This is a genomic window from Terrimonas alba (assembly GCF_042434975.1).
Classification (GTDB): Bacteria; Bacteroidota; Bacteroidia; order Chitinophagales; family Chitinophagaceae; genus Terrimonas_B; species Terrimonas_B alba.
This window is the reverse complement of record NZ_JBHMQM010000004.1, coordinates 228,540-286,210: the sequence shown is the minus strand read 5'-3', so window position 1 is coordinate 286,210 and position 57,671 is coordinate 228,540. Positions and strand designations below refer to the sequence as shown.

The window sequence follows — 57,671 nt, the reverse complement described above, 5'->3', positions numbered from 1 at the left end:
AACCTCAGTCGATGAAAAGACTATTTATCCTCTTGCTGATCGCTGTGGCTGCAACCGGCATACTCGCCGCTTGTAAATCAAAAGGAAAAAAACAACCTCAAACAGCGGACACGGAAGCCCTGGAAAAAAAATGGTGGAAGGAAGCCATCGTATATCAAATATATCCGCGCAGTTTTAAAGATAGCGACGGTGATGGGATTGGAGATTTGAAAGGCATCATTTCCAAATTGGATTACATTAAAAGTCTTGGTGTAAATGCGATATGGTTGAACCCCATTTATACTTCACCGAATGATGATAATGGATATGATGTAAGCGACTACCGCAACATCATGCAGGATTTTGGAACCATGAACGATTTTGATAACTTATTAAAAGGTCTCCATCACAGAGGCATAAAAATAGTTATGGACCTGGTAGTAAATCACAGCAGTGATGAACATGAATGGTTTAAGCAAAGCCGCAGCTCAAGAACAAGCCCTTACCGGAATTATTATCACTGGTGGAATGCGGAGCGGAGCAAACCGCCCTATCGATACAGTTTATTTGACGTTAACCACGATGCATGGATGTATGACTCATTGACTGATGCTTATTATCTGCACTATTTTTCGAGAAAGCAGCCGGATCTAAACTGGGAAAACCCAAGGCTCAGGCAAGAAGTGTATGATATCATGAAGTTTTGGGCCGATAAGGGTATTGATGGTTTCCGGCTCGATGCTTTCCAGTTTGTATCAAAAGATACCAGCTTTCCTGTGTATCCTCAGGGCTTTGAGAAAAATTTCATCAAGTATTATGCGATGGGGCCTCACCTGCATGAGTACCTGAAGGAAATGAATCGTGAAGTGCTTAGCAAATATGATGTGATGAGTGTAGCCGAGGGAGCCGGCAATTCTTTTGAGGATGCACATGCGCTTGTTGATGCAGACCGAAAAGAATTGGATATGGCCTATGCCTTTGAAGCAGTGGATATCGGTAACGCCAAAGGCTATAGCGTTTTAAAATTAAAAGAAGTGTTCAGTCGCTGGGATAGTGCTTTTGCGGATAAAGGCTGGCTCTCCATTTTTTTGGCCAATCATGACCAGGCCAGGATGGTGAGCCGTTTTGGAAATGATAAGCCGTTGTTCCGGGAAGTTTCATCCAAAATGCTGAATACATTTCTTATGACAATGCGTGGTACCGTTTATTGTTACAACGGAGATGAATTAGGAATGACCAATGCCGGATTTACCTCTATTAGTGATTATAAGGATATGCCTACCCTAAATGAGTACCAGCATCAAAAGGATATCGGTGAAGATTTGAACCTTTTTATGGAAACCGTTCAAAATAGCAGCAGAGACAATGGCCGCACACCTTTTCAGTGGGATAGCAGTGCTAATGCCGGATTTACCACCGGCACACCATGGATCAAGGTAAATCCCAATTATAACACCATCAACGCCGCTGTACAAGAAAAAGATTCCGCAAGCTGCTTGAACTATTTCAGAAAACTTACTCACTTACGCAAAGAAAACCCGGTACTGGTGTATGGAAAATATACCTTGCTGGATAAAAGCAATCCGGATGTATATGCCTATACCCGAGAATTAGACGACAAGAAAGTGTTAGTACTTTTAAATTTCAGAAGCACGGCAGCAGTAGCCAGGACGGATATGGACCTGGATAATGCAAAAATTTTGCTGTGTAATTATAAAACACCATCTGTCCATGGAAACCTTCAACCTTATGAAGCCATTATATACGAATTGCCATAATTTTTTAGAAAGAAACACATGAAAAAAATATTATGTATAGGCGAAGCATTGATCGATATGATCTGCACCGATAAAGGAAGCTCATTAGCTGACGGAAATAATTTTTTAAAAAAAGCAGGTGGCGCTCCTACTAATGTGGCTGCTGCCATTGCTGCATTGGGCGGAGAAGTGGAATTGTTGGCAAAAGTCGGCACCGATCCTTTCGGCCGCCACCTGATCGACGTGATGGAGGAGTTTAAAGTAAGTACGAAGTGGATATTGCAGGATCCTGATCATTTTACCACGTTTGCTTTTGTATCACTGATGGAAAACGGGGAACGTGATTTTTATTTCAACCGTGGTGCAGATGGCCAATTAAGTGTAAAAGATATTGACCAGGTCAATCTCAATGAATTCTCCATCGTTCACTTTGGATCAGCAACTGGATTCTTGCCCGGGCCATTGCAAGCCGCTTACCAGGGATTGCTGCAACAATGCCTGCAGCATGAAGTTTTTATCAGCTTTGATCCCAACTACCGTCATTTACTTTTTCAAAACAATACGCAAACATTCATTGATCAGTCCTGGAATTTTTTAAACAGTTGTCATTTCTTCAAAGTAAGTGACGATGAGGCAATGCTGATAACCGGGCGGGCAACCTTAACAGATGCAGTGGATACATTACTACAAAAAACTTCGGCTGTCTTTGCCATTACACTGGGTAAAGAAGGCACGATGCTTGGCATACAGGGCGAAACCATTATAATTCCCAGCATACCGGTGAACCCTGTTGATACCACCGGTGCAGGAGATGCATTTGTTGGAACGGTGCTTTATCAACTAAGTTCCCGATCGGTGGCACAAATAAAAAATCTCACCATTGATGATTGGCGGACGATCATCTTAAATGCCAATAAGGCCGGAGCTAGAACCTGTGAATACATGGGCGCTATGGAAGCATTTAAACATTTAAGTACAAAAATTTTCCACTAATGTATAACTACGGGCTTCATCAACATGTCAATCAATCCATACAGGAGGCCGGGCTGGATATTAGTGGAGCTGATAATTTATTTTATACCCGGTTTATCGTTAACACCAGTACGATCTTTGGGTTGTACATGCAATTGTATGAACACCACCCCAAGGCTGAACAGGCCTTTCATGAATTGATCAAAGTAATCATTAAGGCACATACCGAAAGATCAAAAACCTTAATTGAACGGGATAACCAAAAAACAAAAGAAGAACACTGGTTTTTAAGCAATGAAATAAACGGAATGAGTCTGTATGTGGACCGATTTTGTGGAAACCTGCAGAATCTTCAAAACAAACTGGATTACCTGGAAACACTAGGTGTGAACTTTCTGCATTTGATGCCATTATTTCAAAGTCCCAAAAACGAAAGTGATGGCGGCTATGCTGTATCTGATTTTCGTAAAGTAGATAAAAGATTTGGTGACCTGGAAGATTTGCGGCAATTGCAGCAAGTCATGCAGGAAAGAAATATGTACCTGATGCTGGACATTGTGTTGAATCATACTTCACATCATCATGAATGGGCAAAAAAAGCTAAACAGGGAGATCATCATTTCCAGGATTACTACCACTTTTACAATGATCGTAGCCTGCCTGATCAATATGATCAAACAATGCCGGAGATTTTTCCAGAAAGCTCTCCCGGCAACTTCACCTATGTTCGTGACTGTCATAAATGGGTGATGACCGTATTTCATCACTATCAATGGGACCTGAATTACAATAACCCGCAGGTGTTGGTGGAGATGCTGGACATTATATTTTTCTATGCCAATCTCGGTGTTGATGTCTTAAGAATAGATGCACCGGCTTTTATCTGGAAACAATTAGGTACCACCTGTCAAAATCTTCCGCAGGCTCATACTATTCTCCGGTTGATCAAACAATGTGTACAGGTGGCTACACCGGGAATGGCTTTGTTGGGCGAAGCGATTGTTGCTCCAAAAGATATCATACCCTACTTCGGCACGGCTGATTTTAAAGCACGGGAATGTGACTTTGCTTACAACGCAACACATATGGCCCTGCAATGGGATATGCTGGCAACAGGTGATACCAGGATCATGTTGGCAGCGCAGCATGAACTGTTGAAAAAACCATTCGGCACATCCTGGATAAACTATACCCGGTGCCATGATGACATTGGTTTGGGCTATGAAGATTATATGATAAGACAGGCAGGCTTTGATCCATTTGAACACCGAAAATTTTTGAAAGATTATTACTCGGGTTTTCATACCGGCTCGCCTGCAAAAGGAGCATTGTTTTCAAGCAACCCCAAAACAGGTGATGCACGAATAAGCGGATCACTCGCCTCTTTGTGTGGATTGGAAAAAGCATTGGATGATAAGGATGCTAACGCCATAAATGTTACCATCAAAAAGATCTTGCTGATGCAGGCCCATAGCTTTTTCCTGGGTGGGATACCTATGCTATTCTACGGTGATGAACTGGGCTACACAAACGATTATAGTTATTTACAAGATGCTGGTAAAAGTTATGATAACCGCTGGATGCACCGGCCAACTATTGACTGGGAAAAGAATAAAAAAATTAATGAGACAGGCACGGTTGAAAGCCGGATTTTTTCCGGCACACAAAAACTATTGGCTATCCGAAAAAGAATACCGCTGATAGCAGACCATAGCAACATTACCTGGCTTACTCCGCACAATATTCATGTAGCCGGCTATATGCGATCCTTTGGAGAAAGTAAATTTTTTGGCATTTTCAATTTCAGCCCGAACGACTCTTTTCTTACCTGGTATGCTTTTAAAGAACAGTCATTAAAGGCATCGAAGTTTTATGATCACTGGAAAGAACGAAAATTGACTATTGGAAAAAATGACGAATACCTGGTCATCGCTCCTTATGATTTCCTGTTGCTGGAACCAGTGGAAAAATAACTGTTATAGGGTCAACCCGTATTTTTTTATCAGGGCCAATAAGACACCATTCGTCCAGCCAAAACCATCCTGCCCGGGGTACTCGCCACCACCTGCTTCAATATGCGTGTCCACCACATTGTACTTTTCCATCATTTTACCGGTACGAATAAAAACATCATTATTCAATTTTACCCACCGTTTGGCAATATCACCAGCCAGCTCTTTCTGGCCACAACGATCGAGTCCCCAAATAGTCATCCATTGCAACGGCGCCCATCCGTTGGGGGCATCCCATTGCTGGTTGGTATTTTTTTCAACTGTCACTACGCCACCATCTTTCAACAATTTTGTTCTGACCATTTCGGCCGCTCTTTTCGCCAACAGACTTAAATAATCAGGCTTATCTTCAAAAAAACAAAAGGGATACATACCGGCCAATGAAGCATTGTTAACGATCCGTTGTGTTTTAAAATTATAGTCTGTATAATAGTTAAGATTTCTATTCCAGCAATATTTATCAATTGCTACCTGCCGCGTCGAAGCTTTTTTCCTGAACTCTTCCGATCCCTGCAGATCACTTTTCAACAATTTACCTTTGGCAATTACCAGCTCAAGATTGTACAAAAGCGAATTCAAATCGACCGCAATATAGTTGGTGGTTTGTATGCTCGTAATATTTTTACCATCAGCAAACCAACGATTACTAAAGTCAATTCCACTTTCCGCCCCTGCACGCAGGTGTTTATACATTTCAATTCTATTCCTGCCCGATTTGGCGGCGGTTTCTATGTCTTCCCTATAACTCTCCTGCCGGGGCACATTACTATCATCCCAATAGCGATTGAGTATAGCACCATCTTTTAGTCTGACAACTCTTCTATAAGGCTGACCCAATTTTACTTTGGCAGCACCATCCATCCAATAGGCATATTCTTTCTCTAAGACTGGCAAATAAACAGTAAAAACATCTTCGCCCTTGATAGAAGCCAGCAACTGTACCATCGCTGCAAAGAATGGTGGTTGTGACCTGCCAATATAATAGCTCCTGTTTCCATTCGGAATATGTCCATATGTTTCGATGAGATATGCAAAGTTTTTGATCATGTTTTCGATCATCTCGTTCTCGCCACTTTCTTTTAAACCCAGCATGGTAAAATAGGAATCCCAATAATAAATTTCCCTGAATCGTCCGCCTGGAACAATATAGGGATTGGGTAGCGGTAATAAAGAACTGCCTTCTACCGGCACATCGGCATCCCGTTTCAAAACGCCCCACAGGTTTTTGATATGCATGACTACATCTTTTTCTTTGGTCACATAATTAAGCTGTGGGGTCTTGGGTATTTCAAAATTACTTTCGACAAACAACTGGAGACTAAACCGCAAGGCCGAATTATTTTTGGCAGCCAGGTATTCTTTCAATATTTCCTTTGGATTCTTCTTTGGCACGCAATCCACGAAAGTTTTCCCGTCAGGAAATATTTTTGCCATTTGCACATCTTTGAAAAGTTGACCATAGACCTGGTCGGGTGTTTGAACTTTTTGCGAAAACATTGGTGAAGAAATTACCAACATAAGGATGGCAGCCAGGTTCTTTTTCATATAATAAGTTGTTCTTAAAGATACAAAAGAAATCAAGCTAACACTTTGTAGTGTCAGCTTGATTGGTCCGCATGGGAACGGCATAGTTATTATTTTTTGTAGCGGGGTTGAAGCTGTGCCAGCTATGCCAGAATTCCTGGTAACAGAATCAGTCCAAAGATCCGGTCAGGAAAATTCTTTCGATGATTTTATTATCATGCCTCGGCCGCTATCCAAATAAAAGATTGCTATGATCTTTATTAATGGGCAGGCCCACAACTAATCAATCCTGATTTAGTAGTTGTGAAATCAACACGGTTCACATTTATCGTGGTAAGCAAATCATTTCGTTCTTTTATCTTAACCGTTTGTCCCGGTTGAATATTTTTAAATACCTGTATTAAATTACTAACCGGCCATTTTATCTCTATTTGCTCAATTACAACAGCACTGCCAATACCTATATGCTGCATTAACGGATTGGAGCCAAAACTTCCACCTGAATTAACATCGCGGTACACAGATCTTTCAATTCCGTTTTCCTTAAATGTCACTTTTATTTTTGCACCAATAGCGGCCGCATTGCATTTTGTCCCTTCGAGGACAAGGTTTATCCAGCGATTATCGTTTTGACCGGGATTAATGTATAATGAATTCTGATACGCGTCTCCTTTATATGCTCCGCCCATATCAATATAAATGTCATGGTCGCCGTCGTTATCCAGGTCTGCAAAAGACACACCATGCCCTTTTTGCAAATTACCAACCCTTGCAGATGACGTAGCATCAATAAAATATTGCCCATTTACGTTTTTAAATAGTTTATTCGGTACCAATGATTGATAAAGCGGATTACCTGTGCCCATATAGATATCAGGAAAGCCATCATTATCTATATCCCCAAAATTCATCCCCATGGCAAAAGCAATCTTATTGAGCCCTACTTTATCTGTAACATCTTCAAATGTCCCATCATGTTTGTTTCTGAATAAAAATTGTTTACCTGAATTACCAACCTTGTAGTGTAAAGCTTCCGCAGCAGCATACGAGGCTAATGATCCGCCAAATTCATAACTGCAGATTAAGATATCCAACCAGCCATCATTATCATAATCAAAAAAACAGGTCGGAAATGTTCTTGTACGGCAGATACCCAAACCGGCTTGTTCAGTAACATTTTTAAAATGGACAACCCCATTTTTAATTCCTTCATTTCTAAGCAATACCTTTTGTTCCCCCAATATAGACACAAAAATATCCGGCCAGCCATCATTATCATAATCCCCTGAAGTAACTCCTTTTACAAAATCGTTAATAACGACGTTACTCTGCATTGCGGTTTCGGTAAAGGTTCCATCTTTATTGTTCATATAAAGCTCACTGGAATTTAAATCCGATAGACTCGCCGATTCATTGCCGATAAAGACGTCCAGCCACCCATCGTTATTGAAATCATTCCATGTTGCAGTTTGTGTAGGATGAAATGACAGCAAACCGCTTTTCCGGGTAACGTCTGTAAATGTTCCGTCTCCATTATTGCGCAATAAAGAATTGGGTTCCTTACCATATGGGCCTTTCCATGCTCCGCGCAAAACAAAAATATCTTTAAGGCCGTCATTATTATAATCGGTCTGCATAATATTCAATCCCCCGGTAAATTCCGACAGCCCCGACGAATCCGATACATTGGTAAAAGTGCCATTGCCATTATTCCTGCAGTAATGCATTCCTTCATTCAAACTCCAGCTTGATGTTACAAGATCCAGGTAATTATCGTTGTTGAAATCGTCAATAATACTACCGCCTGCAAGATTATTTCTATTGAGACCGGTATTAATAGCTGCGTCTGTAAAGGGTTTTACAGCATGAAGACTGTCCTCATCAAGACCTTTTATCAAAAATTCAGATGGAATATCCTTCGGGTATCCTCCAATAGTCATATACGCAATATTCAGCAACCACCTCGATTCAAGATCATACGGGTTTCTCTTTAAAAGCATTTTATAAATTTCAATCGCCTTTGAAGAGCCTATCTTATCAAGATGCACGCCGGCACCTTGTATAGGAAACACGCAGGATTGCGCACTATGATTATGAAGACAATTGGTTCTTTCGCCAAGCCGGATATGAGCAATCGCAAGACCCTTCAGTAGCAGTTCTGTTTTTCGATAATCAGAACTGTTTACCCGTGTTAACAAGTCTTCAAATGTAGCAATTGATTGCTGCTCATAGCCCATTTCAAGCAATGTTATAGCTTTATAATAGGCAGTATTTGCGGCCTCGGTATAATTAGCCGGGATGGCTAACAAGGAATCATAGAATGCCAGTTTAGCCTCCGGGCAAAAAGCATTTGTCATTGTATATTCACTTTTTGCAACATCGGACAGCAGTTCGACCATCTCCTTATTTGAATCCGTTTTCTCATTACAGGAAATGAATAAAAAGAAAACGGGAAATATCAAAGGAGTTATTTTTTTATCCCACATAAAAACAGTTTAATACCAGCTACCAATACAGGAACCGGTCTGAACAACTACAATTATTTTTTGAGAAATGATATTCCCTGAATGTTCGGTTATTTTTATAAGGATGGTATCAACCTATATAAATTCTATAACAGGCAAATTTTGGAATGCGACTATGAATACTTGCGTTACCGGAATACGTAAAATAAATAACCGTATAGCACAAATACGCTATTTATCAAACCCATCCGGCAATATGCTGTTTGATTAAAAATTCAGGGAAGAAATATTAACTGACCTCAGGCGGTTTAGCGGGAAAGCCAATAAAACAGGTGGTTAAGCGGCATGAATATATATTTTCCCCTGCACTGACGGACGATACAGACAAAAGGGCGGACCCAGTACCCTGCTGATCATATTCTGTTTCACAATTATTTTTCTTTCCGAAAGACTCTGTCCCTTTTTTGGAAGAGGAAGGTTCATTATCACTTTGTTTCGCTGCTAACTCATTTTTTGCTTTATACAACTCGGTTTTGACATGATTGGGAAGACAGACCAGGTAAAGTGTATCACTTTGCATTTTTCGTTTTACAAAGTTATAGTGTATTCCGTTCAATTCAATTTCTCCATCATAACGCTCATACTCATTCAGGCTGGTGTAATAAGGAAGATAAAGCGGAACTTTGATTTCGAAAAGCTCTGATTCATTGTAATTGCCATTATCCAACTCCTCAACCGTGTGTTTATTTGTTTGATGAATAAAGTAATCAAAGAGTACGGAATACCCGACCAGGTTGAGCAGGTACACTTTAATAAACAGTATTGCTACAATTTTCTTTAGCACAGGCGGAATAAAGTTTTATTTATGATAATCTTCGGTTTTTTGTACACTAACTATATGAAAATTGCATTTCTTCTTTTTTGTTATTTTTTTGTCCCGGGATTAAATGTTCTCCAGCTATGCCAAAACTCCTGGTAAGCCTGTAATGGTTTCAGGGAAAATGTTGTATCAATGCCTTTACCATCTATCCTGAAATGCCGGTTATTGAAAAAAATCGTATCGTTCTTCAAATCAATCCTTGCGGCTGCATCCGGCAGTTCAAATGCAAAAAAACTTTTATCATCCGAGGCAAGTACAACTGCCGCCGGAGCACTATTTATATTGTCATGCATGATTCTTTCTTTTTTCAACTGGTTCCAGTCATAAGCTTTTCTGTCATTGCCTGATTTCACGCCTATCACCCATGATTTATCTTTCCATGATAAGCTATCGGTACCGGTTAGTTTACTTTTACTTTTGCCGCTTTCATATTTCAATGTAGTATCATAAGAAGTAATAAAAGCAGAATCCGCTTGCATCACTTTGGAATCAGGATGCAGTTCCAGCCATTTGATCAATGATGTTTGTGCACTCAGCACTTCAGGCAATTGCTGCCCTTTTAATTTTCCTGCTACTGCTTTACCTGTCGCCTGCTGCCACCAGCTTTTGGTAGTTGCATCTTCAAGCATCGCATTAAAGTGATCCATCCCTACCAGTCTGAATGTTTCTTTTTTGCCATTAATGATTGGCTCAAAGACACGACCTGTCCTGCAGACTGTACAATAAGTAACCAATATAGGTTTACCGCCAACAATGTCCTGCACATGATGGTGATAACCTAAAAACCGGATTGGATAGGCTTTTGCTTCGCCATTGATAGCAACACCGATCACAAGACGATTGGAATCCACTTTGTTGTCGCCGGCGAGGGCTAATGCAAATTGTTTTGGTTGTTTAAACATGGCATCTGCCGCCATATTGAAATTGGCCATGTAAATAACAGCCGCAAGTATAAGCAGTGGAAGTATCAATGCCCATTTCCATTTCTTATTCCATTTGGTTTTTAACAGCCCAACAATTATCATTAGCCCGAATATGCCACGAATAACCCAGCGCCATTTGTATAAGAAGTAAGCTGCATCAATACTATTCATTCGCTGGCTACCAGGCATAGGCATGATGAAATAAACATTGGCTACTTCAAAAAGCAGTAACCCTATCCAGCCAAACCAAAAAAGTTTTTTCATTGTTCTAAATTTTACTTTACCTATAAAGATCGAAATCTATATACCCTTCTTCTGCTCTTCGTGGAGCTCTATCAATATAAACCTGCTTATCAGCAGGCGCCCATGTTGCGAGACCGTCAACATAACGATTGAACATGCAAAAAGCTGCTGCTAAACCACCCGTTGGATCCAACTTGAGTGATAACCTTGCTTCGGTAAAGTCAATTTGCACATTATATGCTCCGCTATACAGACTTCTCCTTATATCAGCTTCGGCTTCATTGATAAGGTCTTCAATAAACTGATCACGGTCATATCCTGCAATGCCTTCCTGCGGATATAGCAAGCTTAAAGCAGAAACGGAAATAACAGCCTGTTTAACCGGCAAAACGGTAAACTGTTTTGCTTTTTCAAGATAAGCGTTTGCGAATGTTTGATAACGAAAAGGCCCTCCTGTAATAACTGGCAACTGACGTGTATGACCATCGGCAAATGGAATTGTGACGCCGTTAGCACTTAACTCTTTCATACCAGCAATGGGATATGTTGCGAAACTGGGCTTGGTTTGTTCGCCATCGGTGATCACAGGAGAACCTGTGGCTTCGAAATTTTTAATTGTATCAGCTATTGCCCAATCAAACAATTTGTCAAGTTCCTGTTTTTGTACCTGGCCGGCAGCATGTGCTACCATAGCTTCGATAAGTTCGATCGGCCTTGGAATACTTCCAATTGGTTCAGTTTTAATTTTCATAAAAAACTATTTAATTGTTAAATGAAATTTTTTTCAGAACTCCATTGGTAGCGGATCAATCATTTTTCTCCGTCATGCCGGATGACTTTGAGGCAATACATATCCCAGGGTTGTCATTCTTTTTCCCATTTCCTCATACGCCGTCGGGTCCGCTGGTGTGAATGCTGCTAACCCATCAACATAACGGTTGAACATGCAAAAGGTTGCTGCAATCAATACCGTGTCATGTATCGTTCTGTCATCGGCGCCATGCTTTCTTGCTTCGGCTATATCTTCTTCTTTCACCTCCTTGCCCAGTATCTGCACTTTGCCTGCAATGTTCAATAAGGCTTTCATCTTATCGCTTATATCCGAATACTGCATGTCTTTCAGCACATCATCCACGACCTCTTTTTCATCACCATATAAACAGCGGGCAGCGGCAGCATGGCTTTTCATGCAGAACATGCAGTTGTTTTTATACGAAACATAAGTTGCGATCAATTCTCTTTCAGCCTCGGTCAGGGGCGATTCGCCTCGTAATAATACCTGTGCTAATTCATAAAGATGTTTACCTGTTTCGGGCCTGAACATCACCAGGCTCCTGATACCCGGCACTCCTTCTGGTACTTGTATATGCGCCATTTGTTTTATTTATTTTTTTACAGTTTAAAAGTTATTGCTTCACTACTCTGCGGCTGAAAAGAACCATCAGCCCAACTATAAATATCAATGAGAAAATAAACAATGCATTACCGTATCCACCCAGTGCTGATACCATTACTCCTACAAATAACACTGCACTTGCCGTAAACAGTCTGCCGATATTAAAACAAAAACCAGTAGCTGTAGCCCGTATGGCCACGGGAAATAATTGCGGAATAAAAGCACTCAATACACCCTGGCTGGCGCCAAAAAACAAAGCCAGCACAGCTATCTCAGCATAAATAGCAGGGCTAATTGTATTGTTTGTTTTAAAAAGAATAAAAGATAAAATGGCACAGGCCGAAAAACATAATAGCATTGACCGGTGCAATCCCAGTGCATTGGCTAACCAACCTGAAAGAAAACCACCCGTCAACCCGCCAATGCCCAGCAGCATCATACTCATGCCTCGTTCTTTCTGCGCATCGGCTGCATCTGACAAACTCTGCATCCATGTAGGCAACCATGAAAAGATAGCCCACAAACCAATAAGCATAGTACCGAAGATCATAGCACCTGTCACAAGATTCTTATGATGCGATGATGAAAACAATGCGGAAATAGTCTTATGCTGCTTTGTTTTTTCTGCAGCCTGCTCTTTCCAGTGATGCGATTCTTTAATTAACAGCATACCGATCAATGATAAAGCCAGGGGAATAAGGCCCGCCAAAAAACCTTCACGCCATGAACTAACCACATAGTTAATCAGGCCTGCAGAAAAAATTCCAACCGGAAATGCAATGGATAGTATGCCCGTAAAAACGGCCCTGCTTTTTTTAGGCCATACCTCGCTTAATAAGGTAAAGGCTCCCACAAGAACACCGCCTACACCGAAGCCACTTATAAAACGACACGCTACCACACCCCACCAATGCGGCATTAGTCCTGTCAGGATTGTAAATAATCCGTAGCAGCCTGTCGCAAGCAGCAATGACTTCTTTCTTCCTATTTTATCACTTACAATACCCCATGTAAAACCGCCGAATGCCCAGCCAAATATGAACAAGGCATTAATAAAAGCGCTGATGCGGTTCAGTTCATCGGCGTTTGTATCGCCCAGCAAATCTTTTACGGCAACAGGCAGATAGACACTCATCAATGTAGAAACTGCTCCGCCCATTGCACTCGCAATAAAACATAAAGAAAACAAGATGGCCTGGTATGATACGGAAACCTGTATCTCCTTTTTTGTATTTGTTTGTACGAGAGTAGTATCCATTTTATGTTTTTTACAATTATGCCAATCAGATTGCTTTCATAAAAAAATTCATTACTTAAGTAACTGGTCAAATGTTAAGCTTACATAATACACGGCGCCTACAGACGGAGATCCGAATGCCTGGTAAACTTTGTGATTGAATAAGTTGCTGGCGCCAAGTTTAGCCCCTGTTTTAATTGCAGGAAACATATAGCTGACTGCTGCATCAATAGTAGAAAAAGCGTTGATCCTTCCCGGTCTCAATTCATTAAAAGACCCGACCCAGTCATACGCATTTTGCCAACGCCATGCAAGATTAAAGCCCATCCGCTTTGTTACACTGCTGTTACCAACCGTTACCGTTGTTCTCCAATCTGGTGTGTTGAAAGCAGGAACATTATTGGGATTGGCATCTTTTATGTCAAAAGAAGCCCATGTTGCATTAGCTCCGAGTGTATATCCCTTATTGAACATATAAGTCACACCTGCGGTAGCTCCCTGCGATGATACCTTGTCCGCTGCATTGGTGTACAATTGATATAAAGTCATATTTCCATTGAGCAAGTCCGCAGCAGCGTCAGGATTAATCTTCCCGTCGCTTCCTAAAACAGGACTGTTGGGTTTCATCACTACCTGGTTGATGATAAAGTCAGTATAGCTGCTGAAGTAGAAATTCACATCAATCAATACCCGGTTATTCAATAAAGCTTTGTATCCTACTTCAAATGTTTTAAGCTGTTCGGGTTTTATATAGGCTACGTTTGACTTCACCAGTTTGTCTTTGTGTTGCATGATAGCATCCTGTGGTGATGCGCCACCTGCAACTGCTTGTCCGAAAGCCGGTCCGAATATTCCCATTGAAGCGGCTGTAACTGAATTTTCATACACATTCATTCCTTTGCTGTTGTTGGGAGCTCCGCCAAGAATGGTGATTGGCCCTGCATTCAATTTTATATACTGATCAACAGGTGTTGGGTTTCTGAAACCGGTTTGAAATGATGCACGGAAGTTGTGCACTTTGGCAACGGTATAGACCGCTGAAAAACGGGGAGTAAAATTTCCATCAAAATTTTCATTCTTATCATAGCGGATAGAGGCGGTTAATTTCAATTGCTCATTCAATAATTTTTTTGATACCTGTGTAAAAACGCCATATTCTTTAATCGTGATCTTTTGACTTTTATCGTCAAACAATGTTCCATCGGTAAACATGTTATATTTTCTGAAATTACCTCCTACTAATACATCAATCACCTTAACGGCGCCGGTCAGGTCATACTGCCCTTCTGTATGAAAAAATTTACTGTTGCTAAAAATACCGGCGCCTCCCATTCCTCTTACATGAATTAACCTGTCTTTTTGCTGATTGTATTCGGCAGAACCGGGCAGAAATCTTCCTTCGTCAGCAAATGCTCTTGCAGCAGAATGATTGCCTCCGGCAACACCGCCTATGTTTCCCTGGTAGGCCTCATTGTATCTATTGAACCAAATATTATCTGCCTGCTGTGCACTTACGATATTTCCGTTCAGATCTCTTACCCAGGTGCGATTTATTAACTGACCCAGCGATCTTGCATTATAGGAGTCGTGTGAATTTTCTTCAGCAGTATAAGCCCTTACAAAATAATTGCTGCCTTTTAATTCGAAACGATGATTCTGTAGAGTAAAATTGTTGATAGAAAAACGGTTGCTTCCCGTATAAGCGGCTGTACCCTGGCCAAACTTATATTCATAAATAGCTTCCAGGTTATCAGCAATGCGATAATGAAGCGAACCACTCAGCTTCAGGCTATACACGTCATAATCCATCAGAAAGCGTTCTTCATAACCTGTACGGGAAACCCGGCCAACGCCGGTAATAGTCCGTGCCACTTCATCTCCATAAATATTCAAAGCATTGCGGCCAGGATTATTATCACCACGGTTTGCAACAGGTGTCTGGGCATCCACATCGGTGTAGTTAGTGGCATACCAATCCAAACCTGCGAGATAAGATGCATTTAATTTAAAAGCAAACCGGTTGTTGAATGCTTTTGCATAGCGGATGGCCAGGTCTGACACAAGATGCGGATCGGCAAGCTGCTCACCAATATGATTAACGCCAAATTTTATTTGAGAACTCAACCCCTGGTATTTAAAAGGATCTTTGGTTGTCATCATCAGTACACCATTGAATGCTATAGGGCCATACAAAGCAGAAGCGGCGCCCGGTATCAGTTCTACACTTTCCATATCCAGTTCTGATGCTCCTAACATATTACCAACTGAAAAATTCAAACCCGGCGTTTGATTATCCATTCCATCTATTACTTGCAAAAACCTTGCATTACCGGTGTGGTTAAATCCTCTTGTATTGATCTGGCTATAGGTCAGGCTGCTTGTTACCATTTCGACGGATTTAATATTTCGCAACGCTTCATAAAAATTCAGGGAAGGTGTTTCACGTATGGTTTTATAATTCATTTTCTCGATACTCACAGGAGACTGAAGAATATTTTCCCGCACACGGGATGCAGACACCACTACTTCATTCATTACCCCGGTATATTTTTGAAGCTGAACAGCAATTTGATCAGCGGCATTTGTAACGACGATCTCCTTCTGATCATAACCGATAATTGATACTACCAGCGTTAAAGGAAGCTTTTGATTTAGATTAATCATAAAAATGCCTTTTGCATCTGTATTTGTTCCGGCCAATTTTCCTTTCACCGTTACGGAGGCATTGGCAACCGGTTCGTTGGTTGACTGGTCAGTAACCGTTCCGGAAATCTTCGTTTGCTGGGCAAACAGTTTTGATAGTAAAAGAACAAATGAAAATAGCAGTATAATTTTTTTCATATAATTATTTACTTAAATGGTGAATAGTTATTTTTTTAAATGATCATAACCCTGTGGCAGGCGGGTATACCCATGGTTAACTAATCGTTCGGCCAGCGTATCAAAATAGGCTGAGCTATCCGGCAACGCTGTTGCCAGCCCGTCAACATAGCGATTGTACAAACAAAACAAAGCAGCAATTAATACCGTGTCATGAATTTCTATATCCGTTGCGCCTTCCTGTTTTGCTTTTGCAATGGATTCTTCCGTTACGCTCCTGCCGCTTTCCTGCACTTGTGCGGCAATGGTCAGCAGGGCTTTCATTTTGCTGCTTATGGGTGCCGTGTTGACATCCTGTTTTACTTTTTCTGAAGTTTCTTTTTCACCAAATAAAAGATCAGCAGCAGCAGTATGGGCGGTGGTGCAGAATTTACATTCATTCTTATATGAGACAATAGTGGCTATTAGTTCTCTTTCTCCCCCGGTAAGCGTAGAAGGGCCGCGGAGCAGGTATTGTGTCAATGCACGGATTGGCGCTGCAGAATCCTGCCGGTATTCCAGCAAACCTGTGATGCCGGGTAAATGTTTTTCGAGTTCGATATGGGGCATATAAGAGGTTTAATGATTTTTAAAGAAATACAAAACGGCACGTCCTATTGAGTAAGCTTATATCTCTCTCAGTTATGGACAATGCAGCGGTTATTTTTAAACGGACTGAAAACGGCTGATCCACGCAAATTTTTTACGATAAAATCATTACCCGCTACAAAAGAAAAGAAAGGCGTCCGTAAGGAATTACAACGCCGTTGAATGCTTATATAATGCTAACTAACTCTCTTTATAAATTTTAGGTATGATTAAAAAAAGAGGCGTCCGTAAAGAATTACAACGCCGTTGAATGCTTATATGATTCTAACTAACTCTCTTTATAAATTTTAAGTAAGGTTAAAAAGGAGAGGCGTCCGTAAGGAATTACAACGCCGTTGAATGCTTATATAAAAGTTACTCTGCTCCATCTGTTATTGCCCGTTGAACAGCATAGTTTCCCACGTTTTTCCCAACGGTTAACCCTACTTCACAATCCGCCCGGTAGTGTATGCCTCCATACAATCTTGACATGGCGGCTTCCTGCGCCATTGCTTCGTAAGCTGCTTTTCTTTCAGGTATAATATGACCGAGAATAGTGGCAGCGGCGCCGCTGAACGTAGAGTGCCCGGAAATATAAGAGGGAAAATTAGGCATGCCTGTCAGTGTTTTTATTCTCGGATCAAGTTGAGAAGGTCTTGGATTGAAATAAAACATCTTTGTATCCCAGGTCACTACAGCAGCATCAAACTCTGCCATATTTAATAAGGCCAGGTTTCTTGCCCAGCGTACTTCGCTGAAATTCTTTTTTAGAAAATCAGTTGCCGCAATTTCATTCCAGTGACCGGGAGGAGTAGAAGTAGCTATTCCATCAGCCCAGAAATGAACCTTTGCGATATTTTCCCGTTTCGGGTTATTGGTGTAAGAATAAACTTCCGCCAGTTCTTTCTTCATTTGATCGCTGGATGTAGAGGGCGGAGGACCAGGACGAAGTGAAATACCAGTAAGTGAGTCAAACAACATGCACTTTACTTTTCCAAACATCATCAACATAGGAGGACGTTTTGGCAACTCAAGGCTTTGCCACGGTGTTTCGCCTCTTGCAACGCAATCTGCTTCAAACTGGGCCCAGATAGCGGCATTACCACCGGCAGTACCTGCCCGGTCGCCTCGTGCACGGGCCACAAATTTTTGCGCAACTGATCTGCCCAATGCTTCACCGGCTTCAATATCGCTGCGGACATTGGCCCCGGCAATGATGCGTGACCGTTTATGTTCCTCTGCTTTCTGCTGAATAAACTCCTGTTCGCCGGGAAATAATAATTTCATCAGCTCCACACATACACCGGCTACTACAGCATCCTCGGAGGGATAAGAAGGAAGGTCCGATTTTTGAATTAGTGTTTTCACTGTGCTATCAACTTTGTAAGGAGCCGCCCGGTTGTATAAAGTTTTATAATGCCATGCAGCTACCAGCGCATCATATTGTGCAGCGCTGAAATATGCATAAGCTCTTGCGGCATAGGGCGGGTTGGCAAAAGGGAAATAAGGATAAGCCAGCGGGTTGGCAGCACTGGGTGCAGGATAAGTGCCGTCAGGATTTTGATAGGGCGGCAAATTATATTTTGCCACCAGTTGCCGCATGATCTCGTTCCAGCGGAACACAGCGCCGGCACTCCAATATTTCACCAGGTTCTTTTCCTCATCAGTCAGGTTAGACTGCCATGATTTTATTTCATTGATCTGTGCAACGTAATCGGGTGTGTTGGTAGCCGACGGAGCCACCACCGCAAATTCGGTCGGCCCCGTTAACAGTATCGGTTTCCATGTGCCCGCATTCAGATCATTATTGGAGGGTTGCAATGCAGGCGCATTATCGGTTCTGCCCTCCACGTTTTTATTACAGGCAATAACAATAGTTGTTATCGCAGCCAGTATAATTATTGAACAAAAAAATGATTTATTCATATCAATTCGTTTTTGCGGGTTGACCAGGTGATTTTGCTTTTGTTTTTTTGCTCAGATCAAACACATAAAAGATAGAGCCGTACACGGTAGTTGACTGACCAACATTTCTTCCTGCTATGGTGTACATGCCTCCGGCAACTATTGACAATTGGGGCAGAGGCGGAAGAACATATTTTACATTCACCCCTGCTTGTGTAGCGTCCATGTTATTGCTGGGGAAAGGCATGTTATTGCGGGTAATGTCAAAACCACCCAACGTTTTCCAGCTATTGAGCACCGCTTCGGCTATTAGCCTGTGATTGCGAAAGCCGGCACGAAAATTATAATTGGCGGCGTTGGGCATTTCCACTTCATTGCTGTAATGCATTTCCGTAGTGTAATAAGCATCCCTGTCAATTTTTATGTTATCGCGAAAAACATAGGTTGCGGAAGCGGTAGCAAAAAGATTACTCCACTCGTAATCCGCCATCACTCTTGCCGAAGCTGTTTTACTGCGAAGGCCGATGGACATAGGAAGAAAGTCGGCCACATAATCAGATAAGGGGAAGGAAACACCGGCGATACCAAATAGTGAAAGTTTTCCATCACCTAATTTTTTTTGAAAAGGCCGCCATTTTAAAAACAAACTCAGATCCTGTATGCCATCCATGCCATGCAGGGTTCCTGCTGATGCTTTTGTTTTTACATAGGGTACGCTAAATAGTGCATTTAGTTTTCGGTTGATGCCATAGTTGCCCATTACACTATACATCTGAGTAGAAACTTTACCGATGTTCTCATTTTCTCTTTTTAGTGTTCCCTCCCAATAATCTTTCCAGCTACTATAGCTATACATGGGGCCTACGCAGAAAGCGTTTTTTTCCATCATGATGGCATCGATATCGGTTTGGGCAAATGATTTATGCGAACGAGATGAAATAACAAGCCATAATACCATAGCTGTTATTCTTATCAATAACTTTTTCATCCTGTGTTTTTTAGTAGATTTCGGCAAAAAAATCGATGATGCGAAATCATCATTCGCCTGTATGAATGATGATTTCAGTGTTAATGTCCTACGCTAAAGAGAATTAAGTTGTTTCTCCTGTTAAAACCGAACAGAAAATCCGGCATTGATCAGGTAGTCTGCGAAGGCTGCATCACCTTGTCTTTTGACACCATCATCAATGGTCCTTAATTTATCCGAATAGCTTTGTGTACGATTCCGCTTTATCGCAACTGGTACGGACAAGTAAAAGTTTCCTTTTTTGGTTGCATAAGAAACAGATGGTTCCAAAGATGTAACAACGCCTGGTCTGCGGAATCCACGGTCTCCACCTATGAGATCACTGGAAGGAATGGCTTCTATTCTGATACCACCCGAAAAGTTGAATTGATCTGCCATCAGGTTCAAACCACCCCGAACCATGTATTGATCAGGAACGCTCATGGTACCTGTAAAATATTTAATTGCTGTTGCATTAACGGCTCCGCCACGACCAGTTGAAGTTCCATTCTGTTCACGTGGATTAGCGAGGTAATAAAAGTTACCATACAGGCTTAGCATATGAGAGAAATTTACAAAGCCGTTTAACTCCAGGCTTATACCGGTTCCGCCATCGCCTAATTGAATAGATTGATCAACCTGGCCCAGCACTGCGCTGTCTGCTCCGGTTGAAGAAAGTTTGTGAAAATAATCCTGGTATTCATAATTACCTGTTGGTAATTTGATACCAAGTCCAGCTTGGATGTTGGCATTCGGGGAGTTTACCGGGTTTAACAACCAGCGATAGGCTGCTATCCTTAGGTCACCAATACCGAAAGACTCCGTGTTTCTCCTGGCACCCTGTTTGGCGCTATTGTTATTTCCATAATGTTCATACATGGAAGAACGAACATTAGAGATCAGGGGGACGTTAATTGCTATCGACCAGCGGTTCTTCAGCGCCTTTGTAAAGGTGAAATCCCAATTGAATGAATGGTTGATCACTTCTGTTCCTTTTTCCACTCTTTCCTTTTGTTCTTCTGTACCTACAAAATGTTTATATGATTTGAAATAGCGGGTATTGAAATTAAACTGCCAACCTTGGGATTCGCCCGGTTTGCCTAACGTGCAGGTGTTACCGTTGCTGCGAATGGCTACGCAGCCTTGTGCATTTACTTTTGATTGAATAAAAAGAAGGGCAACTAATGCAATTATATAAAAGCGTTTCATTTGTTTATTTTTTATTTGATTTTGGTCCCGAACTCATTCGGGGAAGAAAACTCGCAAATAATCATTCTCCTGTGGAGAAATAAATTATCATGTATTTATTTTTTCCTGTTTTTTGGTATTCTATAAGAATAGCTTAGGCTGATTGAGTAATCAGCAAAAGCTGCATCGCCCTGTACATGTGTCAGCTGAGTTTTATCGGTAATAACCGAGTTTTGTAAATTTTGTCTCGCTATATCCGCAGCGCTTTGAATACGGTTCCTTACAATGTTGTAGGGCACAAATAAGCTGAAGCTATGCTGCTTTGTAGTATAGGATACGCCAGATTCTATAGCAACTACATAACCGGGACGACGATAAGCTACCTGGCCGCCCAATGCATCATAAGCAGGAATGCCTTCCACTCTTCCGGCCAGCGACAAAGTCAGGTTTCTTGATTTCAATATCGAAGTCATTAAGCCGGCACGTCCGAAATATTGATCCGGGCAAGCATAAACGTTATAACCCGTTAATGTTCCAAGAATATTTCCGTCTTTGTCTTTGACAACGGTTGGCCCAGATTTAAATGTACCATTAGATTCTTTTGGATTAAACAGGTAATAGCCATTAGCAAAAGCATAAATACCTCTGTATACTTGTGTGAAGCCCTGCATTTCTAGTGAAAATCCAAGTCCTCCGTCACCGGGTTGAATGGCCTGGTCCATCATAGTATATCTAAATGTCCCGTTAGTTTGCGGTGCCTGATCTACTTCAGAATGACTTCCGGTTGGTAATTTTATTCCTATACCTACATTTAAGTTGCCTTTATGGGCTTTAACGGGATCAAATAACCAGTAATTAGTTCCAATACGTACATCGCCGAGTCCTTTTGCAAATACACTATAGCGGAATGTATCCTTGACAGGGGCTGTTTGTCTTAAAACCTGTGACCGTTCATTATGTACATATGGTATACTTGCATATACCTGGAGCCGGTTTGTTAACCCATAAGACAAATTAAGATCTACTGCATGAGAATAAATATTAACAGCATTACCACGGTCAATGCCATCGGTCCCCAATCCACCACCAGTGTTTTGCCGGTGCTTTTGTTCTTCTTTACCCACAAAATGTCTCCAGGAATGGAAATAACGATAATTGGCGCCGATTTGGAAATCGCCTTTGGAAAGGTTATATGAATTTGTTGATGAACACAGGGTATTAACACCGCCCATTTGACGGACTGCCACGCAACCTTGTGCTGTTGCTTTTTGCTGAATAAAAAGAGTTGTTATGATTATAACTATATATAAGCGTTTCATAAAAAGTTAGTTGTTGTTGGTAAGTTGATTTTCCTTTTTGAGTTTCAATCGTTGAATAATAAAGTCACCCAGCTTGCGACCCGCAGCATTGCCCTGGTCGTTATCGAAGCGGTAGTGGATACCGCCATACAATCTTGACATAGCTGCTTCCTTTGCCGCTTCACGAAATGAAACAATACGCCTGCTTTCTATTCCAAATTCCAATGACGAGGTGTCGGTAAAAGAAAGCTTATCGCCAAACCAGTCGGTCATTACTTCGGCTGCTGCTGCCGAAATAGTGGCATGACCACTGGTGTAGGAAGGAAATGGAGGAGTCTGTATATAAGGCCGCCATTCTTCATCAAAATATTTATTGATCGCTGTTTCCGGTCTCACATAATTACTCCTGAATTTTTCATCCCAGCAACTAATAAATGCATCAAATAAGGCAATAGATGTTTCAGCATAGGCAGCCACCGTAGTTGCAAAATCAGCTTTTGATTCTTTGGCTGCGATGCCCACTATATTCATCCAGTGGCCAGCGGGTGAAAATTTCTTGGTAGCAAACATGACGTGTCCGCTCACATTTAACTTGAACGGATTGTCATCCCAGAAATCAGCGATGTGTTTTTGCTCTTCCGTCAGGCTATCTCCGATATTTTTTACCTCGTTCAAATATTTCAGGTATTCGCTGTTCTTATCCTTAATATTAAATAATGGCGGGCGGGGAGGCATGAACTGAGAACAAGAATCAAGCGTAAGGCACCGGATTGAATTCCATTTTGGCTCCACCGCCTGTGCATACATAGGCGGTGTTGGAATCCAGCGGCCTTCTTCATCTTTTACTGTATATTTTTCCGCACTTCTTGTTTGAGCATAATTATCTCCTTTGCTCCATTTTAATACAACAGCGACAACAGTATCAGAAAAAGCAATGGTATTTTTCAAAATCTCAGAGGTCATGCCGGCCTTTTTTGCCTTCTCCTTTAGCTCGTCATAATAGCCCATCATACTGCCTTCCGGGAAGGTAACAGCATTGCCTACCTTGCAGAATGAGAATAATGACGCTAATGAAAAGTCTATCTCCTTTCCTGCCTCAGGTTTTGGCATAGCCGGTAAATGTTTTACCTGGCCGGATAAACTTTGAAATTTATTATTACCGGCCGCCATCGTTTCATAGGCAGCTATGTTGGCGTAAGCATAATTTCTTGTGGCGATCATTGGCGGAAAATTATTCTCCAGCACCACATCATTTAGCTTCTTAACTGTTTTAGAATACAACAGCGGATCCTCTGTAAATTTTTTGTAATCGCCTGCCTTTTCTTTACATGACGACAGAACAACGATGGCCAGCAGGGCCACCCCTAAAATATTTTTCACGACGATAATTTGAATGAACATAATCATTCTTCCGGGTAAAACCGGAAGAAATAACCTTAACTAAAAGAGAGAGACTTTTTGCTTTCCGGGGGTTGGCCGGGTGTAGCCTGGCAGATGTTATACAAGAAAGAAGAATTATTAGCGAATTGTTTTCTAATCAGGTTAGAAAAAATATCAATGGTAAAATTTGTCTCCTGGCCATCGTATTCACTCCAGAAATTTTTAGCCAGGTTGGTAGAATTATTTTGCTTTTTGCCGGGCTGGTCCTGGTCGAGACCATTAGCCATTTTAAAAAAGTCATCTCTGGCCTCTTTTATCTTTTGCTTGGAGTCGTTGGGAATACATTTCAATACCAGGAAGCCATTCTCCACTTTACGCTTTACATAGGTGTAATATTTTCCGTCCACTTCCATTTCACCATAATGCCTTTCAAAGTCTGATTGATCATTCTGATAGGGAATATTCAAAGCGACACGAACTTCTACTAATTGAGATTCATCGTAATCGTTATTATCTAACTGGACCTCTAATTGTTTGTCCGCATCTTTGGCTAAAATATTTGTAACAATACGATAGCCATACCAGTTAAAAAAGAGGATAACAATTAGTAATATGGCTGCAAGCTTCTTCAAAACAGTATAGTAGGCTACAATTTAAGACAATTTATGAATTGTAACAGCTGCGTCCGAATTTATTTCACCGTAAAGGTTTTCTTGTCCATCCCAATCCCGGTCAAAGTCAGGGATTTCCATCCGCCGGGTAATACCGATTTTACCTGTGTGATTCCCCTGGGAGTTATTTCCAGCCCACCAAAACCCATCAATACGCTTTGTAAAATGCCACCGGCCCCCGTCGCAAAATACGGGTTGGTACCTCCTTTAGTTTCAGCTATTACTCGGAAGGGAGGGTTTAAATTGGGCAGGTAGGCATCCTTAAACCAATGCCAGGCTTTTTCTTTGTCGCCCAATCTTGCATATAATAGTGTAAAAATTGCCTGGGTCATCGCCGGTGTTCCTTCATTTGGCACTCTTGACTCGTAGTACTCCAGGTCCTTTTTTATTTGGGATGCGGCACTCACTTCTTTTAATGGATAAGCCAACAGGTTAACGTCGGCCTGTTTTATTCCTTCACCATTGTAGGAAGCATGTTCTCTTGTCACGCCGTTATCCATTTTCAAAACAGGAATATTTTTGGCCACATTTATCCAATCAGCATTTGCCTGTAAACCCAAAAGTTTTGCTGCTTCAGTAGCAAATTGCAGGTTGGCCTTAGCCGCTGCATTGGTAAAGGCGTTATTATCGACATTCTCCGCCCATTCGTCCGCTGCTACTACATTTTTGATATCGTAGTGTCCTGGCCCATTTCTTTCTACACGGCTTGCCCAAAAATCAGCCGTAGCGGATAAAATTGGCCATCCTTTTTCCCGCAGCCAGTTTTTGTCTTGAGTAATGCAATAGTAATTCCATGCCGCAATAGCTACACAGGCGGTTATATGGTGTTCAAACGGTCCGCTCAGTGCCCATACCGGCGTTTCTTCCACTCCCGTTTCTGCACTTTCCCAAGGATACATAGCACCTTTATATCCTTTACTAAATGCGTTTCGTTTAGCTGCTTCCAATCTTTGAAACCGGTATTCAACCATACTTTTGGCTATTTCCGGGTGAAGAACCAAAACCGCAGGATACATCCAAAGATCAGTGTCCCAGAATACATGTCCATTGTAACCCAGCCCGCTCAATCCCATAGGCGATGGAGAAAGCGCCGTTCCTTCCCGTGAAAATGAATAAAGATGATAAAGCATGCTGTGTATATCCTGCTGACTCTGCGGATCACCATCAATGATAATGTCGCTTTTCCATAATTCTGTCCAGGCCTTGGTATGAAAATTTATCAGTCGTTCCCTTCCCTCCAGCTTTGCAAATATGGTAGCCCGTTCTGCTTCATTCAACGGATCATCATGATGAGCCGAAGTAATAGATGATCCCGCAATAGTAAAGCGGTAGGTTTCACCTGCTTTGATCTTTTTGCCAAACTTCATCAGGTGCATATTGTTATCCCACATTTCGTGTATCACCCGGGGCTCCTCACCATGCTTCTCACTAAATAAAAAAGTATTACTAGCACACATCAATAATTTGCCGGTGGGGCTTTTAGCAGAGGATGTCAACAGGCTGATTACAACATGGGGCCGGTCTATCTCATTATAATAATTCTGTACTTCTTTCAAGGCATCCGGCGCTTCCATCACACTAGCCCCCGTAATGGCGATATCTTTTTTGGCTACTATAGTTATATCCATCAAAACCGTGTAGGGCAAATGCCGCAATGAATAATAGGTGTAGGAGACTGATGCCTTATCGGCGTAATCAAGCTGTGTTGTAAAGCCGGCTCTTTGCATATCCAGCTCTTGTTTCATATTTGTAGCGTCCTTACCAGCAATTCTTTTTCCATCCACCTCCAGGTACATATTTAACAGGTTAAAACTTTTGAGAAAATTACTTACCCTGCCTCTGCCATACAGGTCGTAGGCTCCTGCCAGCACCACCTCTTTTACTTTAAATGGTTCTGGTGAAGAGACTATCCCGATCATTCCGTTGGCGACCGTAATTCCGTAGTAATTATTGGGATCAATTGTGGCTGCGCTTATCTTCCAGGGATCCTGGGCTTGTGAGCTATAAACAAGTAAAGACAGGCAAAAAGTAAAAAAGGACTTCCACATGGCAAATCTTGTTTTGGTGAAATTATATTCGTGAATTTAGTTTTATTTGCGGATTCATTATTCATCAATAGAAAGTTTCCTGATATGAAAAAATGGTTGATCGGACTTATATCGTTGTTGTTTCTTTTTTCAATCGGCACTTATTTTTTCATTCCTAAAAAAATATCGATAACAAGAACCGTCTATGCCAATGCGAACCAGGCAGGGCTATTCCGATTTTTGAGTGAAGAGAAGAATTGGGAAAGGTGGTGGCCGGGGAAGGCTTCAGATCAAGAAAAAGATTCAGTATTGGAGTTTGGTGGATATAAATTTAAATTAGATAATATCCGTTACAATGCACTAACAATTATAATACAGGCAAATCAACAATTAGATACTTCGATCATACATATGATGCCCATAGGACCTGACAGCAGTAAAATAGTTTGGAATGCCTTATTCAATACGGGCAATAACCCGTTTCTTAAAATTAATCAGTACCTCAAAGCAAAAAAACTGCGTAATGGTTTAGATATGATCCTGGACACATTGCAATCGTTCATCAGCAATAACAAAAATATTTATGGCCTTGATATAAAAAAAGAGCAAGTAGAGATTGAATATGTCGTGTCAACAAAGAAAATTTTTTCTAAGTATCCCGAAACAGAAGCTATCTATGAAATGATCAACAGTATAAAAAAATATATTAGTCAATCGCATGGAATGGAAGAAGGCTATCCGATGGTAAACATCACCTCCCAGGACAGTGCAGGCTACCTGGCACAGGTAGGAGTTCCCGTTGACAGAGAAATACCCCAAAAAGATCAGTTTTTTTTAAAACGATTATTAAAAAACGGGAATATCCTGGTAGCCGAAATGAAGGGTGGCAGGAATGCTTCTGATTCTGCAATGAAGAAAATGGAGTTGTTTGCAGGCGATCACAAACTTTTTAATATTGCATTGCCTTTTCTATCACTTATAACAGACAGGACAAAAGAAAAAGATTCAAGTAAATGGGTGACTAAAATTTATTACCCGGTTAATTAATAAGATTTACAATTTCACTTTGAGAATCCAACTACCATAGCGCTATCATTATTCCTGGCAAGAATATATCTCTTTTGACGGTCAATTAAAACTTCCCTTATATGACGGACTTGCCCTTTAATAGCAGGCCCGTTGATATTTTCACAGGCAACAGTTCCTTTTCCTTTATTTACCAGTATGGTTCCGAAGTCGGCATCGTATCTTCCCATCTGGATATTGTTATCATAATAATTTCCAACCAATAAAACGTCGGGCCGGCTATCATCGTTTGCGTGCAAAACAACCGCGTCCCGGTAAGAACTTAGCTGAGCCTCCCATGGCATTGCCTGTACGGTAAAATTCATTTTGCCATCATTGATCAGGATTGCATTGGAAAAATAATCTGCACTTAACACCTGCGCTTCTGTTAGTTTATCCGACCCAAATATTTCACCAATGGTAGCCTTAGCAAAATCACCCGCATACAAAAATTTCTTTTTTATAAAGGGTAGCTGTTTTTGGAGTTCATCCTTATTGACAAAAGGTATTTCTTTTCCATGTATATAATAAGTAAGCACCTGCTCTTTTTTCCCATTATTGTCAAAATCATTATAATACAATTTGACAGGTTCTTTAGCTGAAGCTTTCAACCGGCTGTTTAAGCCAAGATTGCCGGCGACAAAATCTATATCATTATCGTTATCTATATCAACAGGCAATATAAAATTCCACCATCCTTTTTCTTTTGCAAGTGTCTTTTTAGAAAAGTTTCCTTTGTTATTAATGAATGCCTCAATGCCGCCCCATTCGCAAGACAAGACGAGATCTTCATCATTATCGTTATCAATATCAAACCACAATGCATTAGTAACCATCCCTACATTCGATAATTCCTTTGCATATCGTTGTGTAACATCAATAAATTTTCCAGAACCATCATTTTGCAATAAATAGGATTGCGGAATTTGTCCATATTCCCAGGGAACAGCTCTGCCCCCGACGAATACATCCACGTATCCATCACTGTTAAAATCATAGGTTTTAATACAAGAGGCCGTTAAATACAATCCTTGAAAAGCCCCTTCCAGTTTTTTAAATTGCCCCTTTCCATCATTAAGGTATACCCTGGGTAACAAATGACGATCTGTTCCATAATACTCATTCCCGCCACTTGCGATAAGGAGATCAGTATAACCATCATTGTTAACATCAGCCCATACTGCATCCACATCTTCATACATGCTGTCTTGTCCCATTTCCTGCTGGCTCGTACGGATAAATTTTCCGCCAGCTTGTTGCAGATAAATTGCATTATGAAATGTCTTAGAAGCCCCGATGAAAAAATCGTCCAGTCCATCACCGTTAATATCAGCAACAGCTAATGCAGGCCCTTCGGTCGAAACCATGTGGGGAATGAGAGGTTCCCTGTTAAATTCTATAAATGGGTTTTCGGTATGCTTATAATTAATATTGGTAGAGGCAGTAATATCTTCCATCGATTTTGTAGGGTTCCTGCCAAAAGAGGTGATTGTTTTATAATCAAACCTGGGAAGACCTTTTGAATAAGTAAATGAAAGACTCGATGAGCTATCGAAAGAAGTACTTTGATAAGTATTATCCGGCCATATCAGGAAAACGGATTCCGGTTTTATATTGTTAAGCCCAATGTGTATAGGCGTCAGCATGCTTGACTGAAATCCCCGCACAGGGCTGTTTTCATATGTTCTGATACCATCCTTTGTAAAAAGGATGACTTTAGCCCCTATGGCATTTATATTTTGTTCAGGTCCCTTGAGTTTTATCTCAACATACCGCTTATCGCTATCATCATTACTTCTGTTTTCATAAAGCAAAACAAAATCATCAATATTATTTACCACTATATCGAGGTCCCCATCATTATCAAAGTCGGCATATACTGCACCATTGGAATAGGTTAGCTTATTATTATCAATGCTGTCTTTCACATCCAGGAACTCTAAATCGCCGAGATTCTTATAAAACTTATTGGGAATTTTTATCTCTGGAAACTTGCTTATCAAAGCCATGCTGTTTTCATCCAGTTTGAGATTTTGATAGCGACTTCTATCGGATACAAAATTCACATAATCCATATCATTCAATCGCTTGGGAATACCGTTTGATATAAAAAGATCTTTCAATCCATCGTTATCAAAATCAAGCCAGAGAGAGGCCCAACTCCAATCAGTTGCATATATTCCGGAATACAGACCCAGCTCGCTAAACATACCGTTTCGCCTATTGTATTGGAGATTATTTCGGGGATATTGATAGTTGTAACCTGCGGCGATCTTGTCGAAGAAAATATCATATTCATCCTCGCCGAATGAACGTTTCAAAATATAAGGATCTTCCGGAAGCATATCCATTGAAATGATTTCCGGGAATCCGTCATTATTCACATCTGCCGCATCAACACCCATGGAAAATTTACTGGTATGCATCAAACGCAGATCATTCTCGTCTGCAAAAGTTCCATTACCCTGGTTGATGTAGAGGTAATCATTTTCATGAAAATCATTACCTATATAAAGATCAGGATGTCCGTCAAGATTAATATCGGATACCACTACACCTAATCCATAACCATTTGCCGAACTGTTGATACCCGTTGATGAAGTAACATCTTTGAATACTAAATCGCCTGGTATCGTTGGGCTTGGTCCTTCATTGCGAAAAATACGATCACCTGAAAAGCTACTAAATGTCCCTAAAAAATTGCGCCTTGAACTAAATGAACCGTTTTGGTGAACAGAGTGATTTAGTAAAAACATGTCATTATCTCCGTCTCCATCATAGTCAAAAAAAGCCGCCTGGGTACTGAATCCTGAGAAGTCCAGTCCGTACTGGCTGGCCCTGTCTTCATAAAAAGGAATGCCGTTTTTGTTTATTCCTTTGCAGATAAGCAATTGATTTTTGCTGTTTAATATCTCGTATTTACCAATCTTACAAACATAAATATCCAACAATCCATCGTTGTTGATATCTATCACCGAAACACCGGTTGACCAGCTTTTATCCTGTGGTATTCCGGCTTCTTTGGTTACATCCGCGAAAGCCAGTTTACCTTTGTTGAGGTATAATTTATTTTCGCCCTGGTTGGATGAGAAGAACAAATCAATTTTTCCATCATTATTAAAATCACCGGCGCCGACACCAGCACCATTATAAAAATACATGTAATTAAACATGTTAAACTCAGGCTTAGGTTTCAGCTTATTAATAAAATCAATCCCTGTTATTTTAGGATCAAGTGCAATAAATAACGGATCCTTTACCTTATTCTTCGAAGTGCATCCAAAGAGAATCACCCCGGAAAGCAGGAAAGGTATAAGAATAAGACTATAAGACTTTTGAGAAATCATTGGATAATTAAAACTTCTTTTCTAACCGATACAAAACGGGATGCATATTATTCCTGGTGAAAAGAATAAATCGCTGATTGTTGCTGTGTATTTCTTCAATATCCCTGACTTCTCCGCTAATTTTCAGCCCTGCCTCAGCTGGTTTTGTCCGTTCAAAATTACCTTTTCCATTATTGATAAGTACATCGCCGCAGCTGGCATCTAACCTGCCAAATTGCGGAGGATATTGAAAGCTGTTACCTCCGACGACCAAATCCAGGTGCCGGTCATTGTTCACATCCAGCACTGCAATTGCGTTGATGCTGGATAATTGAGTCATAAAAGGCAACTTTCTAATTTCAAATGACCCGTTACCATTATTTATAGCAACAATTGAACTTGAGTAGTTAAACATCTTTACCACCGATTCGTCAATCATATTTTTATTGAAAATTTGCTGGATGGATTTCCTGGCATACTCACTGTTTTTTAAATTTTCTTTTTTTAATCCCGGGAATTGATCTGTCAAGTCTTTTTTTGTCAATACAGGCATGTCCCTGCCATTAATGGTTCTCGTCCTCACCTGGTCGACAACGCCGTTTTGATCGAAATCGTTCATCCACATTTTTACCGGATGGGCAGAATCAGGACGCAGATAAAAATTCTCACCAATATTGCCCAAAATCAAATCTGACTTTCCATCTCCATTCAAATCACTGACCGCCAGGGTTTGCCAGCAACCATATAAGCCTTTAAGTCCGGTATTTTTCAGCTCGTCAAAAGTTTTTCCGTTATAGGTAAAAATCCTTGGACTCATCCACTCTCCTGCAACAATCAACTCTTCTCTTTCATCGCCATAAACATCCGCCCACGCAGCACCGGTTACCATGCCTGCGGCCGAAATAGCCTCATTCATTTTTTTGGCAACATCAGTAAAATAACCTTTCCCATCATTAAGATATAAATAGCTTGAAGGTGTTTCGCCGTATCGGTAAGCAACATTCCGGCTACCGACAAACAAATCCAGGTCGCCATCGTTATCAAAATCATTGGCGACCACCTCAGAAATATTCATGTCATTTTTGGGAAAGGCGGTGGTATCTGCCTCAAAACCTCCTTTGCCATTATTTCGATACAGCCGATGTTGTAATTGTTTCGACTTAGGGGGAACATTGTTGCCACCGGAACCAATGAATAAATCCATATCATTATCGTCATCACAATCAAAAAACAAGACAGCTACATCTTCAAAGTTGGCATACTGGTCAAAAACTTTTTGCTTTTGTTGCCTAAAGCCGCCAGCCGTTTGAAAATATAACTGTCCTGGTTGTCCTTTTGCTCCGCCAATATAAATATCATCCATTCCATCACCATTAACATCTGCCTTTGCAATCTGCGGGCCCCCCCTTGACAACATTTCAGGCAAATTTCTCTCATAATAGAAGTCTACGTAATCGTCTTCCTGGTGCTTGACCAGATTGGTTTCGACAAGTTGAAAGATTGGAGCAGCAGTCGATTCGGCTGATACCTGCTTTCTGCCCTCTGAATCCTGTTGTTTTAACTCATAAACCCTGTTTAACTCTGGTCGCACAGATTTTGAGTAAGTTGCATCGGGCCAAACCACAATGACAGAGTCGACAGTCGCGGCATTTCCTAGTCCAATAATTTGTTTATAATCAACCGATGACTGAAACCCGCGGCTTGGCTCAATTTCACGATACAAAACCTGGTCTTGCAGGTAAACTTTAATCTGGCTGCCAATCGCAAATGTATTTTTATCTCTTCCTTTGAGAGAAATGCCAATAAACTTATTTCCGCTGTTTTCCCGGGTGTTGTTCTGATAAACAAAGGCTTTTTCATTAACATTATTAATAACGAGGTCCAGGTCGCCATCATTATCAAGGTCGCCATATGCAGCACCATTTGAAAAAGATGGCTTGGTAAAGCCCCATGAAGTTCCTGCATCCGAAAATTTAAGATTCCCCTCGTTTTTAAACGCTTTATTTAAAACAGGAACAGAAGGTATTTTAGAAATAATTTCATCCACTTGTTCCTTTTTACCTGTCAGCACCATTTTTTGGATAACATCGTTAGCGAAAAAGTCAATAAAATCAAGATCCGTTACATCATGATAGATGCCGTTACAAACATAGATATCTGTCAAACCATCATTATCTGCATCAAACATCAGCGCACCCCAACTCCAATCCGAAGCGGCGACACCGCTGAAAAATCCTGTCTCTAAAAATTTGTTGTTGCCATTGTTAACCTGCAGTGTATTCTGCATAAACTGGTGGTAGAATCCCTGGTCAACCTTATACCGATAAACATCAATGTTGTCAAATGATGATGTAGTTTTAAGGCGATAGTCATCATCAGGCAACATGTCTGTGGTAAATATGTCAACCAGCCCATCATTGTTAATATCACCGATATCAGCACCCATTGAAGCGAGACTGGTATGTCCCATCCAGTCTTCTAACTCATCTTTGAAGGTTCCGTTCTTTTGATTGATGTATAAGTAATCTCTTTCAAAAAAATCGTTGGACACGTACACGTCGGGATACGAGTCTTTATTTACATCTCCAATGGTAACGCCCAATCCAAAGCTTATCAGGCTACCATGCACACCGGCCTCCTTGCTGACATCAACAAACTTGCCGTTGTCGTTTCTAAAAAGCCTGTCACCACCGCCTTTTAAAAAATCAGCGACGGGCCATTCAGCCGCTTTCAAATCCCGCTTATTGGCATAGTTGAGTGTGTTAACGGGGATAAAACTGTTGTTTATTATAAAGGCATCTAAATCGCCATCGAGATCATAATCAAAGAATGCAGCGTGTGTTGCATATCCACCTTTATTGGTGAGTCCATACTGTTCGGCAGCTTCGGTGAAGCTAACTTCTTTACCGGCGGATGAAACACCGTTGTTAATATATAATTTGCTTTGCGGAGCTACACCGTTTATATAGCCGGCACTACAAACATAAATATCGAGCCAGCCATCGTAATTGATATCTACCATCACCACGCCTGTACTCCAATCTTGTTTGTCAACAAATCCCGCCTTTTGTGAAATATCTTCAAACTGCCAATTTCCTCTATTTTTATACAGCTTATTGGCACCCATATTGGCTGTAAAAAAAACATCAGCCAGGCCGTCATTATTGATATCACCAATGGCAACACCCCCTCCGTTATAAAAATTCCGGTAGGTAAGAACGTTGAAGTCTTTCGTATCTGTTACATTATTGGAAAAGTCAATGCCAGTAGATTCCTTTAACTCGAACAGTTTTTTTTGCTTTGTTTCTGAAGTACATGAATACAAACAAAAAATGCAAAAAAAGGCAACGGAGAAGCAAAACTTAGGCGACATATTTGTCAAGCAAAAAAAGGCCATTTCTTTAAAATGGCCTTTAAAATTTATTTCTAGTTCGCAGCTCAATTATTATAACCCGGGTTTTGAGTCAGGTTAGGATTAACGGCTAATTGATTGCTGGGGATAGGGAATAACAGGTTTGTAGTGCCGTTATCTGCAGCTTTTTCCTGCCAGGCTTGCAAAAATTTACCAAACCGTATCAGGTCATTTCTTCTCCAGCACTCCCAATACATTTCTCTTCCTCTTTCATCCAAAAGAGCGTTTAAATCAGCTGAGGCCAACGCTGATGCACCACGTTTTGTACGTATCGAGTTTACAATTTCTAAAGCGGTGCTGCCATAGGGTCCTGCAGCAGTACCGGTACCACCACGAAGAATTGCTTCTGCTTTCATCAGCAAAACATCAGCTAATCTAAACATAACGTAATCGTTATTCTTTTGATCCCCGGGGGCGGCATAATCATAAGGATATTTCATTACCCTTATACCTGTAAATTCCAAAGTATTTGGGTCAGGCTCATTTATTTTCACCTCTCTGGTAAAGCTTAGCGGGGCGGTAGAAGGATTCCTGGCATTTAAAGGAGCATCGGTAGTCAAATTATACTGCCGTCCTATAAGAAATCCAACATTTGTTCTTTTCCCTGGATTAGGCAGGCCGGCCGGATAGGGATAATATCCTCCTAATCTTTTATCAGTTGGATCAAATTTATCATAAAAGTCAGAAAGTGTTGCAAACCCATTCCACCCCGAGGGATTCATGTTGTAATGTGACACCATGAAAGCGAAACCACGAACATTAGCGCCCCTATTGTCGCTGGAACTGTTATAAAAGCTATAGATACTTTCTTTTGACTTTACATCGTTGTCGGGCGCAAAAATATCGAAGAAATTATCATTCAATGTATACTTGTTACTGTTTATGATCTCATCTGCCAGGGAAATTACCTTGTTCATATCGGCAGGATCAAATGTGGGTGCTGCCCTGTTTGCATATACGCCCTTGTTCAGATAAATTTTCATTAATAATGCACGTGCAGCGTTTTTATTGGCCGTATAGGCAGGTCCTGTATCCGGAAGATCAGCGATAATATCATTTAGCTCACTAATGATAAAGTCTGCCGCCTCTAATCCTTTAAGGGTTATTGGTAATATTTTATAATCAGTCAGATCCTCCCTGTAAGGCACCTGGTCGTAGCCATCCAAAACCCAATACATAGATAAAGCCCGAAGAAATCTTGCCTCCGCTGCTTGCTGTGCCGTAGGGTTATATTGCAACACATTTGAAGCGTTAAACTGTGCAACCAGCATTTCCGTAAAAGCACCGGCGACAAATTCATGGTCAGGATTCCAGGTATGGGCGTGCAGGGCTTGCCATAACCCATTATCATACCAGTCGGGGCCACGAGTGGGAGCAATTGCTTCATCAGTCGTAATATTGGTGGTTGACCAAATATTTCCATTGCCCTGGAAGGACCCCCCAATAGAATTATAGGCATTGATCAATAACCCGGAAGCGGTAATACTGCTATTATCAGCCTGCTCCAGCTCTCCTCTGAAACTCTCGTCCAGCTTGGTGCAGGAAAATAACGAGACCGCCAGGATTAAAATCAGAAAAATTCTTATACGTTTCATATCGCTAATTATTTAATATTATAAGGAAAGGTTTATCCCCAATTGAAATGACCGTGCGGAAGGATATGGCACATATTCAATCCCCAATGAAGGAATGCCACCAAAACCACCATCCGTATTAACTTCAGGATCAAAGCCGTTATATTTTGTAATTACAAATAGGTTTTGCCCTGTTAGGGAAATATAAAGGTTTCTTATATTTTTTCCGATATCTCCCACCCGGTAGCCTATGCTGGCATTGGCCAATTTGACGTAATTGCCTTTCTCAAGGAATCGGGTTGATGGAGAAGCGGCATTGGCCCTGGATTCCTGCACATCGCCACCTAATAAGTCTTTTGCAATATTTCTTGTTCCCAGATTACCAATACCCACCACGGTTGCTGCTGTATTATTGTACAAGTAATGACCGAATGTGCCGTTAAAATTCAGTGCTGCCGAAAATTTCTTATAATTTAAGTCAGTAAATATGCCCAGGAGCATTTTAGGGTTGGGGCTTCCTGAATAAAACTTTGTAGCACCACCATTGGTTAAAATATCCTTGCCGGTCGTTTTATCAAGACCTTCCCACTTTTGGAGATACCATACATTTAAAGGCTGATTTGCAACCAATCTTTGTCCCCTTACATTGGAAAAGCCCTGCCCTCTAAGCTCACCGGTTTCATAAAAACCAGCTAAGCCTTTTACTGTATTTTTAAGAAAAGAAGCATTGCCACCGAGATTCCAGTTAAAATCCTTCCTGCTCATTATGGTGCCATTTAAAGTTATTTCGACACCTTTATTTAAAACGTACCCATCCAAATTGATCCATATTCTTCCGATTTGCGGGGCGGGATAAACAAGATTTTGTTCAAATAAAACATCGGTAGTTTTTTTATAGAAATAATCAACGGACCCGCTAATCCTGTTATCAAGAATGGTAAAATCAATCCCTGCATTTGTCGTGGCTGAAGTTTCCCATTTTAAATCTTCATTTCCATAGTTCACCTGCTCAAGGCCCCACTCTTGCCTGGAAGGGTTGTACTGTCCTATAGAAACCCTGTTTAATGAAGCACCTGAAGGAAACTCCTGGTTACCTGTTTTACCCCAACCCAAGCGTAGTTTAAGATTATTGAAAAAACTGTTGCCAGCTAAAAAATCTTCTTTAGTAATATTCCATGCGAGGCCCACAGATGGGAAATATCCATACTTATTGTTTTCACCAAATTTGGTAGAACCATCCGCCCTGAAAGTTCCTGTCAATAAATACTTGTCTTTATAATTTACAATAGCCCGTGCAAAATAAGACTGTAGCTCTGTGGTAGGGTCATCAAAGTTGAACAGAATACGGCTGGATTGTGATGAAACATGCATTATGTCATAATAATCCAGGCCGTTATTTGGGAAATCCTGCCCAAACATCCCGCTCCCTTTTGAATCAAAAATCAGCCATTCATGCCCTACCACTGCATTTAAGTTAAAATCTGAAGTGATTTGTTTATTAAAGTTTAATGTGTTGGTGATCTGGGTGTTTGTTTGCTCCTGGTTTCTTACAAATGCTGCGCCGTGGCCCTCAACACCTGGTTCATTAATCACCCTGTTAATCTGTCCTTTTCTGTTACCCACCTGGCGGTTAACGCTGTAAAGAAATTTATATTCCAGGTCCCTGGTGATCTTGTAAGAAGGAGAAATGCTGGCTATAATGGTATTAACTTTTGCTTTATCATCAAAAAAATCCAATGTAGCAAGAGGGTTAACCGTTGTTAAACCCAATCCGTGCTGAATCCAGGCTGAGTCTGTGCCAGGTTTAATTAAAGGGTGCGTTGGATTCCATTGTAATGCCTGTGATATCAAATTACCTTCAAAACCCACAAAAGCAGAAATCGGCGCAATTTGCTCATTAGTCTGTGTGACTAACACGTTTATATCGAGTCCAAGCTTTTTACTTTCTAAAAATTTGAAACTGCTTGTTAAGTTGGCGGTTATTTTCTTCAATTCAGAAGTTTTAATAATGCCTTCCTGATCGAGGTAACCAACTGATAAACGATACCGGCCATTGTCGGTACCACCACCAACTGCAACATTATAGTTTTGGGTAAGCCCTGTACGGCTGATTTCATCAAATGCGTCAACGTCTCCTCCAAAATCACCTGTGGTCACTGAATAGTCTTTCAATGCCTGCCTGTATTCTGCGGCATTTAATACTTCTAATTTCTTTAGAACATTAGAAATGCCGGTAGATGCACTTACATCTACTGTAGGTATACCTGATTTCCCACGTTTTGTATTTATTATTACCACTCCATTAGCGCCTCTTGATCCATAAATAGCAGTTGCAGAAGCATCTTTTAAAATTTCAATGCTGGCAATATCATTTGGGTTGATATAATTTAAAGGATTACCCCCATCGTTTCCAATGTTTCTCCCTTGACCACCTGGCCTTGCTGAACCACCCGACAAAGGAACACCATCAAGAACAAACAGTGGCTGGTTACCAGATCTGATAGAAGAAGAACCTCGGATTCTAACTGTGGTTGAACCGCCTGGCTGACCAGTATTATTAATAACTAAAACCCCCGCCGCTTTACCCTGTATCAACTGATCAGGTGAAGTATAGGTTCCTTTATTAAAGTCTTTTGCTTGTACAGATGCTACGGATCCGGTCAAGTCTTTCTTTCTTGCCGTACCATATCCTATAACAACCACTTCGCTTAGCCCCGCTGAAGCGGCGACCAAAGAGACATCAATTGAAGTCTTATCAGTAATATCCAATTCTTGCCTTTCAAATTCGGCAGATGATATCACTAACGTGTTAATTCCAGCAGGGACAGAAATTCTAAATGTACCATCAGCGGAGGTTGACGTACCCGTTCTGGAACCTTTGGGTTGTACTGATGCTCCGACAACCGGAGAACCATCTTTTGAGTCAGTAACCTTACCAGTTACAACTTTTTCTTGCGCCAGTGCAGAGAAGGAAAAGAGCAGGAATGGCAACAAGAATGCATAGAGCAGTCGTTTCATTGACATAAGCATTCGTTTTTGTGAGTTTAGCAGATAAAGGAGACTACAAATGTGTAGCCTTGACACAATTTAAAAAATTATTAGTTTCTTAACAAAAAAAATCTTTTTCCCGAGTGTCAATTCCTACCAACTAATAAAAGGCCACGGATATGTGCAAATAGCTGCATGCTGTTTTTAAAAATTATTGTCGGCATTTTATTGAGTGTACAGGAATTATAAAATTATTTTTCAGACATTTATCACTGGCGGAGTTTCCATTTAAAATAAATTAGAACGTTATCGCAAACGATAACGACAACGTTTGCAGTGTAAAACTTTTCCCAAGCTTGCTTATGAAATCGAGGACAACTCTGAAAAAAATATCAACCAATCTAAACCTGAGTATCGCAACGGTATCAAGGGCTTTGAAAAATCATCCCGATATTTCAGACGAGACTAAACAAAAAGTAAAGGAGCTGGCTTCCCTTCTTGAATATGAACCCAACACCTATGCCATCAATCTGCGAACAAATTCAAGTAAAATCTTTGGCTTGATTGTTCCTAAAATATCAAACACCTTTTACGATTCTTTTATTGAAGCAGCGGAACAAAAAGCGAGAGAGTTCGGATTTTCATTAATGATCCTGCAGTCAGGTGACGATCCTTTGATGGAAGCAGAAAATCTCCGGCTATGCAGGGCCAACCGCGTTGCAGGTATTATAATTTCTATCGTTCCGGGTTCTTCGCCCGAGCCGTTTAAAAAGGTTGAAGACGCAGGTATTCCTTTCATCTTCTTTGACAGGGTACCGGACACAGACGCCTGCAATAAAGTTTGCCTGGCTGATAACGAAGCCGCTATTCTTGCTGCCAACTCAATCATTAACCATGACAAGAAAAGAGTATTGGCTCTATTTGGGAACAACCAACTTTCCATTACGCAAAAAAGATGGAAAGCATTTGCAGACACATTTGAACAAGCATCACCACAGACAAAAATTTTTACCAGGCATTGCGAAAATTCTAATGAAGCGGAGCGAACTACGCTTGAGTTTTGTGCATCAAAAAGCATCGATCATGTGTTTGCGATGAGTGACGAGATCCTGGTTGGAGTAATGAAAGCTTTGTACCAACTGAAAATTCGTATTCCTGAAGAAGTGTCTGTCTCAGCTATAAGCAATGGATTTTTACCCACAATTTTTAACCCTACCATTACGCATGTGGAAACCAGCGGTTACGAATTGGGTAAATTAGCCATTCAACGGTTGATAGATTACCTGGCTGGTCAAACATTTACCCGTTCAATTATTTTACCATCACGATTGATAGAGGGAAGTTCAATGTAAAATAATGAGTACGCAGAATTTTAGAAGGCTTCCCGTCTGTTAATTTCCCCCTGATCATAGATGCCAACAAATAAAAAAAGCCAGCTAAACAGCCGGCTTTTGAAAAAACTATATTATGATTATTGCTTGACTACAGAATACTTCATGGTAATAAAATTGACATTAATCTCATAGGTTCCGTCTTCACCGGGGGCAGGAGTATTAGATCCCGGCACGTCGCCGTCGGCCAGTAATGTTCCCCCGGTTGCGCTGGTACCACCATACTTGTGATCCCAACTTCCGTTTACGGGTAAGAATAGATAAGATTTGCCGGCAGTCAGTGGTAATGTTATTTTAAACGAAGTATTTCCTGTTTGCGTGAATTGCTGAGATGGTACAGGAACCGGATTACTCCATCCACCGGCAGTGGCGTCTCCAACTATAAATAGATTAGAAGGTCCATCGTAGGGGGTAACTGAATAGGTATTGGTAGCAAAATTTACAATGATCTTATATAAACCGTCCACAGCCGGGGCCGGGGTATTAGAACCAGGCACAGCACCATCTGCCAATAATGCACCGCCTGTTGCACTTGTGCCACCGTATTTGTGATCCCAACTTCCATTTACAGGCAAGAACAAATAACTTTTTCCGGCGGTAAGATTAATAACAATGCCATACGATACATTATCGATCGGGGTGAATTGTTGAGACGGCACCGAAACAGGATTGCTCCAGCCACCGGGTGTCGCATCTCCGACAATATAAAGATTGGAAGGAACAGGTATTTGTGTGACAGTGTATTTACTGGTCTGGAAGTTTACAACAATTTTATACACCCCACTTGTAGCTGGCGCCGGGGTGTTGGAGCCGGGCACTGCCCCATCTTTCAACAATTCACCTGCAGTTGATACTCCATCGGTAGATCCACCATACTTATGATCCCAACTTCCGTTAACAGGTAAGAATAAGTAGCTCTTGCCGGCGGTCAGGCCAATCGTAATGCTAAATGAATAGTCATCTACTTTAGTAAATTGTTGCGAGGGTGTTGGAACCGGGTTAGACCAGCCACCGGGTGTTGCATCGCCGACTATAAAAAGATTAGCCGGGACAGGAACGTAGCTTGCAATGGTGATGCTAACAGCATTGGAATAAGAAACTGCGCCTTGCACGGTAGTCGCTTTTATACGGTATTCAACTTTTCCCGGACTGCCGCCTACAACACCTGCCTTCAACGCCGTTTCGTTCATCTCTGCTTCTGTCAAAGACTTGCTGTAAACTGATGATCCTATTGCAATCTCCTGCGGTGTTGCAAAATTTTTTGTAGCTGAGTCATACTGCAACACATAGTTTATGGTGCCGGTATAACCATTAAAAGAAGGCGTCCAGCTAAACTTATTGGAATGTTGCGTAGCTGTTACTATTGACGGCGTCACAGAGGTCTTCTCCGTTGTCAAAACAGAAGGATCATTATAGGGGGTAACGGCTAGTTTGACAACATTAGAGACATATTGTTCATTGTTGTTACTATAAGAAGACACCACCCTGATATCCATATTGTATGGCACACCCAATGCAAATCCATAGTTTAATAATATCGCATTTAGTTCCTTTCCTTTAAGTGTATCGCTCAGTCTACCAGTTATTGTTTTGGTTGTCTTTTTGGAAAAATTTCTGCCCGCAGAGTCTATTTCAATATTAAACTTATAGGTGGATGAATCTGTTGCATAGCCAGGGCTTGTCCATGAGAATGCGACAACCCCTTTTGTCGAGTCTGCAGGGCTTGCTACCACGGCAGTTTGGGAAGCAGTAAGCGTCACAGCCTTGCCTTCGTTGTAAAAGGGCAGGTCGTCAACTTTATGACAAGCTGAAAAAACCGTCAGACCCGCCATTACAATCATTATCTTATTGATGATATTTTTCATTTTCAAAAGCAGTTTATTGAGTTACTGTGGTGTAAGTTTATACTTACCGGTTTGAAAGTTTACTTCAATTTTATATTTGCCAACACCTGGCGAGGCGAATTGAGGGTCTGCATCTTTTTTCTCAAAATCCCCTGAAAGGGCAGCACCGGCTGTAATGGCGTGGTACTGGGTGCTCCAAACCCCCGGTTGCTGTATCAGTTTATAACCACCTGTTTTATCAAAATCCACTATCAATTCATAATGCATTATGTCCACTTTTGTAAATTTTAAACTTGCATCATAAGGGGAAGGCAGGGGGTTAGCCCAGTCCGGAGATGGAAAACAATCACCCGTAACCCATAAATTACCGTCAGCATAGTTGTTGGCTGCAGTGCCTGGGGGTTCTACTGCAAAATCGAGATAGGGAGTGATTTTTATTTTGACCACGTTGGAGTAAAGAGGAAGGCTATTGTTTATCAATGCTGATTTCACTCTTATTTCTGTGTTATACGCCTTACCTGCCTGCAATTCCATTTTTGAAAGCAGCGTATTTAATTCTTTTACAGTTAACGTCACACCGAGTTCATTGGCTATTGCCATCTCCTGGATATTACGGTTGGTGGTGAAGTTTGAACCAAGCGTATCAACCTGCAAAGTATATGTTACGTTTTGTGAGCTGATACCGGTATTGAACCTATAACCGGGGTTTGTCCAGTTAAATATCAGAGCTACCGCATCTTTTTGGGTGTTATCAAGTGCTATATCTGCAGTCGAGGATGCGGTAAGAACAGGCGGCACTGCACTTTCAAAAATCACCCTGTGTTCATCCTTTTTGCAGGAGATCAATGTGGCTGTTATCAAAAAAACACTCATTATTTTATTCATACTTTTCATTGCAATCATTTTAATTTATTACGGATAGAACAGCATTAATTATAACCGTCGTTTTGTGTAAGGTTAGGATTGGAAGACAGTACACTGGCAGGTATCGGAAATAAATTATACTTTGCTTCTACTGCCGTGCCTGAACTAACACCTCCTTTCCATGGCCACAAATAAGTATTTGTCGTTAACTGGTTATAGCGTACCAGGTCTGTTCTGCGATGTCCCTCCCAATATAATTCACGGGCTCTTTCATCAAGCACAAATTGCAATGTCAATTCACCTGCTGTTATGTTGCCGGATGTACTTCCACCATATGCTCTTGTTCTTACTGTATTTATATAATCCAATGCGATGGCGGCACTTCCCGTCGTAGCGCCTCTTAACACAGCTTCCGCGTAGATCAGGTACATTTCAGATAAACGAAAGACAGGAAAATCAATATCTGCAAATGTTCTTTGAGTAACATCCCGTATCTCAAGACTATCACTTCGTTTGTTTACATACTTTTTGATATGCAGACCGCCTTCAAACAACGGATCCTGTTCCAGTGAAGGAATGTTTAAGTTGCTTGTACCATATACAGATGTCGTAAACAATGCTCTTTTATCAGTGTTACCGCTGAGATCGGAAAACCGGTCGGCTAATCCTTTTGTAGCTACATATCCCTTCCAGCCACTTGACCCGTCTTTATAGAAATCTTTCTTATCACCTGCACTGGCAGCATTTACAAAAAAGGTGGTATTACCATACGACTTTAATGTCACTCCATCACATTGCACAGCGAAAATGAGTTCATTGGTATGCTTGTGATTGTCCGCCATAAATAATTGTTCGTAGCCGCTATACCCCTTCACAACAGCCTGGTTTAAGGAGTAACCGCCGTTAATTACTTTTTGAGCATAGGTGGCAGCCTCATTCCATTTAGCAGTGCCCGTATACACCTGCGCATTAAGATATATTCGTGCCAACAACGCCCAGGCGGCACCCTGGTCCACTCTTCCATATACAGCGGTTTTTACAGGTGCCATTTCGTTTTCAATTGCTTTCAATTCGGATTCAACATAAGCAAACAATTCTCCCCTGCTAATTTCTCCAGGCAACTCGGTACCCACTATATTATCTTCGGTGATAAAGGTGGACTTTCCAAACAAATCCATCATTAGCCAGTAATTGAATGCGCGGAGAAAACGAACCTCTCCTCTTGATTTTTTTATATCATCAGCATCCGCTCCTGTTATTCCCCTGGCAGCAACCTTTTCGTCTGTTGACTCTCTCAGGTATTCGTTGATCAATGTAATATTCCAGATAGGTCTTGCGTACATACCCTTCAGAAAAGGATCTGAAGGTGTCCATTTTAAGCTGTGATAATCTTTAATGGTTTGATCATTCCAACCACACATGGCTTCATCAGTAGGTAATTCCTGGCAATTAAAAAACGGACGGATAAAAGCGATTTGCGATCCTTCATCAAGGCCGCCTGAAATATCCGGGTTGCCTACACCATCTACAGCAAGACCGCCATTGCCCCCCGATGCCAGTGAACCGTAAATTTTAGCTAATACGTTTTTATAAGCAGCTGCATCTGCATACGCTTTATCAGGTGTCAGGTCATTTTGCGGAAACAGGTCTAATTTTTTGGCACAGGATTGCAACACAAAAACCGAAATAATTAGAAGCAACAACCTATGAATCTTTTTATTTAACATACACTAAGTTTTAGTTTTTTAAAAATCAAGGTTAATACCCAACGAGAAAATTCTCGGACGAGGATAAATATTATTGTCGATACCATCTGCCCGGGAATTTTCGGGATCCAATCCCTTGTATTTTGTAAACACAGCTACATTTTGCACACTGGCATTTAGCCTCGCCTTTATTCCCGAGTGAGAAATATTTCCAAGATTGTAACCGATGTTTATATTATCCCATCTCAGGAAAGATGCGTTTTGGATATAATAATCGGAAATATATTGTTGGTTGTTGAACCCTGTAACAAGATAGTCAGCCGATGCATTCCTGATAAATGTTTGCGGGTCTTTGATGGCATTTAATACACCATTTCCTGCAGCGTAATTATTATATAAATAATTACCGAACATGCCATGGAAGGCAACTCCGAAATTCCATTTTTTATACGCCACCTGGGAATTAATGCCCAGCAATACGTCCGGGGCGGGTTTTTTATATAAATATTGGTCATTTGCCACCCCATTTCTGTCTATGTCTTCAAACAAACCGTCAATCGGTTTGCCATCTTTATCATATACCTGTTTTTTAACGTAAAAAGAATAAGGTGCATAGCCCACTGTGATCTTTCCAATATAATTACCCGTTCCACCGGAAATTCCGCCCACATCAAAGCCCGGAAAATTGGGATCGTTTCTTTTCGTCAGATTTGTGACTTTTGTTTCGTTATAAGTAACATTAAATCCAAAATCCCAACTAAGGTCCTTGTTTCTTACAGGTACTGTGTTCAAAACAAATTCAACTCCCTTATTTTCGATATTACCTACATTGGTGGTGAGACTGATATTGAAATTAGAGCCAGGCGCTACATCTACAGTAGCCAGCAGGTCTTTCGTTTTTTTGAAATAACCATCCACGCTGCCTGATATCCTATTATTCAAAAAAGCGAAATCAATCCCGATATTCGAAGTAGTAGTTGTTTCCCATTTGACATTTTTATCATATGGTGCCGGACGGTAAAAATGGTAATATGCATCGCCAAACTGGTATTGGGCATTATCATAGCTTGGGGAATACCTGGGGAGGTAAGCGTAATTATCTATTCCATCCTGTTGGCCTGTCTGACCCCATCCCAATCTCAATTTCAGATCTGTTATTTTATCGCTTGCTTTGAAAAATTCTTCCTTCAATTTCCATGCTACGGCTACAGCCGGGAAATATCCAACACGGTTATCTTTAGAAAATCTTGAGCTGGCATCTCTTCTTAACGATGCAGTTAGAAGATATTTGTCATTATGGGTAAAGTTGATTCTTCCGATATATGACTCCAGCCGGTTTTGTGGTTTATCCGTTGGAAAGGTTGGAATAGTTGCATTGATCGTATCACCATCCTGGGTGAATTTTGGAAAATTTTTTACATCGGTATAAAAATCCTGGTAGCTGTGACCAACCAATACATCTATCTTGCTTTTTATACTCTTCACGTCTTTTGAATAAAATAATTGTGCGTCAAACAACAGGTTGGATTTACTCTGCTCATAGTAAGAAAACTGACCTTTTGTGTTGGCGTTGGTAACAAGAATAGAATCGATGTTATCATTTCCTGATCCCTTGGTTTTATCCATACCAAAATTCAGCAACACATGCAGGTCAGGAAAAAAATGCAGCTTATAGTCCAATTGCATGTTCCCGATAAAACGGTTCACTTTGGATTTATTGTCGCGAAACTCCAATAAGCTGATGGGATTGGGCTGCGATGAGCCACCATTGGTGCCGATCGGTTTGCCATTTGCATCCAGCCATTCAAAATACCCGCCGTACTTGTTGCCTGAGTGAATAGCCTGTGAAGGGTCAAATGAAGCAGCAGCGCCAACTGCACCTTCGTTGGCAAATGTATTTTTTGTCTGGACTCCTTTCAGGTTTACGTTTACAGAAAGATGATCATTCAAAAATTTGGGCGAAAGATTCAATGCTCCTGATAAGCGATTAAAATGATTGGTCTTAAGAATACCATCCTGTGTAAGATAACCCAACGAAGCCCTGAATGGAATATTTTTTATAGCGCCTGCTGCGCTGACATTATTATCAAATCCAAATGCTTCCTGGTAGATCTGCTCCTGCCAGTCAGTGTTAGCTGAACCCAATAGATTTTTAAATGTATTATTGCCCGTAGCGGCAGCATTATCAGTTATGATTTTGCGTATTTGATCTCCATTTAGCACATCCACCTTATCAGTTATCACTCCCAAAGAAAGCATGGTATTGTAGTTAAAGGTTACTTTACCGCCTTTACCTTTCTTTGTAGTAATGATCAGCACACCATTTGAAGCTCTCGAACCATATAATGCGGTAGCTGAAGCATCTTTTAAAACACTGATTGATTCAATATCGTTTGGATTGATTGTATTGAGCAGGTTGGCTGAGCCAGGAATACCATTTCCTTCTACGGGCACCCCGTCAATAACAATTAATGGATCGTTAGAAGCATTGAGCGATGCGCCTCCGCGTATTCGAATTGTACTACCTCCCCCAGCAGCTCCTCCACCAGTTGTTACCTGAAGCCCTGCCACTTTACCAACAAGTAACTGTTCTGATGAGTTGATGTTTCCTTTCTGAAAATCTTTTGCTGAAACCGAAGTAACCGAACCCGTGAGATCACCTTTCCTGCGGGTACCATAGGCAATCACTACTATTTCTCCAAGAGAAGTAGTGCTGGCAACCATGGATACGCCAGCTGAAGTCTTACCGGTAATGTTTATCTCCTGGGTGCCATACCCAACGGAAGAAAAAACCAAAGTGGTCACAGAACTGGCAACCGAAATCTGATAGCTACCATCCGGGCCCGTTTGAGTACCAGTCGTTCCACCTTTTGGCGATACGCTGACACCTGCAAGACCCGAACCATCCCTGGAGTCAGTTACTTTACCGGAAACCACCTTGTTTTGCGAATACGAAAAGAGAGAGAAAAAAAGCATGGCCAATAATGCCATTGCTCTTAGCAGCTTTTTACAGCACATAAGCAATCGTTGATTTGTTAAGCAATTCAGTTTTCTCCAATACACGACGTCGTGTATTCAGAACACAATGTTAGTGTATTTTCTACACATTCAAAAAAAATCCCGATTTTTGTTCTTGATCTTACGCAGAAAATTTTTTAAGGCTTTTTCTTTTCGAAGGAGATTTTTACTTAAATCGCGGGTTGAGTGAGTATAATTTGCCGGGACGATGCGGCACATCGATCTCCATTTCATTCAGATCTGTCAGCCAATCTTTTATTGCAATTTTTTTGCGGAAATTCCGCCTGTCAAGGCTAACATTTAATATGGCTTCATAAAGCTCCTGTAGTTCCCTTAATGAGAATTTTTCGGGCAACAGGTTAAAAATTACGGGATGATCCATTACCTGTTCTCTCAACCGGTTGAGGCAGGTATCTACAATTGCTTTATGGTCAAAAGCCAGCTCCTTAATGTTTTTTACAGGGTGCCAGTGAAGGTCGTTATTGTCAAGCTTTAGATTTTGATGCTTGGAATCAATCAATGAATAATATGCTGTGGTGATAACCCTCCCCGACGGGTGCCTGTTGATGCTACCAAAAGTATGTACCTGCTCAAGATAGACATCTTCCATTCCTGTCCGTTCACGCAGTATCCTGTATGAAGCACTATCCAGGTCTTCATCAGGACGAACCAGGTCACCCAACAAAGAGTCCAAGCCTGAAAACTCCTCCAGGTCGGATTTTATCAATAATACTTTTAATTCTTTATTATCATAGCAAAAGATCACGCAGTCCACTGAAATGGCAATATTGAAATAATCAAGGTGACTTATCTTTTCTAACTCAGCCGTTTTTAATTGCGATGCTTTTGTCATGTCGATTCTATTTGATTACTGGATCATGATTTTTACCAATCCAGTCTGTTTCCCGGATTGAATTTTTAGCATATAGATTCCGGCCGGCAAATTATTGATTTTATCAGTAAGAGATAGCCGATGTTTACCTTTCGTCAACATACCTGAATAAATACTTCCTGCCTGTTGCCCTAATGCGTTGATTAGTTGAACTTGCGCTTTGCCTGTTTCAGGGATATCTACTTCCAATACTGTCGAAGTTGAAACAGGATTTGGATACACTATTGAAGCCAGTTTATGCCGGGGGCCACTGATATCAATTACAGGAGTTGTGATAGCATTGACAATATTTTTGCTGACATATACGTGGTATTCGCCTGGCAGTAATGGCAGATTTTGGACAGTGCCTGTTGCAGTGATTGCTTCGCCTGTAAGATAGTCATACCAGGTTCCGGCACTTTGAAAAGAAACAGATGCTGTTTGAGCTATTACATCAAAATTGGCAACAATCAAAGCACTTAAATTTGGCTCAGAAATTCTAAAGTATTTAACAGCATTGACCAGGTTATAATCAAAGTTGGAGCTATTAAACAGGGCCGCCTGTGTCTTTCTAAGTTGAATTAATGCAGTGTTTACTTCGAACAATCGTTTCCTTTCTACCTCCTGCATGTATTCCCAGCGAGGCTCTTTAGGTGTAAGCTTACAGCCATCATTTGTGCTATAGGGTTGCGGAATAGTATTATCAGTACAAGCAAAAATTGACTTGTCGTATCCCCGTTCACCAAACTGCCAGATCATCTTAGGTCCCGGGATAGTCAGAAATAGCGAATTGGCTGCCTCCATCCTACGCAGGGCGGTAGCTTTATTTTTCACACTATACGAGCCGGAAGAATTTCCAAAGCTGAGGTTTTTATACATGAGTCTTTCCTCATCGTGGCTTTCCATATAACCGACCAGGTAAGGATTGGTAAATCCTCTTTCATTGCTGTTGTAAACGACTGAAGAAAGGTTGGATTTGTTGTTATCGTGATACCCCATGGTAGCCTCGTTATAGGCCCTGTTCAATCCTGCTCCGCTCCAAAGTAAAAAGCCAAGGTTTTGCAAAACCTGCTCTTCGTCTTTTGCAGCAAGATGTTCTAAAATGAGATAGGCGCCGCTATGATACTTATTGATCGTATCAGCATATTCTTTTAAAATATCGATCCTGCTTTGATCATATGCACTGAATTGACCATCATTCGTAGATGGCTTTTGGGTGAGACCTTTTGTGAAATCCAACCGGTAGCCATCAATTTTATACTCCTTCAGCCAGTGATCAAAAACCCGGTGCCAATAATATTTGGTAACAGCTTTTTCATGATTGAAATCCTGACCGAAGCCGAAGGCATGTGGCTGCACTTCATTGAACCAGGGATTGTTGGCAGCGGGCCTGTTCAATGCAGTATTCCAATACAGTTGTGCTAAAGGGCTTTGACCAAAGCTGTGATTAGGCACCATGTCCAGCAAAACTGCCATCTGCTTTTTGTGACAGGAGTCTATAAACTCTTTCAGTTTATTTTTCGTTCCATAATATTTATCCGGTGCAAAGTAGAAAGAGGGATTATAACCCCAACTATCGTTACCTTCAAACTCACTGACTGGCATTAGTTCTATGGCATTTATTCCTAAACGTTGCAGGTAGCTTAGTGTATCGATTACCGTTTGCCAGTTATGCGTATTTGTAAAATCTCTCATCAGCAATTCATAAATAATCAGGTTTTGCTTATCGGGCCGGGTAAATGAAGTCGCCTGCCAGTTGTAACTGGGGACATTGGTTTGTACTACCGTCACGTTTCCTGTCGTCAGCCCTGTTGGGTAAGCTTTTAATCCCGGGTAAATGGTTGCATCGATATATTGATCTTCGGCAGATAAAATTTTTTCTGAATATGGATCAGCTATTTTTAAAGTACCATCCACCAAATATTGAAAAGCATATTCCTGCGCCGGTATGAGATTTTTGATGGTGATCCACCAATAGTTTCCATCAGGAGTCTTGTTCATCTGGTAGTCTGCCTGCTCATCCCAACTGTTTCCGGCCAGTTCGCCAATAACGGATATTCTGTTCTTCCCGGGTGCATATAGTACAAGTGTAATCTCTGTATTATTAGCACTATAGTTAATACCATCCCTGACTCCAGGGGGTAATGGAGAAATAGCAACCCCACCAGCCACAAAAAATTTGATCGAATCTCTTTTGACTAAGGAACCATCGATAGCTTCTGCGTATATAGTGTTATTGCCTCCTGTAGTTATTGTTGGATTGGCTGAGATGGTAGTAGCCGAGGTAGCAGTTTGTATCAAGATCCCGTTCAAATAGAGGCTGAGGGTAGCCGGTTTGTTCGAAATAGCTGTTAGTGCAATATTATCGCCGACTGTTTTAGTAAAAGGTTCTGGTTTGGGAATGTATTCAGGCTGAAAAACAGGAACGGCAAAGCGAATAGCAACGCTGCTATCGTACACGGGCACATACATATTACCATTATCAATCGAAACATCGGTGTTCCGTTGCACTTTATTACCTGCAGCATCCCTGAAAAGTATGGCGATGGCCTTGACCGTTTCTCCCGCATTTACATTAAAAAAAGTACGGACATTATTTATTGAATAAGACCATTTATTAGTGCCAGCAACGGTAGCCTGTGCAGTGACGTCAGCCGTGCCCCATGCGAAGCGAACATATTTCCAATCACCTGCGTTTGTACTGCTGCTTGTAATAAGACCGATATGCACATACACATTTCCGGAAAAACCCATTAACCCCTGGTTACCTTTTGTGGCGTCAACAGTGATTGTAATATTATCATCATCTTTTGGGAAGGCGGGAGTCCAGGTCAATAACTGAGAATGAACAAAGAGAACACAATGAAGCCATATTATGGCAAGCAGCAATCGTTTCATAAAGCTCGTTTTGGCAAATAATGGAGTCGAAGATACAAATATGTACTTATAACACATTAATTTTTCCTGATTAGGTTTTCTAGCTGAATCTCATTAGCATCGCCTTACTAACTTTACAACCAAACAAGCAGGTATGTATTCAAAAGAAGCAACCCTAAAAATTCAGAAACAGGCGACAGGATTTATCAAAAAATTGGAAACTGGTTCAATACACGCTAACGAAATTGAGGACCTGCGAAATGTATTACGCTTTCATGAATACCGGTATTATATCCTGAATGATCCGCTTATTTCCGATTTTGAATACGACCAGCTATATAAAGCCCTTGAAAAATTGGAAGAAGCAGATCCGTCACTCATTACTTCCGACTCTCCTACGCAAAGGGTGGCAAAAGGTTTAACCAAAGATTTCCCAACCGTACAGCACCTCGTACCAATGCTTTCACTTGACAACTCCTACAATGCTGAAGACCTCGTCGATTTTGACAGGAAAGCGAGGGAACTGACCGGGCTAAAGGAAATTGAATACTGTGTAGAGCCAAAGTTTGATGGCGGCAGTATTTCCCTGATATATGAAGACGATTTCCTCATTCGTGGAGCCACCCGCGGCAATGGTGTGGAAGGAGATAATATTACTACCAATATTAAGCAGATCAGGAGTATCCCTCTCTCCGCTAAATTTTCGGAGTATGGTATACAGCAGATTGAAATACGGGGCGAAGTGCTGATCAATAAAAAGAATTTTGCAAAATATAACGAGCAGCTGATTGAACAAGGTCTGCCGCCACTAGCGAATCCGCGGAATGCAGCTTCGGGGACCCTTCGAATAAAAGATCCCAAAGAAGTAAGCAAGAGAAGCCTTGAGGCTTTTGTGTACAATATCAGTGATGTGACATTACTACCCAAGGCAACTACTCCGCAGCAATTACAAACACACTCCGGCTCTTTGGAGATGCTGTGGGAATGTGGCTTCAGAAGTCCTCAACAGGAAAAAAAAGTGTTGAAAGGAATTGACGCTGTAATTTCTTATTGCACCGGGTTTGAATTAAAGCGGGATAATCTTCCCTATGAAATAGATGGGATGGTGATCAAGGTGAACGAAGTAGCCCTGCAGGATAAAATGGGCATGACTACGCATCATCCCCGATGGGCCATTGCTTATAAATTTAAGGCAAGACAGGCTACCAGTAAATTGCTGAATGTTGAATTCCAGGTTGGGAGAACAGGTTCCATCACGCCGGTAGCAAAAATTAAACCTGTTCCTATCGGTGGTGTTACGGTTTCCTCTATTTCCCTTTTTAATGAGGATATTATTAAAGAAAAAGACCTGATGATTGGCGATTCGGTGCTTGTGGAAAGAGCCGGTGATGTAATTCCATATATTGTAAAATCCCTGGCAGATGTAAGAACAGGCAGGGAAACAAAAATCGAATTTCCCAAGACCTGTCCTGTATGCGATAGCCAATTATTTAAGGAAGAGGGTGAAGCAGTGTGGCGGTGCATCAATATAGAGTGCCCGGCCCAGGTGGTGGAACGCATTATCCATTTCGTCAGTAAAGATGCTATGGACATCCGGGGCTTTGGTGAAGCCAATGTGAGAAAGTTTTACGAAATGGGTTTGCTGAAGGATATTCCTGGCATCTACGAGCTGGATTTTGAAAAGATCGGCAGCCTGGAAGGTTTTGGGAAAAAATCGATTGATAACCTGCAATCAGCCATTGATAATTCAAAAAAACAGCCATTGCACCGATTGATATTCGGGTTAGGAATCCGTTTTGTCGGCGAAACAACCGCAAAGACATTGGCACAGGCTGTCCACCATTTACTCGATCTGAAAAAGTATTCGCTGGAAGATCTATTGAACCTGGAAGACATCGGCCCCAAAGTAGCCGGCAGCATTGTTCATTTTTTCAGTAATGAAGACAATATTAGTATGCTGCAAAAGCTGGAATCCATTGGACTGCAACTAAAAAATGCAAAAAAGGAGCATGCTTCGGGAGGCAACCTCGAAGGATTGAGTTTTTTGTTTACTGGTACACTCCCGACGCTTAAAAGAAGTGATGCAGAGGAAATGGTAGAAAAAAATGGCGGTAAAATAGTCGGCGGCGTCAGCAGTAAGCTGAACTACCTGGTAGTAGGTGAAGATGCCGGCAGCAAATTGGAAAAAGCAAAAAAAATAAATACGGTCAAAATTATTTCGGAGGCGGAGTTCTTAAAAATGCTTGCATGATTAAACAATGGATAAAAGAGACACTGAAAAAAATTAGTGCCGCTGCCTTCAAAAAAGAATTAAACAGCCTTGATTCCATTGCTACCGCTTATCAGCAGCTACAGGAAAAAAATAACCCCGGTTGGATAAACGTGGTAAACACTTGTGCGGGGATTGTTTTTTCAAAAGACAGGGCCATGCAGTTGCATGCATTGCTCGCAAGCTATTTCTCTTATGTAAAAAATCCTTCGCCACTTTATATTCTTTATACTTTCTCCAACGAAAGGCATGCAAGATCGTATGATGAATTAAAATCAATTTTCGGTAGCAAAGAGGTTGTTTTTATAAAAGAGTCCGCATTTAAGCCCGATCTTGAGAAGTTACTGGAGTCAATCGACAGTGATAATCTTTTTTTCATGACAGACGATGGCTTATTTATCGATTCGTTTGACATGAAAGAGGTCATAGTTTTTAATCCGGTTCGCATTATTCCCAGCCTGATCAAGGGGTTGGATCTTACTTATTGCTATATACAGGATAGGAAACAGCATCTTCCTCCATTTATTCCAATACCGGAATGCGATATGCCTGTTTATATGAAATGCTGGGAGTGGAATAAAGCTGAAAGTTTTTCTGACTGGGCGTATCCTTTATCATTGGATGTTACCTTTTATGATAGAAAGGAAATCAAAGCATTAATTGTGAATAGCTCTTATAAAGGTCCTAACAGCCTGGAAACAGCTTTACATAATCAGTATTCACCGATATTCCTGCAACGAAAGGGAATATGTTATGAGAAGGCCAAATACGTCAATATTGTATGCAATGTTGTGAATACAGAACATAACAATCGCAATACTGGTTTACACTCAATTGATGATCTCCTAAAAAAGTGGGAAGAAGGCTATAGGATTCAATACGAAATTTTTTTTGGAAAGAAATGGGCCGAGGTGGAACAGTCCTCATTTAATTTTATAAAACGATAACCTATTTAATAAAAATTTGTCCCATCATGTTACAAGTATCAACGATAAGGTTTCTAAAAGATCTGAGTAAGAATAATAATAAGCCCTGGTTTGATGCGCACCGCCAGCGATATGAAGAAGCGAAAAATGATTTTGCGCAGTTTATTCAAGCGGTGATTGATAAGCATGCAAAAAAAGATCCGGCGATTGGTCACCTCAAAGCAAAGGATTGCACGTTCCGCATTAATCGTGACGTTCGTTTTTCGAAAGACAAATCACCCTATAAAAACAATATGGGAGCCTATATTAACCAGGGAGGAAAAAAATCTTTATTGGGTGGTTACTATTTTCATTGTCAGCCCGGGCAAAGTTTTGTCGGTGGTGGTCTTTGGATGCCAATGCCGCCGGAATTAAAAAAGGTAAGGCAGGAAATAGATTATAACCTCGATGCTTTTAAAAAGATCGTTGGCTCAAAAAAATTCAGAGAAGTGTACGGCGGTTTGTCAAAAGATGCAGAATATGTTTTGAGCCGGGTACCTAAGGGTTATGAGCCAGATAATCCGGCCGCTGAGTTTTTGAAAATGAAAAGTTTTGTTGCTATGACGCCCATAAAGGATGCAGAACTAGGCTCGAAAGATCTTTTAAAAAAGGTATCAACTGCTTTTGAAACATTACAACCCATGCTAGCCTTTATCAATCAAAGTATTGAGGGGTAAAAACAACCATATTTTATTGGTTCAAATCCCGGGTCTTGACCCGGGATTTTCTTTTAATTAACAATATAGTTTTTGCATTTCAATGTTTAAACATTAATTTTACAGTCTAAAATAAAAACATATGGCAACCTGGACAATTGATACCGCACACTCTGAGATCGGTTTTAAAGTAAAACACCTTGTGATCTCTACAGTTTCTGGAAAATTTAATTCGTTTGAAGGCAAATTGGAAGGAGACCCCACTGACCTGACAAATACACAAATTTCATTTACTGCCGATATCGACAGCATTACTACCGGTAATGAACAAAGAGACGGACATTTGAAGTCGGCTGATTTTTTTGATGCAGCCAATCATCCCAAACTTACATTTAAGTCTACTGCAATCGTACCGAAGGGCGACAATGAGTATAAGGTAACAGGCAATATGACAATCAGGAATACGACAAAACCTTTAACGTTAAACGTTGATTTTGGTGGTATTCAAAACAATCTTTACGGACAAACCGTTGCAGGTTTTGAAATCACCGGAAAGATCAACCGCCAGGATTTTGGCCTTACCTGGAGCGCAGTTACTGAAGCCGGTGGTCTTGTAGTAAGCGATGATGTGAAGCTGGCTATTGATGCAGAATTGGTAAAACAGAACTAAGAACAAATTCCCCGGCTAATATAGAGAAAGAATGCCATCGGATAGATAAGGCATTCTTTCTTTTTATTAAGATGACCTCCTAACTTGAAATACTTTTTTGGGTCTTTTATTCTCTCTTTTTTAGCTCCGAATACCGCCGGTTTGAGCTCATAGCCACAGCAATAAACTTTGATTGTATTGTTCTTGCTTGCTAAAAATAAGGTACGCAGGAAATTAATTTAACTCACTGCTTTGATTTTCAACTCTTCGATAAGCTAGTTGTGTCTTTTCACAATTTAATATCAAAATAAATCGTTAAGTGAATTGCACTCCTTCAAATAGGTTTGTATTTTGTTTTTCAAATAATCACCTTATGAAAAAAACTGTACCCTTTCTGCTACTTATCGCCATTATCATTTCCGTTTCCTGTAGCCGCAAACATTACACTTCCTCTTTTTTTGATCAGCAAACAGCCGGGCATAAAATCATTGCAGTATTACCCTCTGAAATTGTATTGACCGGTAAGAAGCCTGAACAATTGACAGAAGAGCAAATTGCAAAAATTGAAGAGGAGGAAAGCCGGGCCTTCCAGTTATCGCTTTACAGTAATATCCTTCAATATGCTAATTCAAGAAAATATTATATGTCTGTTGGCGTGCAGGATGTCAATAAAACAACGGCCACCCTGGATGAAAATCACATTTCACTGCGTGATTCCTGGAAAATGGATGATAAAAAACTGGCGAACCTGCTGGGTGTAGATGCAATTGTAAGAATGCAGGTTAGAAAGAAACGTTATATGAGCGACTACGCTTCGTATGGGGTAACTATTGCACGTGACGTTATACGACAAACGCCGTTGGGTAATAAACTACCAATCCCCCGCAGCTTAGGTAAGACAGAAGATATTTATGCTTACTGTAGTGTGGTGAGCAATAGCGTCACGCTTTGGAACAACAATTATAAAGCCGCAGCCGACTGGGATAATCCCTCCAATATAATCATAGAGAATATCACCGATAATTTTGGAAGATACTTTCCTTATAAAAAAAGAAGATAAAAAAGAAAAGACCAGCCTGGCTGGTCTTTTCTTTTTACAACAATCCTTTTTCTACCAGGTATTCTGCTATCTGAACTGCATTGGTTGCAGCGCCTTTCCTGAGGTTATCGCTCACGATCCACATATTTAACGTGTTGGGCTGCGTGTCATCTCTTCTTAATCTTCCTACAAATACTTCGTCTTTTTCATGCGCATCCATCGGCATTGGATATTTTGCATTCGCCGTATCATCCACTACTACGACGCCTGGAGCCGACGAAAGTAAGGATGTTACTTCATTCAAATCAAAATCTTTGGCAAACTCAACGTTGGCGCTTTCACTGTGACCGCCCATTACTGGTATACGAACAGTGGTTGAAGTAACACGGATGCTATCGTCCCGCATAATCTTTTTTGTTTCGTTCACCATTTTCATTTCCTCTTTGGTATAACCATTATCCAGGAAAACATCGATTTGAGGAATCACATTCAGATCAATTGGATATTTGTAAGCCATTTCTCCCTGCACACCGTTGCGTTCGTTCATCAACTGGTTTACGGCTTTTACGCCTGTTCCGGTAACACTCTGATAAGTGCTCACCACGATTCTTTTAATACCATATTTTTTATGCAGCGGATTTAATGCCACTACCATTTGAATAGTGGAGCAGTTAGGATTTGCTATGATCTTATCGTCTTTGGTCAGTGCGTCCGCATTGATCTCGGGAACCACCAATTTTTTTGTCGCATCCATTCTCCACGCTGATGAGTTATCGATGACAGTGATACCAGCCTCAGCAAACTTGGGGGCCCATTCCAATGAAGTGCCGCCACCGGCAGAAAATAA

At 41.0% G+C, this 57,671-nt stretch carries 37 protein-coding genes (1 of these 37 only partly in view); 10 read left to right on the top strand and 27 right to left on the bottom strand.

Annotation, left to right across the window (positions count from 1 at the left end; all coding sequences use genetic code 11):
• Nucleotides 1-11 precede the first annotated feature (11 nt).
• Genes ACFEL9_RS13160 through ACFEL9_RS13150 form a run of 3 tightly spaced genes read left to right on the top strand, consistent with a single transcriptional unit; the run spans nt 12 to nt 4,681 of the window.
• On the top strand, nt 12-1,757 hold the full coding sequence (locus ACFEL9_RS13160) for a glycoside hydrolase family 13 protein (protein ID WP_385890672.1): 1,746 nt from the start codon (nt 12-14) through the stop codon (nt 1,755-1,757).
• An 18-nt stretch (nt 1,758-1,775) separates the two neighbouring features.
• Complete coding sequence (locus ACFEL9_RS13155) at nt 1,776-2,729, top strand: carbohydrate kinase family protein (protein WP_385890670.1); 954 nt, start codon at nt 1,776-1,778, stop codon at nt 2,727-2,729.
• A complete protein-coding gene (locus ACFEL9_RS13150) occupies nt 2,729-4,681 on the top strand; it encodes an alpha-amylase family protein (protein WP_385890667.1) in 1,953 nt (650 codons plus the stop codon). Before ACFEL9_RS13155 ends, ACFEL9_RS13150 begins: the two co-directional genes overlap by 1 nt.
• A 3-nt stretch (nt 4,682-4,684) precedes the next feature.
• Here ACFEL9_RS13150 and treF read toward each other — a convergent pair whose 3' ends face one another.
• The 16 genes from treF to ACFEL9_RS13070 all read right to left on the bottom strand — a co-directional run bounded on the left by treF (nt 4,685) and on the right by ACFEL9_RS13070 (nt 26,331).
• Nucleotides 4,685-6,265 (bottom strand): alpha,alpha-trehalase TreF, encoded by a 1,581-nt coding sequence (gene treF, locus ACFEL9_RS13145; protein WP_385890664.1) that lies wholly within the window; start codon nt 6,263-6,265, stop codon nt 4,685-4,687.
• A 239-nt stretch (nt 6,266-6,504) separates the two neighbouring features.
• Nucleotides 6,505-8,730, bottom strand: a complete 2,226-nt coding sequence (locus tag ACFEL9_RS13140; RefSeq protein WP_385890662.1) for a CRTAC1 family protein — start codon at nt 8,728-8,730, stop codon at nt 6,505-6,507.
• Between the two features lie 268 nt (nt 8,731-8,998).
• On the bottom strand, nt 8,999-9,553 hold the full coding sequence (locus ACFEL9_RS13135; protein WP_385890659.1) for a hypothetical protein: 555 nt from the start codon (nt 9,551-9,553) through the stop codon (nt 8,999-9,001).
• 80 nt (nt 9,554-9,633) lie between these two features.
• The gene (locus tag ACFEL9_RS13130) at nt 9,634-10,776 is read right to left on the bottom strand and encodes a DUF3179 domain-containing (seleno)protein (RefSeq protein ID WP_385890656.1); all 1,143 of its coding nucleotides are present in this window, start codon (nt 10,774-10,776) and stop codon (nt 9,634-9,636) included.
• Between the two features lie 16 nt (nt 10,777-10,792).
• Nucleotides 10,793-11,506, bottom strand: a complete 714-nt coding sequence (locus ACFEL9_RS13125) for a uroporphyrinogen decarboxylase/cobalamine-independent methonine synthase family protein (RefSeq protein WP_385890653.1) — start codon at nt 11,504-11,506, stop codon at nt 10,793-10,795.
• A 72-nt stretch (nt 11,507-11,578) separates the two neighbouring features.
• Nucleotides 11,579-12,130 carry a carboxymuconolactone decarboxylase family protein gene (locus tag ACFEL9_RS13120; RefSeq protein WP_385890651.1) on the bottom strand — a complete coding sequence of 184 codons (552 nt, stop codon included), beginning with the start codon at nt 12,128-12,130 and terminating at the stop codon, nt 11,579-11,581.
• A gap of 31 nt (nt 12,131-12,161) precedes the next feature.
• Nucleotides 12,162-13,409, bottom strand: coding sequence for an MFS transporter (locus ACFEL9_RS13115; protein WP_385890648.1), 1,248 nt, complete (start codon nt 13,407-13,409; stop codon nt 12,162-12,164).
• Nucleotides 13,410-13,460: 51 nt separating this feature from the next.
• Nucleotides 13,461-16,229, bottom strand: coding sequence for a TonB-dependent receptor (locus ACFEL9_RS13110; protein WP_385890645.1), 2,769 nt, complete (start codon nt 16,227-16,229; stop codon nt 13,461-13,463).
• Between the two features lie 27 nt (nt 16,230-16,256).
• Nucleotides 16,257-16,817, bottom strand: a complete 561-nt coding sequence (locus ACFEL9_RS13105) for a carboxymuconolactone decarboxylase family protein (protein ID WP_385890643.1) — start codon at nt 16,815-16,817, stop codon at nt 16,257-16,259.
• Nucleotides 16,818-17,210: 393 nt separating this feature from the next.
• Nucleotides 17,211-18,761 carry a vanadium-dependent haloperoxidase gene (locus tag ACFEL9_RS13100; RefSeq protein WP_385890641.1) on the bottom strand — a complete coding sequence of 517 codons (1,551 nt, stop codon included), beginning with the start codon at nt 18,759-18,761 and terminating at the stop codon, nt 17,211-17,213.
• A gap of 1 nt (nt 18,762) precedes the next feature.
• Nucleotides 18,763-19,728 carry a transporter family protein gene (locus ACFEL9_RS13095; protein WP_385890638.1) on the bottom strand — a complete coding sequence of 322 codons (966 nt, stop codon included), beginning with the start codon at nt 19,726-19,728 and terminating at the stop codon, nt 18,763-18,765.
• 120 nt (nt 19,729-19,848) lie between these two features.
• A complete protein-coding gene (locus ACFEL9_RS13090) occupies nt 19,849-20,955 on the bottom strand; it encodes a hypothetical protein (protein ID WP_385890635.1) in 1,107 nt (368 codons plus the stop codon).
• A gap of 95 nt (nt 20,956-21,050) precedes the next feature.
• Complete coding sequence (locus ACFEL9_RS13085; protein ID WP_385890634.1) at nt 21,051-22,253, bottom strand: hypothetical protein; 1,203 nt, start codon at nt 22,251-22,253, stop codon at nt 21,051-21,053.
• A 6-nt stretch (nt 22,254-22,259) separates the two neighbouring features.
• Nucleotides 22,260-23,612, bottom strand: a complete 1,353-nt coding sequence (locus ACFEL9_RS13080; protein ID WP_385890631.1) for a vanadium-dependent haloperoxidase — start codon at nt 23,610-23,612, stop codon at nt 22,260-22,262.
• Nucleotides 23,613-23,668: 56 nt separating this feature from the next.
• Complete coding sequence (locus ACFEL9_RS13075; protein ID WP_385890629.1) at nt 23,669-24,244, bottom strand: hypothetical protein; 576 nt, start codon at nt 24,242-24,244, stop codon at nt 23,669-23,671.
• Between the two features lie 59 nt (nt 24,245-24,303).
• Nucleotides 24,304-26,331, bottom strand: coding sequence for a kojibiose hydrolase (locus tag ACFEL9_RS13070; RefSeq protein ID WP_385890628.1), 2,028 nt, complete (start codon nt 26,329-26,331; stop codon nt 24,304-24,306).
• Nucleotides 26,332-26,415: 84 nt separating this feature from the next.
• On the opposite strand from ACFEL9_RS13070, the gene ACFEL9_RS13065 reads away from it, so the two are divergent.
• Nucleotides 26,416-27,357, top strand: coding sequence for a GyrI-like domain-containing protein (locus tag ACFEL9_RS13065; protein WP_385890625.1), 942 nt, complete (start codon nt 26,416-26,418; stop codon nt 27,355-27,357).
• 14 nt (nt 27,358-27,371) lie between these two features.
• Here the strand turns inward: ACFEL9_RS13065 and ACFEL9_RS13060 are convergent, their stop codons facing one another.
• From ACFEL9_RS13060 to ACFEL9_RS13045, 4 genes are all read right to left on the bottom strand, one after another.
• Nucleotides 27,372-30,722, bottom strand: coding sequence for a VCBS repeat-containing protein (locus ACFEL9_RS13060; RefSeq protein WP_385890622.1), 3,351 nt, complete (start codon nt 30,720-30,722; stop codon nt 27,372-27,374).
• A gap of 7 nt (nt 30,723-30,729) precedes the next feature.
• The gene (locus ACFEL9_RS13055) at nt 30,730-34,074 is read right to left on the bottom strand and encodes a VCBS repeat-containing protein (protein WP_385890619.1); all 3,345 of its coding nucleotides are present in this window, start codon (nt 34,072-34,074) and stop codon (nt 30,730-30,732) included.
• Nucleotides 34,075-34,139: 65 nt separating this feature from the next.
• Nucleotides 34,140-35,708, bottom strand: a complete 1,569-nt coding sequence (locus tag ACFEL9_RS13050; RefSeq protein WP_385890616.1) for a RagB/SusD family nutrient uptake outer membrane protein — start codon at nt 35,706-35,708, stop codon at nt 34,140-34,142.
• An 18-nt stretch (nt 35,709-35,726) separates the two neighbouring features.
• Entirely contained in the window at nt 35,727-38,705 is a 2,979-nt protein-coding gene (locus ACFEL9_RS13045; RefSeq protein ID WP_385890613.1) for a SusC/RagA family TonB-linked outer membrane protein, read from the bottom strand.
• A 332-nt stretch (nt 38,706-39,037) separates the two neighbouring features.
• Here ACFEL9_RS13045 and ACFEL9_RS13040 point away from each other — a divergent pair, with 332 nt between their 5' ends.
• Complete coding sequence (locus ACFEL9_RS13040) at nt 39,038-40,027, top strand: LacI family DNA-binding transcriptional regulator (protein ID WP_385890611.1); 990 nt, start codon at nt 39,038-39,040, stop codon at nt 40,025-40,027.
• A 119-nt stretch (nt 40,028-40,146) separates the two neighbouring features.
• Here the strand turns inward: ACFEL9_RS13040 and ACFEL9_RS13035 are convergent, their stop codons facing one another.
• The 6 genes from ACFEL9_RS13035 to ACFEL9_RS13010 form a co-directional block, all read right to left on the bottom strand.
• Complete coding sequence (locus tag ACFEL9_RS13035) at nt 40,147-41,931, bottom strand: SusE domain-containing protein (protein ID WP_385890608.1); 1,785 nt, start codon at nt 41,929-41,931, stop codon at nt 40,147-40,149.
• Between the two features lie 21 nt (nt 41,932-41,952).
• Nucleotides 41,953-42,804 carry a SusE domain-containing protein gene (locus ACFEL9_RS13030; RefSeq protein WP_385890605.1) on the bottom strand — a complete coding sequence of 284 codons (852 nt, stop codon included), beginning with the start codon at nt 42,802-42,804 and terminating at the stop codon, nt 41,953-41,955.
• 35 nt (nt 42,805-42,839) lie between these two features.
• Entirely contained in the window at nt 42,840-44,501 is a 1,662-nt protein-coding gene (locus ACFEL9_RS13025) for a RagB/SusD family nutrient uptake outer membrane protein (protein WP_385890602.1), read from the bottom strand.
• An 18-nt stretch (nt 44,502-44,519) separates the two neighbouring features.
• Nucleotides 44,520-47,498 (bottom strand): SusC/RagA family TonB-linked outer membrane protein, encoded by a 2,979-nt coding sequence (locus ACFEL9_RS13020; protein ID WP_385890600.1) that lies wholly within the window; start codon nt 47,496-47,498, stop codon nt 44,520-44,522.
• 166 nt (nt 47,499-47,664) lie between these two features.
• Nucleotides 47,665-48,351 carry an NUDIX hydrolase gene (locus ACFEL9_RS13015; RefSeq protein WP_385890597.1) on the bottom strand — a complete coding sequence of 229 codons (687 nt, stop codon included), beginning with the start codon at nt 48,349-48,351 and terminating at the stop codon, nt 47,665-47,667.
• Nucleotides 48,352-48,366: 15 nt separating this feature from the next.
• Nucleotides 48,367-51,267, bottom strand: a complete 2,901-nt coding sequence (locus ACFEL9_RS13010; protein WP_385890596.1) for an alpha-amylase family glycosyl hydrolase — start codon at nt 51,265-51,267, stop codon at nt 48,367-48,369.
• Between the two features lie 133 nt (nt 51,268-51,400).
• Here ACFEL9_RS13010 and ligA point away from each other — a divergent pair, with 133 nt between their 5' ends.
• From ligA to ACFEL9_RS12985, 5 genes are all read left to right on the top strand, one after another.
• A complete protein-coding gene (gene ligA, locus ACFEL9_RS13005) occupies nt 51,401-53,497 on the top strand; it encodes an NAD-dependent DNA ligase LigA (RefSeq protein WP_385890594.1) in 2,097 nt (698 codons plus the stop codon).
• On the top strand, nt 53,494-54,462 hold the full coding sequence (locus tag ACFEL9_RS13000; RefSeq protein ID WP_385890593.1) for a hypothetical protein: 969 nt from the start codon (nt 53,494-53,496) through the stop codon (nt 54,460-54,462). The genes ligA and ACFEL9_RS13000 overlap by 4 nt, the downstream gene beginning before the upstream one ends.
• A gap of 26 nt (nt 54,463-54,488) precedes the next feature.
• Nucleotides 54,489-55,157 (top strand): DUF2461 domain-containing protein, encoded by a 669-nt coding sequence (locus ACFEL9_RS12995; RefSeq protein ID WP_385890591.1) that lies wholly within the window; start codon nt 54,489-54,491, stop codon nt 55,155-55,157.
• A gap of 121 nt (nt 55,158-55,278) precedes the next feature.
• Complete coding sequence (locus ACFEL9_RS12990) at nt 55,279-55,806, top strand: YceI family protein (RefSeq protein ID WP_385890588.1); 528 nt, start codon at nt 55,279-55,281, stop codon at nt 55,804-55,806.
• A 352-nt stretch (nt 55,807-56,158) separates the two neighbouring features.
• Complete coding sequence (locus ACFEL9_RS12985; RefSeq protein WP_385890586.1) at nt 56,159-56,845, top strand: hypothetical protein; 687 nt, start codon at nt 56,159-56,161, stop codon at nt 56,843-56,845.
• A 34-nt stretch (nt 56,846-56,879) separates the two neighbouring features.
• On the opposite strand, the gene ACFEL9_RS12980 is transcribed toward ACFEL9_RS12985, so the two are convergent.
• Nucleotides 56,880-57,671 carry the 3' portion of an aspartate-semialdehyde dehydrogenase gene (locus ACFEL9_RS12980; RefSeq protein ID WP_385890583.1) on the bottom strand. 198 nt of this gene lie beyond the right edge of the window, so the window shows 792 of its 990 coding nt (coding positions 199-990); the start codon falls outside the window, past its right edge — the gene reads right to left on this strand; it ends in the stop codon at nt 56,880-56,882.

Coding starts and splice junctions, on each gene's coding strand:
- ACFEL9_RS13160 (WP_385890672.1), top strand. CDS start 12: ATGAAAAGACTATTTATCCTCTTGCTGATCGCTGTGGCTGCAACCGGC.
- ACFEL9_RS13155 (WP_385890670.1), top strand. CDS start 1,776: ATGAAAAAAATATTATGTATAGGCGAAGCATTGATCGATATGATCTGC.
- ACFEL9_RS13150 (WP_385890667.1), top strand. CDS start 2,729: ATGTATAACTACGGGCTTCATCAACATGTCAATCAATCCATACAGGAG.
- treF (WP_385890664.1), bottom strand. CDS start 6,265: ATGAAAAAGAACCTGGCTGCCATCCTTATGTTGGTAATTTCTTCACCA.
- ACFEL9_RS13140 (WP_385890662.1), bottom strand. CDS start 8,730: ATGTGGGATAAAAAAATAACTCCTTTGATATTTCCCGTTTTCTTTTTA.
- ACFEL9_RS13130 (WP_385890656.1), bottom strand. CDS start 10,776: ATGAAAAAACTTTTTTGGTTTGGCTGGATAGGGTTACTGCTTTTTGAA.
- ACFEL9_RS13125 (WP_385890653.1), bottom strand. CDS start 11,506: ATGAAAATTAAAACTGAACCAATTGGAAGTATTCCAAGGCCGATCGAA.
- ACFEL9_RS13120 (WP_385890651.1), bottom strand. CDS start 12,130: ATGGCGCATATACAAGTACCAGAAGGAGTGCCGGGTATCAGGAGCCTG.
- ACFEL9_RS13115 (WP_385890648.1), bottom strand. CDS start 13,409: ATGGATACTACTCTCGTACAAACAAATACAAAAAAGGAGATACAGGTT.
- ACFEL9_RS13110 (WP_385890645.1), bottom strand. CDS start 16,229: ATGAAAAAAATTATACTGCTATTTTCATTTGTTCTTTTACTATCAAAA.
- ACFEL9_RS13105 (WP_385890643.1), bottom strand. CDS start 16,817: ATGCCCCATATCGAACTCGAAAAACATTTACCCGGCATCACAGGTTTG.
- ACFEL9_RS13100 (WP_385890641.1), bottom strand. CDS start 18,761: ATGAATAAATCATTTTTTTGTTCAATAATTATACTGGCTGCGATAACA.
- ACFEL9_RS13095 (WP_385890638.1), bottom strand. CDS start 19,728: ATGAAAAAGTTATTGATAAGAATAACAGCTATGGTATTATGGCTTGTT.
- ACFEL9_RS13090 (WP_385890635.1), bottom strand. CDS start 20,955: ATGAAACGCTTTTATATAATTGCATTAGTTGCCCTTCTTTTTATTCAA.
- ACFEL9_RS13085 (WP_385890634.1), bottom strand. CDS start 22,253: ATGAAACGCTTATATATAGTTATAATCATAACAACTCTTTTTATTCAG.
- ACFEL9_RS13070 (WP_385890628.1), bottom strand. CDS start 26,331: ATGTGGAAGTCCTTTTTTACTTTTTGCCTGTCTTTACTTGTTTATAGC.
- ACFEL9_RS13065 (WP_385890625.1), top strand. CDS start 26,416: ATGAAAAAATGGTTGATCGGACTTATATCGTTGTTGTTTCTTTTTTCA.
- ACFEL9_RS13060 (WP_385890622.1), bottom strand. CDS start 30,722: ATGATTTCTCAAAAGTCTTATAGTCTTATTCTTATACCTTTCCTGCTT.
- ACFEL9_RS13055 (WP_385890619.1), bottom strand. CDS start 34,074: ATGTCGCCTAAGTTTTGCTTCTCCGTTGCCTTTTTTTGCATTTTTTGT.
- ACFEL9_RS13050 (WP_385890616.1), bottom strand. CDS start 35,708: ATGAAACGTATAAGAATTTTTCTGATTTTAATCCTGGCGGTCTCGTTA.
- ACFEL9_RS13045 (WP_385890613.1), bottom strand. CDS start 38,705: ATGAAACGACTGCTCTATGCATTCTTGTTGCCATTCCTGCTCTTTTCC.
- ACFEL9_RS13040 (WP_385890611.1), top strand. CDS start 39,038: ATGAAATCGAGGACAACTCTGAAAAAAATATCAACCAATCTAAACCTG.
- ACFEL9_RS13035 (WP_385890608.1), bottom strand. CDS start 41,931: ATGAAAAATATCATCAATAAGATAATGATTGTAATGGCGGGTCTGACG.
- ACFEL9_RS13030 (WP_385890605.1), bottom strand. CDS start 42,804: ATGAAAAGTATGAATAAAATAATGAGTGTTTTTTTGATAACAGCCACA.
- ACFEL9_RS13025 (WP_385890602.1), bottom strand. CDS start 44,501: ATGTTAAATAAAAAGATTCATAGGTTGTTGCTTCTAATTATTTCGGTT.
- ACFEL9_RS13020 (WP_385890600.1), bottom strand. CDS start 47,498: ATGTGCTGTAAAAAGCTGCTAAGAGCAATGGCATTATTGGCCATGCTT.
- ACFEL9_RS13015 (WP_385890597.1), bottom strand. CDS start 48,351: ATGACAAAAGCATCGCAATTAAAAACGGCTGAGTTAGAAAAGATAAGT.
- ACFEL9_RS13010 (WP_385890596.1), bottom strand. CDS start 51,267: ATGAAACGATTGCTGCTTGCCATAATATGGCTTCATTGTGTTCTCTTT.
- ligA (WP_385890594.1), top strand. CDS start 51,401: ATGTATTCAAAAGAAGCAACCCTAAAAATTCAGAAACAGGCGACAGGA.
- ACFEL9_RS13000 (WP_385890593.1), top strand. CDS start 53,494: ATGATTAAACAATGGATAAAAGAGACACTGAAAAAAATTAGTGCCGCT.
- ACFEL9_RS12995 (WP_385890591.1), top strand. CDS start 54,489: ATGTTACAAGTATCAACGATAAGGTTTCTAAAAGATCTGAGTAAGAAT.
- ACFEL9_RS12990 (WP_385890588.1), top strand. CDS start 55,279: ATGGCAACCTGGACAATTGATACCGCACACTCTGAGATCGGTTTTAAA.
- ACFEL9_RS12985 (WP_385890586.1), top strand. CDS start 56,159: ATGAAAAAAACTGTACCCTTTCTGCTACTTATCGCCATTATCATTTCC.